This window comes from Pseudomonas canadensis (genome assembly GCF_000503215.1).
GTDB classification, from domain to species: domain Bacteria; phylum Pseudomonadota; class Gammaproteobacteria; order Pseudomonadales; family Pseudomonadaceae; genus Aquipseudomonas; species Aquipseudomonas canadensis.
Genome location: NZ_AYTD01000017.1, coordinates 571444 through 628162, shown reverse-complemented (window position 1 = coordinate 628162; position 56719 = coordinate 571444). Strand labels below are relative to the sequence as shown.

The 56719-nt window shown below is 61.9% G+C and carries 50 protein-coding genes (1 of these 50 cut by a window edge); 25 read left to right on the top strand and 25 right to left on the bottom strand.

Translation table 11 applies throughout. From position 1 onward, the window contains the following. Positions 1–5: 5 nt before the first annotated feature. The 5 genes from U367_RS0121635 (at position 6) to U367_RS0121615 (ending at position 5155) form a co-directional block, all read left to right on the top strand. Positions 6–422 carry a F0F1 ATP synthase subunit epsilon gene (locus U367_RS0121635; RefSeq protein ID WP_003177061.1) on the top strand — a complete coding sequence of 139 codons (417 nt, stop codon included), beginning with the start codon at positions 6–8 and terminating at the stop codon, positions 420–422. Positions 423–545: 123 nt separating this feature from the next. Then, positions 546–1913, top strand: coding sequence for a bifunctional UDP-N-acetylglucosamine diphosphorylase/glucosamine-1-phosphate N-acetyltransferase GlmU (gene glmU / locus U367_RS0121630; protein ID WP_028618577.1), 1368 nt, complete (start codon positions 546–548; stop codon positions 1911–1913). A 193-nt stretch (positions 1914–2106) separates the two neighbouring features. Continuing rightward, positions 2107–2874, top strand: a complete 768-nt coding sequence (locus U367_RS0121625) for a DeoR/GlpR family DNA-binding transcription regulator (RefSeq protein WP_028618576.1) — start codon at positions 2107–2109, stop codon at positions 2872–2874. 10 nt (positions 2875–2884) lie between these two features. Then, positions 2885–4717 (top strand): glutamine--fructose-6-phosphate transaminase (isomerizing), encoded by a 1833-nt coding sequence (glmS, locus tag U367_RS0121620; protein ID WP_028618575.1) that lies wholly within the window; start codon positions 2885–2887, stop codon positions 4715–4717. Between the two features lie 60 nt (positions 4718–4777). Beyond that, positions 4778–5155 carry a hypothetical protein gene (locus tag U367_RS0121615; RefSeq protein WP_028618574.1) on the top strand — a complete coding sequence of 126 codons (378 nt, stop codon included), beginning with the start codon at positions 4778–4780 and terminating at the stop codon, positions 5153–5155. On the opposite strand, the gene pbpC is transcribed toward U367_RS0121615, so the two are convergent. From pbpC to U367_RS0121600, 3 genes are all read right to left on the bottom strand, one after another. Further along, complete coding sequence (gene pbpC / locus U367_RS0121610; protein WP_028618573.1) at positions 5152–7452, bottom strand: penicillin-binding protein 1C; 2301 nt, start codon at positions 7450–7452, stop codon at positions 5152–5154. The two genes, U367_RS0121615 and pbpC, sit on opposite strands and share 4 nt — an antisense overlap. Next, positions 7433–13231, bottom strand: coding sequence for an MG2 domain-containing protein (locus U367_RS0121605; protein ID WP_028618572.1), 5799 nt, complete (start codon positions 13229–13231; stop codon positions 7433–7435). The genes pbpC and U367_RS0121605 overlap by 20 nt, the downstream gene beginning before the upstream one ends. A gap of 77 nt (positions 13232–13308) precedes the next feature. Continuing rightward, entirely contained in the window at positions 13309–13938 is a 630-nt protein-coding gene (locus tag U367_RS0121600) for a LysE family translocator (protein WP_028618571.1), read from the bottom strand. 135 nt (positions 13939–14073) lie between these two features. Here U367_RS0121600 and U367_RS0121595 point away from each other — a divergent pair, with 135 nt between their 5' ends. Beyond that, positions 14074–14547 (top strand): Lrp/AsnC family transcriptional regulator, encoded by a 474-nt coding sequence (locus tag U367_RS0121595; RefSeq protein WP_025854407.1) that lies wholly within the window; start codon positions 14074–14076, stop codon positions 14545–14547. Between the two features lie 97 nt (positions 14548–14644). Here U367_RS0121595 and U367_RS0121590 read toward each other — a convergent pair whose 3' ends face one another. Genes U367_RS0121590 through U367_RS0121565 form a run of 6 tightly spaced genes read right to left on the bottom strand, consistent with a single transcriptional unit; the run spans position 14645 to position 20326 of the window. Continuing rightward, positions 14645–15577, bottom strand: a complete 933-nt coding sequence (locus U367_RS0121590) for a phosphatidate cytidylyltransferase (protein ID WP_010207670.1) — start codon at positions 15575–15577, stop codon at positions 14645–14647. 1 nt (position 15578) lies between these two features. Beyond that, positions 15579–16199: a lysophospholipid acyltransferase family protein gene (locus tag U367_RS0121585; protein WP_028618570.1), complete on the bottom strand. Its 621-nt coding sequence runs from the start codon at positions 16197–16199 to the stop codon at positions 15579–15581. A gap of 9 nt (positions 16200–16208) precedes the next feature. Continuing rightward, on the bottom strand, positions 16209–16652 hold the full coding sequence (locus tag U367_RS0121580) for a hypothetical protein (protein WP_028618569.1): 444 nt from the start codon (positions 16650–16652) through the stop codon (positions 16209–16211). Continuing rightward, positions 16642–17940, bottom strand: coding sequence for a phosphatase PAP2/dual specificity phosphatase family protein (locus U367_RS0121575; protein WP_028618568.1), 1299 nt, complete (start codon positions 17938–17940; stop codon positions 16642–16644). Before U367_RS0121575 ends, U367_RS0121580 begins: the two co-directional genes overlap by 11 nt. 2 nt (positions 17941–17942) lie before the next feature. Then, the gene (locus U367_RS0121570; protein ID WP_028618567.1) at positions 17943–19691 is read right to left on the bottom strand and encodes a bifunctional alpha/beta hydrolase/class I SAM-dependent methyltransferase; all 1749 of its coding nucleotides are present in this window, start codon (positions 19689–19691) and stop codon (positions 17943–17945) included. Positions 19692–19702: 11 nt separating this feature from the next. Continuing rightward, positions 19703–20326, bottom strand: coding sequence for a CDP-alcohol phosphatidyltransferase family protein (locus U367_RS0121565; RefSeq protein WP_028618566.1), 624 nt, complete (start codon positions 20324–20326; stop codon positions 19703–19705). Between the two features lie 186 nt (positions 20327–20512). On the opposite strand from U367_RS0121565, the gene hflK (U367_RS0121560) reads away from it, so the two are divergent. The 8 genes from hflK (U367_RS0121560) to cfaB all read left to right on the top strand — a co-directional run bounded on the left by hflK (U367_RS0121560) (position 20513) and on the right by cfaB (position 29663). Next, a complete protein-coding gene (hflK, locus tag U367_RS0121560) occupies positions 20513–22417 on the top strand; it encodes a protease modulator HflK (protein ID WP_028618565.1) in 1905 nt (634 codons plus the stop codon). A 12-nt stretch (positions 22418–22429) separates the two neighbouring features. Next, positions 22430–23419 carry a protease modulator HflC gene (gene hflC / locus U367_RS0121555; protein WP_028618564.1) on the top strand — a complete coding sequence of 330 codons (990 nt, stop codon included), beginning with the start codon at positions 22430–22432 and terminating at the stop codon, positions 23417–23419. Next, a complete protein-coding gene (gene hflK, locus U367_RS0121550; RefSeq protein ID WP_028618563.1) occupies positions 23416–24450 on the top strand; it encodes a protease modulator HflK in 1035 nt (344 codons plus the stop codon). The genes hflC and hflK (U367_RS0121550) overlap by 4 nt, the downstream gene beginning before the upstream one ends. Beyond that, positions 24447–26333 (top strand): cation-translocating P-type ATPase, encoded by a 1887-nt coding sequence (locus U367_RS0121545; protein ID WP_028618562.1) that lies wholly within the window; start codon positions 24447–24449, stop codon positions 26331–26333. Before hflK (U367_RS0121550) ends, U367_RS0121545 begins: the two co-directional genes overlap by 4 nt. Positions 26334–26451: 118 nt before the next feature. After that, entirely contained in the window at positions 26452–26703 is a 252-nt protein-coding gene (gene bufA2 / locus U367_RS0121540; RefSeq protein ID WP_028618561.1) for a BufA2 family periplasmic bufferin-type metallophore, read from the top strand. Between the two features lie 63 nt (positions 26704–26766). Further along, positions 26767–27612, top strand: a complete 846-nt coding sequence (gene bufB, locus U367_RS0121535) for an MNIO family bufferin maturase (RefSeq protein ID WP_028618560.1) — start codon at positions 26767–26769, stop codon at positions 27610–27612. Continuing rightward, entirely contained in the window at positions 27603–28391 is a 789-nt protein-coding gene (locus U367_RS0121530; protein ID WP_028618559.1) for an HvfC/BufC N-terminal domain-containing protein, read from the top strand. The genes bufB and U367_RS0121530 overlap by 10 nt, the downstream gene beginning before the upstream one ends. A gap of 87 nt (positions 28392–28478) precedes the next feature. Beyond that, on the top strand, positions 28479–29663 hold the full coding sequence (gene cfaB / locus U367_RS0121525) for a C17 cyclopropane fatty acid synthase CfaB (RefSeq protein WP_028618558.1): 1185 nt from the start codon (positions 28479–28481) through the stop codon (positions 29661–29663). A gap of 121 nt (positions 29664–29784) precedes the next feature. Here cfaB and cls read toward each other — a convergent pair whose 3' ends face one another. Next, complete coding sequence (gene cls / locus U367_RS0121520) at positions 29785–31224, bottom strand: cardiolipin synthase (protein WP_028618557.1); 1440 nt, start codon at positions 31222–31224, stop codon at positions 29785–29787. Positions 31225–31355: 131 nt separating this feature from the next. Here cls and U367_RS0121515 point away from each other — a divergent pair, with 131 nt between their 5' ends. After that, positions 31356–31877 (top strand): DUF3617 domain-containing protein, encoded by a 522-nt coding sequence (locus U367_RS0121515; protein ID WP_016978689.1) that lies wholly within the window; start codon positions 31356–31358, stop codon positions 31875–31877. Here the strand turns inward: U367_RS0121515 and U367_RS0121510 are convergent. From U367_RS0121510 to folE2, 8 genes are read right to left on the bottom strand one after another with little or no spacing between them, the layout of a single operon-like run. Continuing rightward, a complete protein-coding gene (locus U367_RS0121510; protein WP_028618556.1) occupies positions 31861–32679 on the bottom strand; it encodes a His/Gly/Thr/Pro-type tRNA ligase C-terminal domain-containing protein in 819 nt (272 codons plus the stop codon). The genes U367_RS0121515 and U367_RS0121510 overlap by 17 nt on opposite strands. Positions 32680–32690: 11 nt before the next feature. Then, positions 32691–34028 (bottom strand): dihydroorotase, encoded by a 1338-nt coding sequence (locus tag U367_RS0121505; protein WP_028618555.1) that lies wholly within the window; start codon positions 34026–34028, stop codon positions 32691–32693. A 3-nt stretch (positions 34029–34031) separates the two neighbouring features. Continuing rightward, the gene (locus tag U367_RS0121500) at positions 34032–34592 is read right to left on the bottom strand and encodes a gamma carbonic anhydrase family protein (protein ID WP_028618554.1); all 561 of its coding nucleotides are present in this window, start codon (positions 34590–34592) and stop codon (positions 34032–34034) included. Next, entirely contained in the window at positions 34589–35002 is a 414-nt protein-coding gene (gene hisI / locus U367_RS0121495; protein ID WP_028618553.1) for a phosphoribosyl-AMP cyclohydrolase, read from the bottom strand. The genes U367_RS0121500 and hisI overlap by 4 nt, the downstream gene beginning before the upstream one ends. Beyond that, a complete protein-coding gene (locus U367_RS0121490; protein WP_028618552.1) occupies positions 34999–35892 on the bottom strand; it encodes a metal ABC transporter substrate-binding protein in 894 nt (297 codons plus the stop codon). Before U367_RS0121490 ends, hisI begins: the two co-directional genes overlap by 4 nt. Before the next feature lie 11 nt (positions 35893–35903). Then, positions 35904–36770, bottom strand: a complete 867-nt coding sequence (locus U367_RS0121485) for a metal ABC transporter permease (protein WP_028618551.1) — start codon at positions 36768–36770, stop codon at positions 35904–35906. Beyond that, positions 36770–37438 carry a metal ABC transporter ATP-binding protein gene (locus U367_RS0121480; protein WP_028618550.1) on the bottom strand — a complete coding sequence of 223 codons (669 nt, stop codon included), beginning with the start codon at positions 37436–37438 and terminating at the stop codon, positions 36770–36772. Before U367_RS0121480 ends, U367_RS0121485 begins: the two co-directional genes overlap by 1 nt. After that, positions 37435–38325: a GTP cyclohydrolase FolE2 gene (folE2, locus tag U367_RS0121475; RefSeq protein ID WP_028618549.1), complete on the bottom strand. Its 891-nt coding sequence runs from the start codon at positions 38323–38325 to the stop codon at positions 37435–37437. Before folE2 ends, U367_RS0121480 begins: the two co-directional genes overlap by 4 nt. A 128-nt stretch (positions 38326–38453) precedes the next feature. Between folE2 and U367_RS0121470 the strand changes: the two genes are divergently transcribed. Then, positions 38454–39656, top strand: coding sequence for an N-acetylmuramoyl-L-alanine amidase (locus U367_RS0121470; protein ID WP_028618548.1), 1203 nt, complete (start codon positions 38454–38456; stop codon positions 39654–39656). Here the strand turns inward: U367_RS0121470 and U367_RS0121465 are convergent. Continuing rightward, positions 39653–40021, bottom strand: coding sequence for a hypothetical protein (locus U367_RS0121465; protein ID WP_028618547.1), 369 nt, complete (start codon positions 40019–40021; stop codon positions 39653–39655). The genes U367_RS0121470 and U367_RS0121465 overlap by 4 nt on opposite strands. Before the next feature lie 127 nt (positions 40022–40148). On the opposite strand from U367_RS0121465, the gene dksA reads away from it, so the two are divergent. The 4 genes from dksA to U367_RS0121445 are packed head-to-tail and all read left to right on the top strand — an operon-like array spanning position 40149 to position 43440. Beyond that, complete coding sequence (gene dksA / locus U367_RS0121460) at positions 40149–40553, top strand: RNA polymerase-binding protein DksA (RefSeq protein WP_028618546.1); 405 nt, start codon at positions 40149–40151, stop codon at positions 40551–40553. A gap of 27 nt (positions 40554–40580) precedes the next feature. After that, positions 40581–41789: a zinc metallochaperone GTPase ZigA gene (gene zigA / locus U367_RS0121455; RefSeq protein ID WP_028618545.1), complete on the top strand. Its 1209-nt coding sequence runs from the start codon at positions 40581–40583 to the stop codon at positions 41787–41789. Next, positions 41789–42433 carry a DUF1826 domain-containing protein gene (locus U367_RS0121450; protein ID WP_028618544.1) on the top strand — a complete coding sequence of 215 codons (645 nt, stop codon included), beginning with the start codon at positions 41789–41791 and terminating at the stop codon, positions 42431–42433. The genes zigA and U367_RS0121450 overlap by 1 nt, the downstream gene beginning before the upstream one ends. Before the next feature lie 44 nt (positions 42434–42477). Continuing rightward, a complete protein-coding gene (locus U367_RS0121445) occupies positions 42478–43440 on the top strand; it encodes a CobW family GTP-binding protein (protein ID WP_028618543.1) in 963 nt (320 codons plus the stop codon). On the opposite strand, the gene U367_RS0121440 is transcribed toward U367_RS0121445, so the two are convergent. Further along, the gene (locus U367_RS0121440) at positions 43434–43826 is read right to left on the bottom strand and encodes a DUF3301 domain-containing protein (RefSeq protein WP_028618542.1); all 393 of its coding nucleotides are present in this window, start codon (positions 43824–43826) and stop codon (positions 43434–43436) included. The genes U367_RS0121445 and U367_RS0121440 overlap by 7 nt on opposite strands. A 117-nt stretch (positions 43827–43943) precedes the next feature. Here U367_RS0121440 and pdxY point away from each other — a divergent pair, with 117 nt between their 5' ends. Beyond that, positions 43944–44816 carry a pyridoxal kinase PdxY gene (pdxY, locus tag U367_RS0121435; protein WP_028618541.1) on the top strand — a complete coding sequence of 291 codons (873 nt, stop codon included), beginning with the start codon at positions 43944–43946 and terminating at the stop codon, positions 44814–44816. A 140-nt stretch (positions 44817–44956) separates the two neighbouring features. Here pdxY and U367_RS0121430 read toward each other — a convergent pair whose 3' ends face one another. Next, positions 44957–45433: an acyl-CoA thioesterase gene (locus tag U367_RS0121430; protein ID WP_028618540.1), complete on the bottom strand. Its 477-nt coding sequence runs from the start codon at positions 45431–45433 to the stop codon at positions 44957–44959. Between the two features lie 292 nt (positions 45434–45725). Between U367_RS0121430 and U367_RS0121425 the strand changes: the two genes are divergently transcribed. Beyond that, positions 45726–47489: a cation:proton antiporter gene (locus U367_RS0121425; RefSeq protein WP_028618539.1), complete on the top strand. Its 1764-nt coding sequence runs from the start codon at positions 45726–45728 to the stop codon at positions 47487–47489. Positions 47490–47682: 193 nt separating this feature from the next. Here U367_RS0121425 and U367_RS0121420 read toward each other — a convergent pair whose 3' ends face one another. The 3 genes from U367_RS0121420 to uvrD form a co-directional block, all read right to left on the bottom strand. Further along, positions 47683–48090: an SMI1/KNR4 family protein gene (locus U367_RS0121420; protein ID WP_028618538.1), complete on the bottom strand. Its 408-nt coding sequence runs from the start codon at positions 48088–48090 to the stop codon at positions 47683–47685. 136 nt (positions 48091–48226) lie between these two features. Beyond that, a complete protein-coding gene (locus U367_RS0121415) occupies positions 48227–49099 on the bottom strand; it encodes a Tim44 domain-containing protein (RefSeq protein ID WP_028618537.1) in 873 nt (290 codons plus the stop codon). Between the two features lie 261 nt (positions 49100–49360). After that, positions 49361–51544 (bottom strand): DNA helicase II, encoded by a 2184-nt coding sequence (gene uvrD, locus U367_RS0121410; RefSeq protein WP_028618536.1) that lies wholly within the window; start codon positions 51542–51544, stop codon positions 49361–49363. Between the two features lie 247 nt (positions 51545–51791). Here uvrD and U367_RS0121405 point away from each other — a divergent pair, with 247 nt between their 5' ends. The 3 genes from U367_RS0121405 to U367_RS1000000132420 all read left to right on the top strand — a co-directional run bounded on the left by U367_RS0121405 (position 51792) and on the right by U367_RS1000000132420 (position 55984). Continuing rightward, a complete protein-coding gene (locus U367_RS0121405) occupies positions 51792–54668 on the top strand; it encodes an EAL domain-containing protein (protein WP_028618535.1) in 2877 nt (958 codons plus the stop codon). Positions 54669–54826: 158 nt separating this feature from the next. Next, on the top strand, positions 54827–55693 hold the full coding sequence (gene hexR, locus U367_RS0121400; protein WP_003177007.1) for a transcriptional regulator HexR: 867 nt from the start codon (positions 54827–54829) through the stop codon (positions 55691–55693). Between the two features lie 93 nt (positions 55694–55786). Next, positions 55787–55984 carry a PA3496 family putative envelope integrity protein gene (locus U367_RS1000000132420; RefSeq protein ID WP_073860054.1) on the top strand — a complete coding sequence of 66 codons (198 nt, stop codon included), beginning with the start codon at positions 55787–55789 and terminating at the stop codon, positions 55982–55984. On the opposite strand, the gene U367_RS0121390 is transcribed toward U367_RS1000000132420, so the two are convergent. Next, positions 55914–56719, bottom strand: the 3' portion of a protein-coding gene (locus U367_RS0121390) for a LysR family transcriptional regulator (RefSeq protein WP_028618533.1). It continues 169 nt past the right edge of the window; the window shows 806 of its 975 coding nt (coding positions 170–975); the start codon falls outside the window, past its right edge; the stop codon is at positions 55914–55916. The two genes, U367_RS1000000132420 and U367_RS0121390, sit on opposite strands and share 71 nt — an antisense overlap.

Genomic DNA, 56719 nt, shown 5'->3' with positions numbered 1-56719 from the left:
ATCAGATGGCTATGACAGTCCATTGCGATATCGTCAGCGCGGAAGGGGAAATCTTCTCCGGTCTGGTAGAGATGGTGATTGCACACGGCGAACTCGGTGACCTTGGTATTGCCATGGGTCACGCGCCGTTGATCACCAGCTTGAAGCCAGGTCCGATCACTCTGACCAAGCAAGGCGGGGAAAAAGAGGTGTTTTACATCTCTGGTGGTTTCCTCGAGGTTCAGCCGAACATGGTCAAGGTTCTTGCCGACACCGTGCAACGTGCTGGCGACCTGGATGAAGCCTCCGCTCAGGAAGCCGTCAAGGCTGCTGAGAAGGCCCTGAACGAAAAGGGTGCGGACTTCGACTACAGCGCTGCTGCTGTACGTCTGGCCGAGGCTGCAGCTCAGCTGCGCACGCTCCAGCAGATCCGCAAGAAGTAACCGGCCACGCCGTCATGCTTCATGCGCGATTGATTAAAAAGGGTAGCCTCGGCTACCCTTTTTCTTTTTCAGCAAAACACTTCTTTGGTCTGAAGCCGGACCGCCCAGGATTGGTAGCCACTCATGTCTCTTGAAATCGTCATTCTCGCCGCAGGCCAGGGCACCCGCATGCGTTCGGCCCTGCCCAAGGTGCTGCACCCGGTTGCCGGCAATTCCATGCTGGGCCATGTTATCCACAGCGCCCGGCAACTCGATCCGCAACGCATTCATGTAGTGATCGGCCATGGCGCCGATGTGGTACGTGAGCGCCTCGCCGCGGACGATCTGAATTTCGTATTGCAAGACAAACAACTGGGCACCGGCCATGCCACCGCCCAAGCCGTGCCGTTCATCACCGCCGACACTGTGCTGATCCTCTACGGCGACGTACCGCTGATCGAAGTCCAAACCCTGCAACGCCTGCTCAAGCACGTCGTGCCTGGCCAGATGGGCCTGCTGACGGTTGAACTGGATGATCCCACCGGTTACGGGCGCATCGTGCGTAACGCCGATGGCAAGGTTGCCGCTATTGTCGAGCACAAAGATGCCAGCGAAGCCCAGCGCGCCATTACCGAGGGCAACACCGGGATCCTGGCGGTCCCCGCCGATAAGCTCGGCGACTGGATGAGCCGCCTGTCCAATAACAACGCCCAGGGCGAGTACTACCTCACCGACGTCATCGAGATGGCAGTAAGCGATGGCCTGCTGGTCGCCACCGAGCAGCCCCACGACCCGATGGAAGTGCAGGGCGCCAACGACCGCAAGCAACTCGCCGAACTGGAACGTCACTACCAATTGCGCGAAGGCCGTCGCCTGATGGCCCAAGGCGTGACCTTGCGTGACCCGGCACGCTTCGATGTACGCGGTGAAGTGACCGTCGGCCGCGATGTGCTGATCGACATCAACGTGATCCTCGAAGGCCGCGTGATCATCGAGGACGACGTGGTGATTGGCCCTAACTGCGTGATCAAGGACAGCACCCTGCGCAAAGGCGTGGTGGTCAAGGCCAACAGTCACTTGGACGGTGCGGTGATGGGGGAGGGCAGCGATGCGGGTCCGTTTGCGCGACTGCGCCCCGGAACCGTCATGGGCGCCAGGGCGCACGTGGGCAATTTCGTAGAGCTGAAAAACGCCAAAATGGGTGACGATGCGAAGGCCGGCCACTTGGCCTACCTCGGTGATGCGGTGATTGGGGCTCGCAGCAACATTGGCGCTGGTGCCATTACCTGTAATTACGACGGCGCGAACAAGTACCAGACTACCATTGGTGAAGACGTATTTATCGGCTCCAACAACTCGCTGATCGCCCCCGTTTCTATCGGAGATGGCTCGAACACCGCAGCGGGCTCAACCATCAACCAGGATGTGGATAAGTCTCAACTGGCGGTAGCCCGCGCCCGCCAACGCAACATCGACGGCTGGAAGCGCCCGGTCAAAATCAAAAAGACTTGAGTTATCCACAACCCGCACAACCTGTAGGAGCCGGCTTGCCGGCGATAGCGCCCGAATGTTCACCGCCGAACAAAGCGACGCTATCGCCGGCAAGCCGGCTCCTACAGGTTTTTTTGTGTCTCCCGCTTGACGATCTTTCGGCAATAGGTTTTGATTGCCTTCGTTATCTTTCGAAACGAAACTTAAAGTCAAAATGTCGAAACGAAATACACCCCAACGACGCCACAACATCCTGACCTTGCTCAATGAACAGGGCGAAGTCAGCGTGGACGAATTGGCCAAGCGTTTCGAGACGTCGGAAGTTACGATCCGTAAGGACCTGGCCGCACTCGAAAGCAACGGCCTGCTGCTGCGTCGCTACGGGGGCGCCATCACCATGCCCCAGGAGTTGGTGGGCGACGCTGCCCAGCCCATCTCGGTGTACAAGCGCGCCATCGCCCGTGCCGCCGTGATGCGCCTGCGTGAACACGCTCGCATCATCATCGACAGTGGCAGCACCACCGCCGCCATGATCCCCGAACTGGGCCACCAGCCAGGCCTGGTGGTGATGACCAACTCCCTGCACGTGGCCCGCGCCTTGAGCGAACTGGAACACGAGCCGGTGCTGTTGATGACCGGCGGCACCTGGGATCCGCATTCGGACTCGTTCCAGGGCCAGGTTGCCGAGCAGGTGCTGCGTTCTTACGACTTCGATCAACTGTTCATCGGTGCCGACGGCATCGACTTGGAACGCGGCACCACCACCTTCAACGAATTGCTGGGCCTGAGCCGCGTCATGGCCGAGGTCGCCCGTGAAGTGGTGGTGATGGTCGAATCCGACAAGATCGGCCGCAAGATTCCCAACCTGGAACTGCCCTGGAGCAGCGTCCATACCCTTATCACCGATGATCGCCTGCCGCTTGAGGCCCGCGACCAGATCCAAGCCCGCGGCATTACGCTGATATGCGCGGCAATCATCTAGGAGAAACATCATGTGTGGCATCGTAGGCGCAGTCGCTGAACGCAACATCACCCCGATCCTGCTCGAAGGCCTCAAGCGCCTGGAATACCGCGGCTATGACAGCGCTGGTGTGGCGGTCTTCACCAACGCCGGCAAGCTGGAGCGCATGCGCCGTCCGGGCAAGGTCAGCGAGTTGGAGCAGGCCCTGGCCGGCGAGCCGCTGGTTGGCCGCCTGGGTATTGCCCACACCCGTTGGGCGACTCACGGTGCGCCCTGCGAACGCAACGCCCACCCGCACTTTTCGGGCGACCTGGCCGTGGTGCACAACGGCATTATCGAAAACCACGAAGTGCTGCGTGAACAACTCAAGGGTCTGGGCTACGTGTTCACTTCGGACACCGACACTGAAGTCATCGCCCACCTGCTCAACCATAAACTCAAGGACCTGGGCGACCTGACCGTTGCCCTCAAGGCCACTGTCAAAGAGCTTCACGGCGCCTACGGCCTAGCCGTGGTCAGTGCCAGCCAACCGGACCGCGTAGTCGCTGCTCGCAGTGGCAGCCCGCTGGTGATCGGCCTGGGCCTGGGCGAAAACTTCCTCGCCTCAGACCAACTGGCCCTGCGCCAGGTCACCGACCGCTTCATGTACCTGGAAGAAGGCGATATTGCTGACATCCGTCGTGAAAGCGTGGCGATCTGGGACGTTAACGGTCAATCCGTCGAGCGCGAAGCCGTGCAATACCGCGACGGCGCCGAAGCGGCCGACAAAGGTGAATACCGCCACTTCATGCTCAAGGAAATCCACGAGCAGCCAGCGGTGGTGCAACGCACCCTGGAAGGTCGCCTGAGCCAGAACCAAGTGCTGGTCAATGCCTTCGGCCCACAAGCCGCCGAGCTGTTCGCCCGAGTACGCAACGTGCAGATCGTTGCCTGTGGCACCAGCTACCACGCTGGCATGGTTGCGCGTTACTGGCTGGAAGAACTGGCCGGCATCCCGTGCCAGGTCGAAGTCGCCAGCGAATTCCGCTACCGCAAGGTGGTGGTGCAGCCCGACACCCTGTTCGTGACCATCTCCCAGTCCGGCGAAACCGCCGACACCCTGGCCGCCCTGCGCAATGCCAAGGAGCTGGGCTTCCTGGCCAGCCTGGCGATCTGCAACGTCAGCATCAGCTCCCTGGTGCGTGAGTCCGACCTGACCCTGCTGACCCAGGCCGGTCGTGAAATTGGCGTGGCGTCCACCAAAGCCTTCACCACCCAGCTGGTGGGTCTGTTGCTGCTGACCCTGTCCCTGGGTCAAGTGCGCGGCACCCTGGCCGAAGGCGTTGAAGCCACGCTGGTCGAAGAATTGCGCCGCCTGCCGACCCGTCTGGGCGAAGCCCTGGCCATGGACAGCACCGTGGAAAAAGTCGCCGAGCTGTTCGCCGACAAGAACCACACCCTGTTCCTCGGCCGTGGAGCGCAATACCCGGTGGCGATGGAGGGTTCGCTCAAGCTCAAGGAAATCTCATACATCCACGCCGAAGCCTACCCGGCCGGTGAACTCAAGCATGGCCCATTGGCCCTGGTGGATGACGACATGCCGGTGGTTACCGTGGCGCCGAACAACGAACTGCTGGAGAAGCTCAAGTCCAACCTGCAGGAAGTCCGCGCCCGTGGCGGCCAACTGGTGGTGTTCGCCGACGAAAAAGCCGGCATGACCAACGGTGAAGGCACCCACGTCATCAACATGCCGCACATCAACGACACCCTGTCGCCGATCCTCTACACCATCCCGCTGCAGTTGCTCTCGTACTACGTCGCCGTGCTCAAGGGTACTGACGTCGACCAGCCGCGTAACCTGGCGAAGTCGGTGACCGTGGAGTAATCCGCCACACCCTGGAGGCCCGCCCGGGTCTCCAGGCTCCCGCGAAAGGACGCGCCCTCAATGCAAACCCCCTCCCAGCTTCACCAACGCTTGAACAACCGTCGCTTCACCGTCGCCAACAATGCCCAGGGGCTTTCCGGCTCGGGCACGGTGTTTCATTACCTTGTCGAGGGTGATGCCATCTCCAGCACTTACCAAGGCGGGCGCATTCGCCTGGGCACGCAAGTGGGACGAGTGACAGGCCCGGACACTATCGAATTGCTGTTTCAGTGCCTGACCTTGGACGGTGAGCTGCTGTCCGGTTGGTCGCGTGGCACGGTCGGTTTGGATGTTGCCGGGGTTACCACGCTGAGTTTTGTCTGGGGTTGGTTGTCGGGGGCGACGGGAGGCGGGGAGTCAAGCTACGTTGAGCTTGCTGAGTGCGACAACCACTCCTAAGGCACAAACTCCACCCGCAACCCCCGGCTCGCACTGCGCCCCTGATCATCACTGACCCGCAACCGATACTCCCCCGACTTGCCCGGCCGCCAATTCAACGTGGTTTGCGGTGGCCCCTGGCCGATCAGGGTTTGATCGGCAAACCAGTACAGCGTCGTTGCATCGCTGGCGGCGTTGGCATTCAGCGGGATGCTTTCCTGGGGCTGGGAAAGGCGCAGTTGATAGCTCACCTGGGTCAGTGGCGAGCGGATCTGCGGGGCTTCGCTCTGGTCGCTGAGGCGGTTGGGCTGGCAGTTTTTCATCACGGTTGGCGGGGTACGTCGCGGCAGGCCGGCGGCGCGGTACAGGCGTTGCACGTCGCTCGGCCAGAATTCGAAGACTTCTTCGCGGGTGTATTGCGCGTCAAACGGCGGGCAGGCGGCCTTGCCGGTGCGGGTGTCGATCAGCACCGGGCGGTGCAGGTTCGACACGCGAATCGGCGATACGCCTGGGATGTACCAGGTCTTGCGGGTTTGCGGGCACCAGCGGTTGGGCAACTCGCCGGACGCGGCGCAGACATCAATGCGCACTAATCCGGCGGGCGGTTTGTCGGCTTTGATCACCACGTTGGGCAAGGCCAAAGGCAGGGCGTCGGCGATGCGGAAGAACAACGGCGCGGCGGTCTTGGCCCCGATGAAGGCTGGGTTTGGACGACCATCGAAGTTGCCCACCCACACCACCAGCACGTAGGGGCCGACCAGTCCTGCACTCCACGCATCGTGAAAACCCCAGGAGGTGCCGGTTTTCCAGGCGGTGCGCCAGTGACGTCCAGGCAGGCCATCCGGGCGTGGGTTACGACGCAGCATGTCGCGCACCATGAACGCTGCCTGGGGCGTCAGCAGTTGGGCGCCGGTGGTCCGGGGCTGTTCCTGCAAATAGCGCAACGGCCGCAGATGCCCATCACCGGCCAGCATCACATACAGCCGCGCCAGCTCTTCCGGGGTCATTTCACCCCCACCGAGGGCCAGGGCCAGGCCGTAATGGCTTTCGTCTCGCAGGCCTTTGATCCCGGCGCGTTGCAACAGTCCATACAAAGAGGGTGACTTGACCTGGCTGGCGAGCCACACCGCCGGGATGTTGCGACTACGGATCAGCGCATCCCGCGCTGTCAGTGGCCCGACAAAACTGCCGTCGAAATTTTCCGGTTGGAAGTAGCCGAAGTTACTCGGCAGGTCCTTGAGGATGCTCATGGGGTGGATCACCCCTTGGTCCAGCGCCAGCCCGTACAGGAACGGCTTGAGTGTCGACCCTGGCGAGCGCCGCGACAGCACGCCATTGACCTGGCCGTGAAGGCTTGTGGATAAGTAATCCGCCGACCCGACCAATGCCTTGACGCTCTGGTCGCGACTGTCGATCAAGATCGCCGTGGCGTTTTCCACACCTGTACTGCGCCGTTCGGCGATAAAGCCGGTAATCAGGCGTTCGAGCAATTGTTGCAGCGGCAGGTTGAGGGTGCTGTTCAGCTCAGTGCCGGGCTGGGATGCCAGCAGTTGCTCACTCAAATGCGGCGCCAGGAACGGAATGTGCTGGCGGTCGCGTGCTTCGAGGGGCAACTCCAGCAAACTGTCGTTACGCGGGTCCTGTGGATAAGTCTCGCGCCAGTCGTTCATCAAGCGCAGCCGGGCGTTTTGCAGCGACGGCCCGAAGCGCGCCCGCCGCCCTGGCTGTTGCGGGATCACCGCCAGCGCCAGGGCTTCGGACAATGACAGCTGCGCCGCCGACTTGCCGAAGTAGATACGGCTGGCCGCTTCGGCACCTTCGATATTGCCCCCCATGGGCGCCAGGTTCAGATAGGCCTCAAGGATGTCGTGCTTGCTGTAGCGCGCCTCCAGCCACAGTGCCAAGGCCATCTGTTGCAACTTGCCCGGCACCTGGCGGGTGTTCAAGTCCCACAGGCGCCGTGCCAATTGCATGCTCAAGGTCGAGCCGCCCTGGCGCTGGCCACCGCTGTAGGTGGCCATGGCCGCGCGAAGCAACGCCGGGGGATTGATCCCCGGGTGCCAGTAGAAATTGCGGTCTTCCTTGAGCAGCAAGGCTTCGACCAATGAAGGAGAAATCCGCTCCAACGGTAGCCAAAGACGGTATTGCCCGTCATCCGCCAAGGTCATGCGCAGCAGCGCGCCGTCATCGGCCAACACCACCCGCGATGAGGTCACGGCCTTTTCCAGCGGAGCATGGGGCCACACCCGCAGCCCCACCAGGACCACCGCCGCTGCGAACAGCGGCAGTGTCAGGCGCTTAAGGCTTGGTAATTTCAAGCTGGCCTACTTTGCCGCGCCCTTGCAGGGTGGTTTCGTACATGCCCTCGGCGTAGGCCGGTGGCGTATTGAAGGTGCCCGCGTTGGTAGCGCGCACGCGGTAGACGAAAGTGCCTACATCGCGCAGCGCGGTACCGTACAGCACCACTCGATCATCGCGCACATCGACGTACTCCGGCTGCCAGTTGCTCAGCTCGGTTTCGCCGATGGGGGCTTGCCAGCTTTCTTCTTCCTGGCTGTCCTCTTCCACGTACTCGGACTCTTCGCCTTCCTCGCTGCTCGCGGCTTCTGGCTCCGGCGGCAAGTTATACACAGGCTCGACGCCACCCGGCAGCAGGTCGACCACGGCCACTTGCTGCACCTGGTCACGGTCGGTCGCGCGCAGACGCAGGCGCACCAGGAACTCATCGCCTACCGCGACCTTGCTCACCGGCTCGCCCTTGAGGTCGAGGTATTCGTGGATGATTTCCAGGCCATTGTTGATCGGCTTGAGCTTGGCGCCCTTGTCGAAACCGGCTTCGCTGAGCATGAAGAACGCTGCCGGGCCGTCGGATTTTTCCATCACCAGCTTCTGCGTAGCGCCCGGCACGGCGGCGCGGGGTGGCTGGCCGGCCATCTCCAGCAATTGCTGCTGCTTGTCCCCCAGCCAGGCGGTGGCCTTAAGGGTCATGTCGCTTTGCGCACGCTGGCCATAGTTGTCCAGGGCGCGCAGCAACAGGGCCGCCGACAGCGAGTTGTAGCGCTGCTCGTTGAGGCGCTTACCGAGTTTATCCAGCAGCGCTGTAGGCACAGCGTCCATCAGTTCTGGGAAATGTCGGGCCAGCAGGTGCAGGTGTTCGGCGTCGTGCACCATCGGGTCGTAGTACAAACCGTCGCTGTCCCACTTATCCACAAGCGAACGCCAGGGGATTTTGCGGAACAGTGTGTCAGCCTGGCGATCCTGCTTGAGCAGCTTGTAGCTGGCCGCCAGGTAAGCGGCGCCCAAGTCGTCCTGCCAGCTATCCTTGAAGTAGCCCTCGTAGCGCTCGCGGATATCGCTCAAGGCGCCGCTTACCAGAATCCCCTGACGGCTTAGCAGGTAACTGGCGTAGGCGCGGTTGCGCAATTCCGACAGGCCTTCGCTGGGGCCATTGGCCAGGTCGGTCAGATACGCATTCGAGCGCACCAACAGGTCTTCCGGCACCGGCAAGCCGCGCTCCTTGGCTTCGATCAAGAAGTCGGTGGCGTACAGGCTGGCGTACGGCGCTACGTCCGGGTTGGCGGCCCACAAGCCGAAGCCCCCGGCCTGGTTCTGGCGCTGGCGCAGCATGCGCACCGCACTGCCGAAGACCTGTTCGGCTTCAGGTGCGTTGCCGCCCCAGATCAACGCCGGCATAGCCTTGGACACCAGTTGCTCGGTGCAGGCGTAGCCGTAGTCGTCCAGGTAATGCTTGAGGCCGTTGGCCCATACCAGTGGCGAGGCCGCCACACCCAACTGTACGTCGCGCAATTGGCTGAACAGCTCGCGGGTCGGCTTGAGCTCTTTGCTGGCGCTCTCAAAGCGACCCAGGCTCAGGGCGACGCGATGTTCGCTCAGTGGGCGGATCGAAGTGGTTTCGGCCACCTGGATACGTTTGCCGTCCGGCAGCACTGCGACAAAACGCAGGTCCGCCGACCCCAGGGTTTCACCGACCTTGATCTTGAACTCGGCGGTGCCTTCCTTGCGCGGTTGCAGGGACAAGGTGCTGCCCTTGTCGCCCTGTACCTTCAGGCCATCGCTGGTCTGCAGTTCAAACTTCACCTCTGCCGCCGCGTCGAGGTTGCTGAACACCCCGGCGCTGACGTTGAACACATCCCCCGGCGCCACAAACGCCGGCACGTTTGGCGTGATCACGATCGGACCGCGGACTTCGGTATTGGCTTCGCTGACGCCCACGCTGTCGCTGTCTACCGCCACTGCAAACAGGTGAAGCTTGCCGTTGAAGCTGTCCGGCACCTGGTAATGCAGCACGGTTTCGCCAGCTGGCAGGTCGACCAGTCCAGACCACCAAGCCACGGGCGGCTGGTGTTTACGCTTGAACGGGTTGAGGTGATTGGCCAGGGCGCCTTCCGTATCGCCACCGGGCGCTGCCCCACTGAGCAGACGGCTGAACTCCGGCAGGATCAGGTCAAGGATCTGACTGGTGCCGACTTCCAGCGCACGTTTCTGGAAGAAAAAGCCCAGCGGGTCCGGCGTCTGGTAGCGCGCCACTTGCAGGATGCCTTCGTCCACCGCGTACACCACCGCGCGGCCTGGGCGGTCGGCGTTGACCTTGATGTCGAGCATCTGCCCCGGCTCGATCTTCGCCGGGCCTTCAACCGCCAGCGCCATGCGCCGCGCATCCAGGTTGATGCTGAAGGGCACCACGCCATAGGACAGAGGGCTCATGTACACCTCGGCCGAACCCATATCGCGCACAAACTGCACGTTGACGTAGGCATTGCCTTCAAGCCCATCAGGCACGCGGATATGTTGCACGCTGTTGGTGCTGTCGGCCTTGAACCATTGCTGGGTGTAGACCTTGTCCCGCTCGATGGTGATCAAGCCGGCGCCGGTATACGGCGCGCGGATGCTGATGGCGATTTCATCACCGGTGGCGTAGCTGCGTTTATCCAGGCGCAGTTGCAACTCGGCATTGCGTTCCAGGGAGCGCGAAGTGTTGCCACGCCCGGCCACGCTGTAGTCGATCTGGTTGAGCAGATTGCCGTTGGCGTCCTTGAGTTGCACGGTGAAATCGCCCGGTGTGCCGGTGTTCAAGGCCTGCTTGGCGCCCTCCTTGGTCATCAGCAGCGGTGAGGCCGGCTGGCTGATGTTCTTGATGCGCGACTCGTACTTGTAGGTGCCGTTGGATTGTTTCACCAGCACCGACACATAACGGTGCTCGACCACCTCTGTAGTCAGGCCGTCCACCGCCTGGGGCGAAAGGTCCGGCGCGACGGCCAGCCATTGCACTTGGCGCGGCGCATCCTTGGCGACGTACGACAGCGAGTCCTGACTTTTCACACCCACAAGGTAGGGTGCGGACGACACCAGCAAGGCACTTTGCGCCGCCACATTGCGCCCGCCTTCGGCTTCGAACACCTGGCTCATCACCTGCAGGCGATAGGTGCTGTTGGCGAAGCGTTGCAGGTTGAGGTCGAGCACGGCCTGGCCGTTATCGTCGACGGTGGTTTCGGCCAGGTCTTCAGTGGTGGCGTCTTCCAGGGAGTCGTTGAGACGGAAACGGTAATCCGGGTAACGATCAAACGCAGCGAGTGTTGGGCTCAGGGACATTTTGGCGGTCACACGACGGCCGGACGCCGGGGCGCCAAACAGATGCATCGCGGTGACCTTGGCGACCACCTGATCCGGTGGGATCCAGCCCTGCACCGGCGTGTCGTGCAGGCTCAGGCTGACCTTCATGCGGTCCGGTTCGAAGTCACGGACCTTGAAGCTCACGCTGCCCAGGTCGGTGCGGGTCTGCTTCTGGCCGATCAACTGCAAGGTCGCGGTGTATTCCCCGGCGGGGGCGACTTCGCTGCTGGGGAAATCAAAACTTTCAAAACCGCTGGCGGACAGCTTCAACGGTTGGCGAATCACTTCCAGGCCACGGGGGTCGGTGATTTGCAGTTCCACCGGCAGGCCCAGCAGGGCGCCTTTCCAGTTGCCGCTGCGCACGATCATGCCCAAGTGCGCGGTTTCGCCCGGACGGTACAGGCCGCGGTCGGTAAACAGGTAGGCGCTGAGGCGATCAATCGCACCGTCTTCTTCCAAACCGCCTACATCGAAGCGCGACAGATCCAGTTGCTGGGACTGACGGGCGATCGGCAAAAATGACTGGTCATTGCCGCGAGTGACGACATACATCAGCGGCGTTTTCTCACGGCGCAACTCATCCAGCTTGGCGAAGTGCGCGTGACCTTCGGCGTCGGTGCGGCCACTGCTCACCGGCAGACCGTTACGCCCAATGATGTCGACTTGTGCATCGGACACCGGCGAACCATTGCCGATGGACTGCACATACACGTCATGGCTGCCATCGCTGGAGCGCTTGGCGATGATGCCCAGGTCCGTCACCACGATAAAACGCAGGTCGCTGGTGCTGCTGCGGTCGTACTCGAAGGTGCGCTGGGCCGGATCATCCTGCGGGCTCTGCTTGAGCACGAAAATGCCGCGCCGCCCGCCGTTGGCGGTGAGGTAGTGGCTGAGATCCACGTTGTCGTAGACGGTTTTCGCCGGGTCATTGGATGACAGCGGGATATCCAGCGATTGACGCTCGACCATGCGATCGAAGTATTCGTTGCCGAAGTTCGGCCGGGCAAAGCTGCCGCTGCTTTGGTCCACCAGGTGTTGCAATTGGTTGGGCAGCAGGCGAGCGATTTCCACATGGGCGCCAGGCACACCGCGGGCCATGAAGCCCAGGCGTTTTTCGCCGTTGAGGCTGAGCAAGGCGCCGTCAGACAGGAACTGCAGGGTGCGTGGGTAAGCCGGCATGCTGATCAGCGACGGCGTAGGATTCTTCGCCAGGTAGCCGCCGATGGCTTCTAGGTTGGCAGGTACGCGCACATACACGGCCCGACCGGCTGGGGCCTTGAATTTGAAGGCATGCAGGGTGTTCAGCGGCTCGACGCTGGGCACGTGGGTCAGGTTGAGCTTGGTGCTGCGGGCGAGCAGGGCGTCGTCGATCTCGTTGCTGCTGTAGGGGCGCGTGTCGTCCTGGGCTTTTTCCGGTAACAGCCAGGCCTGGACCTTGCCGGCGATGGTTTCGTCAGCCACGGCGCTGGAGCTGCTGAACATCAGCACGGGTTCCGGCTCACCACGTTCGTTGTCGACAAAACTCACTTCGGCGCCGGTAAAGGTCAGGCGATAGCGCCCGGGCACGGTGACTTCCGACACCAGCGGCGCGGTGCTGGCGTTGCCACCATCGCGGGCCTTGATGCCTTCGTCGAGCTTGGCGCTGACTGGCGTGCTTTCCAGTGGCGTGGCCAGGGCGGCGGAGCGCACGTAGGCGTTGAGTTTTTTCTCGTCGAAGGTGATTTCCGGGCGGTTGGGCAACTGGGCGTCGCGGTAAGCCAGGCCTTTGCCGAGGGTTACCGTGACGCGCTTGCGTAGGTTGTCTTCATCCACCGGGTGGGAAAAATGGAAGGTCGCCACCAACTGTTTCAGTGTCGGGTTGGACGGGTCCTGATACAGCTCGTTTTGCGCCAGGGTGGCGCGGAACGGTTGGGTGGAAAACTGCGTGCTGTATTGGTCCAGCAACACGCCATCCGCCAACAGGTTTTTCTTCGCCATATCCAAGGTGTAATGGGCGTCGATGGGCCAGTCTTTTTCCGGCACGAACAACAGGCTGCGGTCATCCGCCCAGCGCCAGGTGCCCGCCACCGCAGGTTTGAGGGTGATGCCTTCGGTGACCGGTTTGCCGATGGCCGACAACGGAGCCACGGATTCACCGAAACGCACCTGCAAGTTATCCACAACCGGGGTTTGCTGGGTGTAGTCGGTGAGGTTGGGTTTATGCAGCGAGTAGCTCGCGGTATGCGGCTGTGGCAGGTTGGAATACCAGTGCCAGCCGTAGAAACCAGCGGCGGCCAGCAACACCAGGCCCACTAAGCCGGCACCGGTTTGACGCGGATAAGCGCGCGCCTTGCTGCCCAGGTTCGCCAGTCCACGGCCGGTGGCGCGCAGCCAGAACGGCGGATGCCATTGGCCAAAGATGGCCCCCACCACAGTCAATAACGCACCGACAATACGGCGGCTGATCGCTTTGAACGAATCGAACATGGTGAGCATCCCTGGCTAAGTGCGGCGTATCTTACACGCGTCTTTGATACAAAAGATGACGCCGATACGCCGCACTGCTAGGCGTGTTGCACAAAAGTGAGGCGCACCGCAAAACCGATCAAAAGACTGCCGAATAGCCACTGCTGCACACGCTGCGCCGAGCGATTGCGTGCCAGCCACTGGCCGATGCACGCGCCGGCCAGGGCGTAGCAACAGTCGAAGGCGAAACCGACCGCGACCAGGATCACGCCCAGCAACGCGAATTGCGCCGCCACTGGGCCAGCTTGCGGGTCGATGAATTGCGGCAGCAGCACCGAGCAGAACAGCAGCGCCTTGGGATTGAGCAGATTGGTCAGCAAGCCGCGTTGCAGTGCGGCACGCCAGGCGTGGGTTTTCAGGGTGGCGTTGGCCGTATCGAGCGTCGGCAGACTATTTGCCCGCAGGCACTGCACGCCCAGCCACAACAGATAGGCCGCGCCACCCAGCCGCACCACATCAAAGGTCCAGGGTGCCACTTTGAACAAGGTCGCCAAGCCCATGCCTGCCAGGGCCACATGGCAGGCGCGGGCCAGTCCCAGGCCAATCGCGGTGGTCAGCGCCAAGGCTTTGCCTTGGCGCGCGCCGGTCTGCAGCAGCAGGATCATGTCCGGCCCTGGCAGCAGATACGCCACCGAAAGAGCCACCAGAAACAACCAGAGTTCCGCCATGTTCCACCCCCTTGTGTGTCTGCCAATTCTAGGGCCGAAGGGCGGGACAGGTGCTTGCGTAGTCAGTCAGAAAAGCGTCTATTCTTGGCACTATCTGCCACTTATTGCTCTGTAAGCCATCCACTTATGCCAAATCTGAAACTCGATGCTTTTGACCGCAAGATTCTCGAAGCCCTGCAACGCGACGGCCGCCTGAGCAATGTGCAGTTGGCGGACGAGATCGGGCTGTCTGCTTCACCCTGCCTGCGACGCGTGCGGTTGCTGGAAGAAGCCGGTGTGATTCGCGGCTACCAGGCCACACTGGATCGCGATGAAGTGGGCCTGGGGATGATGGTGTTCGTGGGCGTGAAGGTGGAGCGGCATAACGATACCGAGGCCAACGCCTTTCGCGAGGCAGTGACGGCGCTGCCGGAAGTGATCTCGGCGTTCCTGGTGTCGGGGGAGTCGGACTTTCTGTTGCAGGTGGTGGTTCCGGATTTGCGCGGCTATGAGCGGTTCGTCACTGGTAGTTTGCTGAAGCTGCCGGGCGTGAGGGATATCCGCAGCAACTTCGCGATCCAGACCGTGAAAACCCCAGGCGCATTGCCGCTGGGGCATTTGCCAGGCTAATGGCTGTAGGAGCCAGCTTGCCGGCGATGAGGCCCGTGAATTTTATGAACGTTCAGGGTCGCCATCGCCGGCAAGCCGTCTCCTACAGGGGGCTTGTTCAGGTCCACCAGTAGCGCACGAGGTGGAAGAAGATGGGCGCGGCGAAGCACACCGAATCCAACCGATCCAGCATCCCACCGTGCCCTTCGATCATATGGCCCCAGTCCTTCACGCCCCGATCACGTTTGATCGCCGACATCACGATGCCGCCGGCAAACCCGAGCAGGTTGATCAGCAGCGCAATCAAGAACGACTGCCACGGGTTGAACGGAGTGGTCCACCACAGTGCCGCGCCGATCAGGGACGACAACAGGATGCCGCCGACAAAGCCTTCCACGGTTTTCGACGGTGACAGGTTCGGCGCGATCTTGTGCTTGCCGAACAACTTCCCACACACGTACTGCAATACGTCCGACAGTTGCACCACGATCACCAGGTAGGCAATCAGCAGCAGGTTGCGGCCTTCGTAGCCGGGGATGTCCAACGTCAGCAATGCCGGCACGAAGGACACGCAGAACACTGCGATCATCAAGCCCCACTGCACTTTCGACGCGCGTTCCAGGAAGTGCGTGCTGTCGCCACCCAGGGAGGCGAGGATCGGCAGTAGCAGGAACACGTACACCGGGATGAAAATCGAGAACAGCCCGTACCAGTCCGAGTAGATCAGCAGGTATTGCAGCGGCAGCGCCAGGTAGAACGCGGCAACCAGCGCCGGGTAGTCGCTGCGGCGGGTAGGTGTGAGGGTGAGGAATTCGCGCAGGGCGTAGAACGATACCGCGTAGAACAGCAGGATCACCGCGCCAGTGCCGAGCCAGAAGGCAATGCCGATCACCACCACCATCACCCACCAGGCGTTGATGCGGGCGTTGAGGTTGTCGATGACGGCATTTGGGCTGCCACGGGTGCGCAGCTTGAGGATCAGGCCGATCAGCGAGGCGAGCACCAGGATGGCGCCGATGCCGCCGAACAGCATCAGGGTTTGGCTATCCATGTCAGACATGCTCCGGGGCAAGGGCGAGCAGGGCATCGCGGGTGCGGGTGAGAAAGGCAGTTTTGTCTTCGCCTTCTTCCAGTTGCAGCGGCGCGCCGAAGCTGGTGGTGCACAGCAGGGGCAGCGGCAGGACGCGGCCCTTGGGCATGACCCGGTTGAGATTGGCGATCCACACCGGGACCAATTCGGCCTGTGGGTAACTTTTCGCCAGGTGATACAAGCCACTTTTGAACGGCAGCAGGCCGTCTTCAAGGTTGCGTGTGCCTTCGGGGAAGATGATCAGCGAATCACCGCCTTCCAGAGCGTTGAGCATGGGTTGCAAAGGGTTATCCACAGGGTCCTTGCGTTCGCGGTCGATCAGCACGCCGTTGAACACGCGGTTGATGATGTAGCGGCGCAAGGCGCTTTTAGTCCAGTAATCGCTGCCGGCGACCGGGCGCGTGAATTTGCGCAGGTTCTGCGGCAGCGAGGCCCACAGCAACACGAAGTCGCCGTGGCTGCTGTGGTTGGCGAAGTAGATGCGTTGCACCGGCACCGGCGCGCACCCCAGCCACAGGCTGCGGGCACCGGTGACGGTGCGGGCCATGGAGGTAATCAACGTGGCGACCACGGGTTCGAACATGGGGATTCCTTATCCGGCGAAAGGCAGCCAAGGGCTGGCGAGGATCACGCCCAGGGTCAGCAGCGCTTGCGCGCCCAGCAGCCAGGCTTGTTTGCGCAACAGTTTGAGCGCGCCACGACGGCGCTCGGTCCAGGGCCGGCCAATGCGCTTGGCCGATTGCAGGCCAAGAGTCTGCAAGGCCTGGTCGAGGTCCGGGGTGCGGTCGATGTCGCGGGCCAGCAGGGTGAACAGGTCGGCGTCGAAGGCCACGCGCAGCGCCCAGTATTTTTGCAGCAGCCCGAGGATAATCATCCACAGGCTCAGCAGCAGGCAGATCGGCGCAATACTCGCCATCAGCAGTTGAGCCAGGCCGAACGCGACGCCAACCAGGGTCAGGCCTGTGGATAACTGATCCAGCGAGCGACCACGACGCAGCAAGCTGGCGACAACCTGCAGTTCCATATCAGCGGGCATGGGGTAAACCCTCCAAAGCTTCACGGTGTGCGGGGTGCAGGACCACATCGGCCCGCGCTGTACGAATGATAGTCAGCGCATCCTCTATCGTCGCGGCGCGCCCGGTGTGCAGTAGCCAGGCCGCGACGGCGGTGGCGCTGCGCGAGTAGCCGAGAGCGCAGCACACCAGCAATGGGCCACTTGCGCGCAAGTGCTCGATGGCTTGCGCGGCTTGCAGGCATTCGGTGGGGCTCGGGGCAATCAGGTCCAGCACGGGAATCAATTGGTAAGCGCGGCCCTGTGGATTAATCGGCAATTCGGCACAGAGATCGACGATGGCCTTGAAGGGTTCTTGCTCGCTCGTTGTAGGAATACGCCCAAGCCAGACGTTATCCACAATCAGGTCGGGTTGTGGATGCTTGCGTGTCCACAGGCGCGAGTTGACCCAGGCGGCGGCCAGATAGGGTGCATAAAGCCAACGCGCGGCGGGCGTCAGTTGTCCGTCAGCGCGTTTCTGGAAGCCCGCAGCGCCGAGCACGAAGTAATTGGCCTTGATCAAGGCGAGGGAAACCGCAGGCCAAAGTATCCACAACCAGCCACCGCCCAGTACAAACGCGAGAATCGCCACCAGCAAGGCCCCAACGCCATAGCGCACACCCAACCGCCAGCGCTTGGGGTCCCGCGTGAGCCGTGCATTCAACAGTGGGCTCGGATGTTCCACCGGCCACAACCACACACACAGCCAACCGGCGAGGGCGCCTGTGGGTAAGTCGATAAAGTGATGTTGATAAGTGGTCAGCACCGAAATGCCGATCAACGCGAACCAGCCATGCACCAGCCAACGCCAGATTCCCTGGGTATGGCGTTGGTACATGACCCACAGGATCACCAGCAACGCGATATGCAGGGACGGCGCCTGGTTGAACGGCTTGTCGAACCCCGCCAGCACCGCAAACAGCCAGCCAAACACGCCGTCCAGCTCCGGCCGCTCGAAGGTGAAGCGCAGCGGCCAGATCAGGAAGCAGCTCACGGCGATCACCTGGGCGCTCAGCAAACGCAGCGCATGTTGCTTCAACTCATGCCGGGTGTTGGGCAGCAACAGGGAAAACCCGTAGAGCAGGTCGATGGACCAATAGGGCACGATGGTCCAGGCCCAGAACGGCATATGGGTTTCCCAATCGAACACCAGCGTGCCGACGTCGCTGCGCTGGCTGGTGACCCAGGTGGCAAAGCCATAGGTGCTAAAAAACAGCGGCGCCAACAGCAGTAGCCACAGGAACGCAGGTTTCAATAAGCCGGGTTCGCGCATGCTCAGATCTTCTGTGCCAGGGACACGGTGAAAATGCCCCACTCATCCACTCGCTGGGTGATCTTGCGAAAGCCGGCGGCTTCCACCAGTTGATCCATTTCCGCCTGGCTGCGGCGGCGCATCACCCAAGCCTGGCCCTGGCGGTGGCTGGTCAGCGCACGGGCGATCAGCTCCAGTTGCGGGTGCCATGGCTGGCCGGTGTAGACCAGATAGCCGCCGGGCTCTACGGCCTCAGCGAGGCCCGCCAGCGAACCGCCGACCATGCCGTTATCGGCAAACAGCTCATACAACCCGGACACCACCGCCAGCGTCGGCTTGGGGTCCAGTGCCGCCAGGTCCAGACGGTCGAATGCGTCACCTTTGACGAACTGCGCAATATCCCCCAGGCCTTTCTCGCGAATCAGCGCGCCACCGTCGCGCACGTTGATGTCGCTGTAGTCGCGCAGCAGGATCGATTCCGGCAGCGGCGACACACCCTGCAAGGCTTCCAGGATGTAGCGGCCATGACCGGCGGCGATATCCACGATACGCACTTCGCGATCTTCTCCACGCAACTTGGCCATCGCCAGGCGCAGGAGTTCCTCCACATTCAGCTTGCGCTGGCGAATGCCGCGCCAGCCGATGGAGTTGAGGTAGTTGGTGTCGATCATCCGCCCCAGCCCGCCCTTGCCGGTGGGCGTGTTGCGGTACACATAGTCCAGGGTGCTGCCGGAGTCGAAACCGGTGTCGAAGCCCAGCTTCACGCCGTCCGACAGGTTCTTGCCCAGGCCCATGCTGGCGCGGGTCATGCGCCAGTACAGGTCGCGCAAGGAGTTGCGCGGTAGTGGCGCGGCGAGGGCTTCGGACTCGGCGCAGGTGGCGCCCAGCTTGTCGGCGTCCAGCAGTGACACGCGGTCCAGCGGGTGTTCGAAGTTCTGCAGGATGAAACGCCGGGCGCTGCTCACCGCAGTGGCGCGGTCGCGTTCGCCGAGGGTGTCGTGGAAGAAACCGGGGAGAATGTGCAGCTCTTTTTTCAGGCTGCCGAGGCGGTCGAAAAATTGCTGCTGGGGTTTGCGGTGCACCACAAAGTCCGAACCCGAGATCAGCAGTTGCGTCGGCACTTGGATCGCCTGGGCATCGGCGACAACCCGGTCGGCCGCTTCGTACAGGCCGAGCAGCACATTCACCGAAATGGCCTTGGTAATCAGCGGATCGCTGTCGTAGGACGCCACGCGCTCCGGGTCATGGCTGAGGAACTTGGCCTTGACGTAACTGTTGACGAAAAAGTTGCCACGGAACTTGCGCATCAGCGCCAGGCCTGGCCGGGCAAATGGCACGTAGAGCTTGACCTTGAACGCGGGGGACGCGAGCACCAGCGCGCGAATCTTCGGCGCGTAGTCGTGCACCCATGTCGCGGCAATCACCGCGCCCACGCTTTGCGCAATGACGGCGAAGTTGTCTTCCTCGATGCCATAGGTGGCGCCGATGTGGTCGCAGAAAGTCTGCACATCGCGGGCGCTGGTGGCGAAGCTGGGGCTGTCACCGCGCTCGCCGGGAGACTGGCCATGCCCACGCGCGTCCCAGGCGAAGCAATCAAACTGCGGCAGGTTCAGCTCATCCACGAGGTGGGCGATACGTCCCGAATGCTCATGGCCGCGATGGAACAACACGATTGCCTTGCGCGGCCCGGTGGTCTCCGTGGCCGGCCAGTGCCGGTAGAAAAGCTCGACGCCGTCGTGGGTACTGAAGGTGTGCTGTTGCTGTTCGCGCATCGCAAAAATCCTTATGCAATCGGTGAGGTTTCTTGTTGTTCTTTGAGGCCCTGACGCACTCGGTTGACCAAGGTGTAGGCGAGCAGGGCGGCCACCAGCCACATCACCGCGTCGACCCAACCCGCGCCCAGCCACCCCAGCGCCACGCCGGTGGCCAGTACGCCGAGCACGAACGCGCGATCGCTTTTGCCCATCGGCCCGTCATAGCGTCGCGATGCGCCCACCATCGGCCCCAGCACGCCGGCGTATTCGCTGAACACCGCCAGTAGCGCCACCAGCAGCACCGGCGCCAGGCCCACGCCGGGGATCAGTGCAAACGGCAGGATCAACGCACTGTCGGCGATCACATCACACAGTTCATTCAGGTAGGCGCCCAGGCGCGACTGTTGGCCGAATTCACGGGCAAGCATGCCGTCGATAGCGTTGAGCGCCATGCGCAGGATCATCCACAGCGGGATCAGCGCAAACAGCCACAGGTGTTGGGCGAAGCTGGCAATCAACAGGCCGACCAGCAAGGAAATCACGCCGGCCAGCACGGTGATTTGGTTGGCGGTGGTGCCATTGTCATAGAGGCGCTGCACAAGAGGGCGCAGCAAGTTTTGAAAACGCGGCTTGAGCTGATAGATCGAAATCATGGGGAGTGACGCTTCCTTGTCCGTGGACCCGCGAAAAACTGTTCTGGAGTGTGCCCGATTCTTCGTGGCCTGCACCAGTGATGGCGCGTGTTTCTGGGGGTTTAGTCACGGTCTGCTTCTAAGCGAACAAAAATTTCACGCCTTGTGTTATATCGTAACTAATTGTGTTCGAGCGGACGTAAGTGGATGCAAGTGGATCTGGAAGCTGACGGCGCTTCGGTGGAAGGCCTTCCGCGTTTTCAACAGGGGCTGTTCCATGCCCGCCGATTGCGCCAGGCCGGTACCAGCCTGACGGTGTTGGCGGTTGCCGGCTGGGTGCTGGCGCTGTTTGTCGCGCTGTTTGCGCCGCTGTCGATCTGGCCGGTGGTGCTGATCAACTGTGCCTCGGCGTTGCTGTTGTTGGTGGCCGGCTTGCAATCGGCGTGGTGGGTGGCGGATTGGCGTGCCCAGGCGTTGGAAGAACCGTCGGCTGATGCGCCGGTTGAAGACGCAAGCCGGTACACGCGCCTTGTGGAGCGTTTTGGCAAACAGATCGGTACGCCGGTGTTGTGGCTCGGCGGCTGGTCGTTGCTGGCGCTGGTCAGCATTGTCGAGTTCTGGAACCTGGCGCTGCCCGCCGCACCGGTCGGTCAATCGGCAAGCATCGGCACCGCGCTGGCGTTGGGATTGGCGTTTGGTTTGCTGGTGTTTGAACGCCGTCTGGCCCAGGAGACCGCCGCGCAATGGCCGGAAGCCTCGCAACTGGCGCAGTTGAGCCGAGTAGCGATTATTTGCCTGGTGGTCAGTGCGGTGTGTCTGCTGTTTGCCGGGGCTAACTCAGTCTGGCCACTGAGGTTGGCTGTGTTGATCGGTTTGCTGCCGGCCTTGGTCTCGCTCGAATTTTTATTAAGAGCCGTGCTGTCCCTGTTCAGCCCACGCCAGCCACGCCTCGAGCCTCGCCTGATGGCGCAAAGCTTTATCGCCGGATTGTTACGCTGGCCGCCGCAACCCTTGCTCGCGCTGCAGCATGAATTGCACAACCGCTTCGGCATCGACTTGCGCCAGATCTGGGCATTTACCTACATGCGCCGGGCGTTCCTGCCGGTGTTGCTGGTGGTACTGGCGGTAGGCTGGGCGCTCACTGGCGTGCACGAAGTGCCCCTGCAAGGCCGTGGGATCTATGAACGTTTCGGCAAGCCGGTGCAGGTCTTCGGCCCTGGCTTGCATGCGGGATTGCCATGGCCATTGGGACGCGTGATCAGTGTGGAAAACGGCGTGGTGCATGAACTGGCCACCAGCGTCAGCGAAGCCGCTACACCGGAGCTGGCGCCTGCCGAAGGCCCGGCCCCGCTGATCGCCAACCGTTTGTGGGACGCCAGCCATGTGAATGACAAATCCCAGGTGATCGCCAGCAGCAGCGGCGACAAACAGAGCTTCCAGATCGTCAATATGGATGTGCGGTTCGTCTACCGCATCGGCCTCACCGACCAGGCCGCGCTCGCCGCCACCTATAACAGCGCGGACGTGCCGACGCTGATCCGCAGCACCGCCAGCCGCATCCTTGTGCATGACTTCGCCTCGCGCACCCTCGACGAATTGCTCGGCGAACAACGCACCCGCCTGGCCGAGGAAATCGGCCGCGCCGTGCAGGCCGACCTGCAAAAGCTCGACAGCGGCGTGGAAATCCTCGCCACGGTGGTAGAGGCGATCCACCCGCCGGCCGGTGCCGCCAACGCTTACCACGGTGTGCAGGCTGCACAGATCGGCGCCCAGGCCCTGATCTCCCGCGAACGCGGCGCGGCCAGTGAGCAAACCAACCAGGCGTTGCTGCAAGCCAGCACCGCCCGCGACCAGGCCACGGCCACGGCCCGCGAAGTGAACGCGGGCGCGCAAGCGGCCAACCTGCGCTTCACCGCCGAACAAAAGGCCTACGCCACCGCCGGGCAGGCATTCGTGCTGGAACAGTACCTCGGCCAACTCAGCCAGGGCCTGGCCCACGCCAAGCTGCTGATTCTGGATCATCGCCTGGGTGCCGACGGCGCGCCGACGATCGATCTGCGTTCTTTTACCTTGCCGGCCGATCCTTCGGTGCCGCGTAAAGCCGTTCAATAAGGAGTCTGTCTGTTGAGCGCTCATTCTCACGATCACGGTCATCATCACGGCCATCACCACCACCATCATCACGGTGACGAACAAGCGGCCGGCCCGTTCCCCTGGCGGCGTATGGCCTGGGCGCTGTTGCTGGTGCTGTTTGCGGTCGCTGCCGCCAGCCTGGTGCAGGTGCGTTCCGGCGAGGCCACGGTGATTACCCGTTTCGGTAACCCGTCGCGGGTGTTGTTGGAACCGGGCTTGGGCTGGCGTTGGCCGGCGCCGTTCGAAGCGGCGATCCCGGTGGATTTGCGCCTGCGCACCACCTCCAGTGGTTTGCAGGATGTGGGCACCCGCGATGGCCTGCGGATTATCGTGCAGGCCTATGTGGCCTGGCAGGTGCAGGGCGACGCAGACAACGTGCAGCGTTTCATGCGCGCTGTGCAGAACCAGCCGGATGAAGCGGCGCGGCAGATTCGTACCTTCGTGGGTTCGGCGCTGGAAACCACGGCCGCCAGCTTCGACCTGTCCAGCCTGATCAACACCGATGCCAGCCAGGTGCGCATCGCTGATTTCGAAGCGCAGTTGCGCCAGCAGATTGATCAACAATTGCTCACCACCTATGGCGTGCGCGTGGCCCAGATCGGCGTTGAACGCCTGACCTTGCCATCCGTCACCCTCACGGCCACCGTCGACCGTATGCGCGCTGAGCGTGAAACCATCGCCACCGAACGAACCGCCGTGGGCAAGCGTGAAGCCGCGCAGATCCGCTCCGCCGCCGAGCGTGATGCGCGCATCGTGCAGGCCGATGCCACGGTGAAGGCTGCCGATATCGAGGCCCAGTCGCGGGTCGAAGCGGCGCAGATTTATGGCCGCGCCTACGCGGGTAATCCACAGCTATACAACCTGCTGCGCTCTCTGGATACCTTGGGCACTGTGGTCACGCCAGGCACCAAGATCATCCTGCGCACCGACGCGGCGCCGTTCCGCGCCTTGGTGGACGGGCCGAAGGACGTCCAGCCATGACCGAGCGTGACAGCCCGGACAGCCCCTGGATCCAGGCCGGGCGCCTGACCTTCCTGGCGTTGTACGCGGTGACGGTATTGGCGGCGTTGGCCTGGGCGTTTTCCAATGTGCGCCAGATCGACCCGCAGAACCGTGCGGTGGTCCTGCATTTTGGCGCACTAGACCGTATCCAGAATGCCGGACTCTTGCTGGCATGGCCGCAGCCGTTCGAGCAGGTGGTGCTGCTACCGGCAGCTGATCGCGTGATCGAACGCCGGGTGGAGAACCTGCTGCGCTCCGACGCGGCGCTCCAGGCCGACCGTGTAGCCAGCTTCGCCACGCCCTTGAGTGATGCGCTGGCCGGTTCCGGTTACCTGCTGACCGGCGATGCCGGCGTGGTGCAACTGGATGTGCGGGTGTTCTACAAAGTCACTGACCCCTATGCCTTTGTGTTGCAGGGCGATCATGTGCTGCCGGCCCTGGATCGACTGGTGACGCGCAGCGCGGTAGCCCTCACCGCGGCGCGGGACTTGGACACGATTCTGGTGGCGCGACCTGAACTGATCGGCACCGACAATGGCGCCGCCGAGCGCCGTGAGCGGTTGCGTGGCGACTTGGTGCAAGGCATCAACAAGCGCCTGGTGGAATTGGCTTCCACAGGCTTGGGATTGGGTATCCAAGTGACCCGTGTCGATGTGCAATCGAGCCTGCCGGGCCCGGCAGTCAATGCCTTCAACGCCGTGCTGACGGCCAGCCAACAAGCCGACAAGGCCGTGGCCAACGCGCGTACCGACGCGGAAAAACTCACCCAGACCGCGACCCAGCAGGCCGACCGCCTGGTGCAAGTCGCCCACGCCCAGGCCAGCGAACGCCTGGCCAACGCCCAGGCGCAAACCGCAACCGTTGCCAGCCTGGCCCAAGTTAAAGACCCGGGTTTGCTGCTGCGTCTGTACCGCGAGCGCTTGCCGAAAATTCTCGGCCAGGCCGGTTCCGTGACCACGGTCGATCCTAAAGACGACTCCCGTTTGATCATCCAGGGAGCCGAACAATGAGCGCACCCATGCTGACCTCCGCCGAACAGCGCAGCGCTGCCCGGCAATTGACCCTTGCCATGCTGGCCTTGGGTTTGCTGGTGCTGGGCCTGGTATGGCGCTGGCTGGCGCCGGACCAGACCGGCGTGAGCCAACTGCTGCTGGGCGTCGCGTCGTTGCTGGTGGCGGTGCCGGTGATGCGTTCGGCCTGGTACAGCCTGCGGTTTCCGAGCCTGCATGGCATCACCGATCAACTGATCGCCCTGGCGATGCTCGGTGCCTGGGCGACAGGGGACCTGCTGACGGCGGCGTTGCTGCCGATCATCATGATCTTCGGCCATGTGCTGGAAGAGCGCAGCGTGATCGGTTCGCAGGAAGCGATCCATGCGTTGGGCAAACTGACGCGCAGCCATGCGCGGTTGGTGCAGGCCGACGGCAGCATTGTTGAAGTGGATAACGGCACGCTGAATACCGGTGATGTGGTCGAGGTGCGGGCCGGTGACCGGGTGCCCGCCGATGGCGTGGTGTTGTCGGGCCAGGCGAGCCTGGACACGGCGCCGATTACCGGTGAGTCGGTGCCGTTGGAAGCCAGTGTGGGTGTGCAGGTGTTTGGCGGGGCGATCAACCTGGATGGCTTGCTGCGCCTGCAAGTGACGCGCACGGGCAATGAGTCCACCTTGGGCAAGGTGATTGCGCTGATGCAGAACGCCGAGCGGTCAAAACCGCCGATCACGCGGCTGCTGGAACGCTATGCGGGCAGCTATATGGTGCTGGTGTTGTTGCTGGCGGCGGTGACCTGGTTTGTAACCAACGACGCCCAGGCGATGCTCGCGGTGCTGGTGGCGGCGTGCCCGTGCGCGTTGGTGCTGTCGGCACCGGCCACGGCGATTGCCGGGATCGCGGTGGCGGCGCGGCATGGGATTCTGATTCGCAGCTCGGCGTTTCTGGAGGAGCTGGCGGACCTGACCTCGTTGGTGGTCGACAAGACCGGGACGCTGACCTTCGGCACCCTGCGCCTGCAATCCATCGAAACCACCGCGCCGGATCGGCAAGTGCTGCTCAATCTGGCAGCCAGCCTGGGCTCGGCGAGCAGCCATCCGGTCAGCCGCGCGTTGGCGGGGTTGGCAACGCAGGAACAACTGCTGGCGTTGACGGATATTCGTGAGCGCCAGGGGCTGGGCGTCGTGGCGCAGACCGATCAGGGCGAAGCGGCCTTGGGTCGGCCGGAGTTGTTCGAGCAACTGGGCATCGTCACCACCGTTGTACCGAACCACGATGGCCCCATCGCCGGGCTGGCGCTGAATGGGCAGTTCCTCGCCTGGTTGCTGCTGGCCGACAGCGTGAAGCCGGAGGCTCGCCAGGCCCTGCAAGAACTGCGTGACCTCGGTCTCGGTCGCCAACTGCTGCTTACCGGCGATCGTCAAAGCGTGGCCAACAGCCTGGCGCTGGAGGTAGGCATCAGCGATGTCGAAGCCCAGGCCCTGCCGGAGGACAAGCTCAACCGCGTGTTGGGTGAGATCGGCAGCGGCTTCCGTCCGATGGTGGTAGGCGACGGCATCAACGATTCCCTGGCGCTCAAGGCCGGTGTGGTCGGCGTGGCCATGGGCGCGGGCGGGGCGGATATTGCCTTGGCGTCGGCGGACGTGGTGCTGATCGGCAGCGACCTGCGGCGCCTGGGCACCTGTGTGCGCTTGAGTCGCCAGTGCCGGCAGACCTTGCAGGTCAACGTGATCATCGGCCTGGGTTGGACCTTGGCCATTGTCGTGTTTGCCGCGTTTGGCTGGTTGGGTGCGGCGGGCGCCATGATTGCAGCGGTGTTGCATAACCTCAGCACCTTGCTGGTACTGGGCAACGCCGGGCGATTACTGCGTTTTCAGGAACCGCTTTTGAAGCTTGAGGAATAATTTTCAGAAATTTTTGTACAGCGCTGTAACGCGCATGAGGGACCTCACTCTAGTGGTGTGTCGAGACTGAACAATCCGTTCAGACCGACACCCTTACTGATCTCTGAGGACTACAAAAATGAACATCAAAAACGCCGTTTCCGGTGCTGCTCTGGCCATCGCTGCCGCCACCATGTTTGCCGGTGTCGCCACCCAGGTACAGGCCGCCGACGCTACTGTTCATTGCTACGGCGTGACCTCCTGCAAAGGCATGAACGACTGCAAGACCGCCGAGAACGCCTGCAAAGGTCAGGCTGTCTGCAAGGGGCATGGCTTCAAGGCGATGACCAAGGCTGCCTGCGATGCTGCTGGCGGAAAAGTCGGCGAGTAATCGCTAGCCGAGTGCAACCGCAGCGGACCTTCAAGCCGCTGCGGACACTTTCCAGGAGTCCACATGCCTACCTCTTTCTCCTCTCTGGGTTACGGCCTGGGTTTACGCAACGAATACTATGAGCAGATCCTTGCGCAATCCCCTGCGGTGGATTGGTTCGAAGTGATCTCCGAGAATTACCTGGTCCAGGGCGGTAAAGCCTTGTATTACCTGGATGCGATAGCCGAGCGTTACCCCTTGGTCATGCACGGTGTCTCCCTGTCCATCGGCGGGCCGCATGCCCTTGATACCGATTACCTGAAGCAGATCAAACAGCTCGCCGAGCGTATCCAGCCGGCGTGGGTTTCCGATCACCTGTGCTGGAGCCGCGGCAGCGCCCACCAGTTGCATGACCTGCTGCCGCTGCCTTACACCGAAGAAAGCCTCTACCACGTGGCCGCCCGTGTGCGCCAAGTGCAGGACGTGCTGCAACGCCCATTGGTGCTGGAAAACGTCTCCAGTTACGTGCGTTCGAAAGCGGACGAATTCACCGAATGGGAATTCCTCAATGCCCTGGCCCACCTGTCGGGCTGCCAGCTGTTGCTGGACGTTAACAATGTGTATGTCAGCTCGCGCAATCATGGTTTTGACGCCTGGACGTTTATTCGCAACCTGCCATCGGAAAGCATTCGACAGCTACACTTGGCGGGGCATATGGACTACGGCGACTACGTAGTCGACACCCATGACCATCCCGTGTGTGATCCGGTGTGGGCGCTTTATCAACAGACGCTTGAGTACCTGGGACCTGTGTCGACGCTACTGGAGCGGGACGACCATTTCCCACCCTTTGAAGAGCTGCTCACCGAGCTGAGCAAGGCCCGTGAACTGGGCGCGACGGTCCTGGCCAGGAGGCCGTTATGCGCCTGACCGATTGGCAGTTGGCCTTCGAACAACATCTATTAGCCGACACACCGAGTGCCCGCAGTGACTTCGCCGCCACGTTGCTGGGCGGACCGACGCTGGATGTGGACACGGGCCTGGCGATTTACCACAACGCCTACCTCTCACGGTTGCAAGAAGTCTTGCGGCATGACTTCAGTGCCGTCCTTTATTGGCTGGGTGATGACGAGTTTGCCGCGTTGACCGAGGCCTACCTGCGCCGCTACCCCTCGGCTCATTACAGCCTGCGCTGGCTGGGCGAGCGTTTTCCGGCGTTTATCCTTGAGCATCTGGTGGCGGAGCAGAGTGCGCCATTGGCGGAGCTAGCGCGTTTGGAATGGGCGTTTACCCTGGCATTTGATGCGCCGCAGGGCGAACCGCTGACGCTGAACGACATGGCGTCGTTACCGCCGGAGGCGTGGCCGGTGTTGCAGGTTTCCCTGGCGCCGACGGTGCAACCGCTGCTGTGCCAGTTCAACAGCGTAGCGATCTGGCGCGCCAGTAAGGACGAATCCGACTTTCCCGACAGCCAGGCACTGGCCCCGGCGCAGACGTGCCTGGTGTGGCGCCATCAGAATGTCTGCCATTACCGTAGCCTGGAGCCCGCCGAAGCCTCTGCCTTGACAGGAATGGCGACCACCGGTTGGAGCTTTGCCGAACTGTGCGCCGAGTTGGCAGTCACTCATGCAGAGGGTGCGCCACTGCAGGCCGTCACATGGCTGAAGCAGTGGGTCCAGGACGGGTTGCTCGAACGTCGAGCCCCATAGAGGAGCGCTATCAAATCGATAGCCTCCTACTTTGTCTTTGGATGGTCTAACCTCTCAGCAGACGTCTGAAACAAGGGGGGACTACTCATGCTCGCGCAACTTCCACCGGCCTTACAGAATCTTCAGCTACCGCTGCGTCTTCGACTCTGGGACGGCCATGAATTCAACTTGGGCCCCGAGCCCAGTGTGACCATCGTGGTCAAGGACCCCACGGTTGTCAGCCAACTGACCCATCCCACGCTCAACTCACTGGGCGAAGCCTTCGTCGAGGGCAAATTGGAGCTGGAAGGCTCCATTTCCGAGGTCATCCGGGTATGTGACGAATTGAGTCACGCCCTGATCGAGGATGACGAGGGGAGTCGTCCGGTGCGCTCGATCCACGACAAGGCCACCGACGCAGCGGCCATTTCCTACCATTACGACCTGTCCAACGATTTCTACCAGCTGTGGCTGGACCAGGACATGGTGTACTCCTGCGGTTATTTCGAAACCGGCAGCGAATCCATCGACCAGGCCCAACAAGACAAATTCCGCCACCTGTGCCGCAAGCTGCGGCTGCAGCCGGGCGAGTATCTGCTGGATGTCGGTTGTGGTTGGGGCGGGTTGGCGCGGTTTGCCGCGCGGGAGTTCGGGGTCAAGGTGTTTGGCATCACCCTGAGCAAGGAGCAGTTGGCGCTGGCCCGGGAACGCGTAAAAGCTGAAGGCCTGGAAGACCAGGTGGACCTGCAACTGCTCGACTACCGTGACCTGCCGCAAGACGGCCGTTTCGATAAAATTGTCAGCGTGGGCATGTTCGAACACGTCGGCCACGCTAACCTGGCGGAGTACTGCAAGACCCTGTTCGGCGCTGTGCGCGAAGGCGGCCTGGTGATGAACCACGGCATCACCGCCAAGCACACCGATGGTCGCCCTGTGGGCCGTGGCGCCGGGGAGTTCATCGAGCGTTACGTGTTCCCCAACGGCGAGCTGCCACACCTGGCGATGATGACGGCCGAGATCAGCGAAGTCGGGCTGGAAGTGGTCGACGTCGAAAGCCTGCGCCTGCACTACGCGCGCACCCTGGACCATTGGAGCGAGCGCCTGGAAGACAACCTGGAAGCGGCGGCGAAAATGGTGCCGGAGCAAGCGTTGCGCATCTGGCGGCTGTACTTGGCGGGTTGCGCGTATGCGTTTGCCCGGGGCTGGATCAACCTGCACCAGATTCTGGCGGTGAAACCCCATGCCGATGGCAGCCATGACCTGCCGTGGACACGGGAAGATATCTACCGCTGATTATTGAAAACACTGTAGGAGCTGGCTTGCCGGCGATTGCGTGGTGTCAGCCGACTGATTCGGTACTGATACACCGCCATCGCTGGCAAGCCAGCTCCTACAGTGGGTATTGGGTTGTTTGTTAGAGAATCGGTGAAATAAGCCGCGCAACCCGCATGCCCAGTTGCTGAAGGCGACGGGTTTCGCGGCTTTCTTCTTGGCTGACTTCATGGGCCAGGGCGAAGTCGCCCAGCAGCATGTGCTCGACTTCCTTGGCGAAGGCCTCGTCGACCGTCAGCAACATCACTTCGAAATTCAACCGGAACGAACGGTTGTCCATGTTCGCACTGCCGATAGCGGCGATTTCGTCGTCTACCAACACCACCTTCTGATGCAGGAAGCCCGGCATATAGCGGAACACCCGCACGCCGGCGCGCACGGCTTCGATTGCGTACAGGCTGGACGCGGCGTAGACGATGCGGTGATCGGGCCGTGAAGGCAGCAGCAGACGCACGTCGACACCGCGCAGCACGGCCAGGCGCAGGGCCGAGAACACCGCTTCGTCGGGGATGAAGTAGGGGCTGGTGATCCATACCCGCTCCGTCGCTGCGTGGATGGCTTCGACGAAGAACAGTGAGCAGGTTTCATAGGGGTCGGCCGGACCGCTGGCGAGCAATTGGCAGAGCACGCCGTCTTCCGGGTAGGCGTCCGGCAATATCAGCGGCGGTAGTTCGCGCGCGGCCCAAAACCAGTCTTCGGCAAACGATTCCTGCAAGCACGCCACAACCGGGCCGGTCACCTGCACATGGGTATCGCGCCATGGTGCCAGTGGTGGTTTCTTGCCCAGGTATTCATCGCCGACGTTATGCCCGCCGACAAATCCGGTAATACCGTCCACCACCACGATCTTGCGATGGTTGCGGAAGTTGACCTGAAAGCGATTGAGCCAGCCGCTGCGGGTGGCGAAGGCTTTGACGTTCACCCCGGCGTCGCGCAGCGATTGCACATAACGATGGGGCAGGGCATGGCTGCCGATGCGGTCATACAGCACGTAGATGGAGACGCCTTCTGCGGCCTTTTCCTTCAACAGGGCGTGCAACTGCCTGCCAAGTTCGTCGTCATGAATGATGAAGAACTGGAACAGCGCCGCCGTCTTGGCGCTGCGGATTGCCGCGAAGATCGCACTGAAGGTAGCGTCGCCATTGATCAGTAAACGCACTTCGTTGTTGGCCAGGCACGGCATGCGGCCCAGCTTGGGCATGGCGCGCAGCGAAGCGTAGGCGCTGGAGTTGCGTGCCGCCAAGGCTTCTTCGACCCATGGGCGCCAGTTCAGCTCGGTGATGGCGGTGTGCATTTCCTGGTTGGCCTGGCGACGGGCCTGGATGTAGGCGTCGAACGTGCTGCGGCCGAAGATCAGGTACGGGATCAGCGTGAGGTAGGGCATGAACATCAGCGACAAGGCCCAGGCGATTGAGCCTTGGGCGGTCCTGACGGTCAGCACCGCGTGGATCGCGGCGAGGGTCCCGAGAAAATGCAGCGTGGCGATTAAGTAGGCGAGCAGGTGCGGGCCAAAGAAATCCATGGACGACGTTACTCCAGGCAATCCAAGTGCCTAACAGACCATGTCTGGTCAGGAATGTCGCTATTTTATTTGCCGTGCAACCCTGGCACCTTTGCGGCGTCTAACGCCCAACATTACCCTGGAGTTACCCGATGAATGCTCGTCTGCTGTCTTTGGCCATGATGATTGGTGTGTCGCTGCCGGTGGCGGCGCAGGCGCAGATGCTGGCGCCGGGCTTGTGGGAACTGACCACCAGCAATATGAAAGTCGATAACCAGGACCTGCCGGACCTGTCGCTGATCCTCGGTCAGCTCAAGCAACAGATGACCCCGGAACAACGCGCCATGCTCGAAAAACAAGGCATCACTATGGCCGGTAAAGGTGTGCAGGTGTGCCTGACTCCGGCGCAGGTCGCCTCCGATTCGATCCCGCTGACCGACCCGCAATCGGGCTGCAAGCAGGAAGTGACGGACAAGACCGGCAACCAGTGGAAATTCCGTTTCAGTTGCCCGAAAGCCCAAGGCACTGGCGTAGCAACTTTCCAGAGCCAGAAAGAATTCACCACCACCGTCAACGGCACCTTCAATGCCACCGGCATTCAGCAGAAGGGCAGCCTGGACAGCCATGCCCAATGGCTGGGCAACGATTGCGGGACGGTCAAGCCTCGCGCTTGAGCCTTTCGCACAGGGCTTCGACACTCATCTGACCGAGGTCTTCCCCCAGGCGGCTACGCAGGCTGACGTAGCCGCCGGCTTCTTCCCTCTCGCCAACAATCACCAGATACGGCACTTCATGCAGGCTGTGCTCGCGCATCTTGTAGCTGACCTTCTCGTTGCGTCGGTCCACCACCGCCCGTATACCCACACGTCTCAATGCTTCACAGACCTGCTGGCCGAAGTCAGCCTGGCTTTCACTCAGGGTGAGCACCGCCGCCTGCTGGCTGGCCCAACAGGTGCCGTAAATGCGTTGCTGCGACGCGTTGATGGTGACCTTGGTCAGCTTGAAGGCTCGGATCACACCGGTGCTGGGCACATGAAGACCGTGACATAGGGCTTCAAAATCGCCCAGGCGCCGCACCGAATGATTGGTGTTCGCCAAATGGCGCATGCGTGCTTCGATCTGTTCAAGGTCGACCGGTGTGAAGGCGCGTTCGTAGGCCAAGTCGTAGAAGAAACCATCGTCGATGGGCGACCCGGCTGTCAGTTGAGCGATAGGAAACAGTTGCTGAGTGGCCATCGCCAACAGACTCGCGCAGGAGCGTCGCAGAATCTCCAGCCCCTCGGGATCCTGGGTGGTGATGATCTGGAGCCGGGCGTCCTGCTCTAGTAGGTGTTCGCAGCCCACCAGCACACCGTCAACGCGGCCGGCGACCGACGTCTTGGCCAGCCCCACGCCGATGCTGGCAGCAACTTCGTAAACCGACAGCGCCTCGTCGTACTCGCGTTGCGTGCCGTCTGGCAAGGTGATGCGGATCATCGCCGTCGTCTCTAACGCAGGAAATGCAAAGGTAATCCTTGGCAGCTGTCGATTACCTGACCGTTATGAAAAGCCAAGTGGCCGGAAACCAGGGTGGTGCTGACACTGTGACGAAAACTGCGGTCGGCGAAGGGCGTCCAGCCGCAGCGGGCCAGGATCGGTTGGCTGCTGACCGGCTTGCCCTCGGGCTCGGGTTTGATCAGCACCAGGTCGGCCCAATAACCTTCACGCAGATAGCCGCGATCGGGGATGGCGAACAGGTCGGCGACGCGGTGGCTGGTTTTTGCGACCAGCGTGGTCAGCGGCAGCAGCCCATCGGCCACCAGCTCCAGCAGCGCCGGCAGCGCGTGCTGCACCAGGGGCAATCCCGACGGCGCCTCGCGATAAGCCAACTGTTTTTGCGCCCAGGTATGCGGCGCGTGGTCGCTGCCGATCACGTCCAGGCGGTCGCTCAGCAACGCCAGGCGCAGGGCGTCACGGTCGGCGCGGGTCTTGATCGCCGGATTGCATTTGATCTGGTGGCCGAGGCGATGATAGTCACGATCATCGAACAGCAGGTGGTGCAGGCAGACCTCGGCGGTGATGCGTTTTTCGGCAAGGGGCTTGTCTTCGAACAGCGCCAGTTCGCGGGCGCTGGTCAGGTGCAGCACATGCAGACGGGTGCCATGGCGCTTGGCCAATTCCACGGCAAAGGATGACGAGCGATAGCACGCCTCGGCATCTCGGATCAGCGGGTGCGCGACGGCGGGGATGTGCTCGCCGAAACGCTCGCGCAGGCGCAGCTCGTTGGCCTGGATGCTCGGCGTGTGTTCGCAATGGGCCAGCAGGATGGTGGGCACTTCGGCGAACAGGCGTTCCAGGATCCGAGGGTCGTCCACCAGCATATTGCCGGTTGAAGCGCCCATGAACACTTTGACTCCGGCCACCTCGCGCGGGTCGAGGGCGGCGACGGTGTCGAGGTTGTCGTTGCTCACGCCGAAATGAAAGCCATAGTTGGCCACCGAGTGCAGGGCGGCGCGGCGTTTCTTGTCGGCCAGGGCGTCCAGGTCGAGGGTGGCCGGGTGGGTGTTGGGCATGTCCATGAAGCTGGTGATACCACCGGCTACCGCTGCGCGGGATTCGCTGTAGAAACTGCCTTTGTCTGGCGCGCCAGGTTCGCGAAAATGTACTTGGTCATCGATCATGCCGGGCAGCAGCCAGTGACCTTGGGCGTCAATGGCGACGGGCGCGTTGCTGTCCTGGATGCTGCTGGCGATCTTTTCGATACGACCATTGGCGACCAATACATCGGCGTCGAATTCCTGGCCTTCGTTCACCAGGCGGGCGTTGCGGATCAGCAGGCGGCTCATGGTTCAGAACTCGTTTTGCAGGGCTTTGTAGCCGCGCACCAGATCAACGTTGGTGCGCGCCACGTCTTCGGAAAACTCCGAGGCACTCACGCTCACCGGCGGGAATTGCGAGAGGTCGGTGTTGGGTCCGATGCGGGTGGTGGAGGGCACATAGAACGCCGCAGGCAAATCACGGCCGTCGACCACCGAGTTGTGGCGCACCACGCAGCCGTCGCCCACGGCGCAGTTGAACAGCACGCTGTTGAAACCGATGAACACGCGGTCGCCGACGGTGCAGGGGCCGTGGACGATGGAGCGGTGCGCAATGGAGGTGAATTCTCCGATGGTCACCGCCGCGCCGGATTTGGAGTGGATGACCACGCCGTCCTGGATATTGGAGTTGGCGCCGATGATGATCGGGTCCATGCCGCCGCTGGCGTCGACTTCGTCGGCGCGGATCACGGCGTAGGGGCCGACGAAAACGTTTTCGCCAATGATGACCTTGCCGCAGATGATGGCGGTCTTGTCGACGTAGGCTGACTCGGCAATCACGGGCAGATCGCCGGACGGGTTTTTGCGGATCATGCTAAGGGCTCCGTAATGATGTGGACGTAGTTGCCGTCGATGGCGTTGTAGAAGCAGGTCGGCCGACCGGTGTGGCAGGCCGGACCTTGCTGGTCGACGATCAGCAAGACCGCGTCGCCGTCGCAATCCAGGCGTGCTTCCACCAGTTGTTGCCAGTGACCGGAGCTTTCGCCCTTGCGCCACAACCGCTGACGTGAGCGCGACCAGTAGCAGACCTGCCCGGTGCCCAGGGTTTCCTTGAGGGCCTGGCGGTTCATCCAGGCCAGCATCAACACCTCGCCGCTGCCATGTTGCTGGGCGATGGCGGCGATCAGGCCATCGCTGTTCCACGGCAGGGCATCGAGCACGGGTTCGAGGGGAAAGCGGCTGCCGACGGCAGCCCCTTCCAGGTCGAGCATGCTCAAGGTCATGGCTTGGCTTTTTCAGGTGAGCTTAGGGCCGCGCACAGTGTGTTGAGGTTGTATTCGAACAGCCCGGTGAAGGTGCTGGCCGGGCCTTCAGCGGCAAGGGCGTCGGAGTAAAGCGTGCCGCCGATCTGCGCGCCGCTTTCGTCAGCGATCTGCTTGAGCAGGCGCGAATCCTTGATGTTTTCCATGAACACGGCTTTGACTTTGTCTTTGCGGATCTGGGTGATCAGTGCGGCCACTTCGGCTGCGGACGGCTCGCGTTCGGTGGACAGGCCCTGTGGCGCAAGGAACTCGATGCCGTACGCCTGGCCCAGGTAACCGAAGGCGTCGTGGGAGGTGACGATGCGACGGTTACCGGCGGGTAGAGCGCCGAACTTGGTCTTGGCTTCGGCCAGCAGGCGATAGATTTCTTTCAGGTAGGTTTGGCTGTTGTGCTGGTAGTCGGCCTTGTTGGCCGGGTCGGCAGCGATCAGCGCCTTGGTGATGTTATTCACGTAGATTTCAGCGTTCGCCAGGTTGTGCCAGGCGTGCGGGTCGGGGATGGTTTCGCCGTCTTCGTCCATGGTGTGGGAGATCACGCCTTTGCTGGCGGTCACCACCGTGGCTTTGGTTTCGGTGCTGGTCACCAGACGGTCCAGCCAGGGTTCGAAGCCCAGGCCGTTCTTGATGATCACCTTGGCCTTGAGCAATGCCTTGGCATCGTCCGGGGTAGGCTCGTAGGTGTGGGCGTCAGCGTCGGGGCCGACCATGTTGCTGATCTGGATGTGATCACCACCAATCTGGTGGGTGATGTCATCGAGGATACTGAAGCTGGTAACCACCTGAAGCTTGTCGGCGGCCTGGGCCGTCGACAACGACAGGACGAGACTGAACAGCACGAGTAGAGCGCGCATCGGTAAACACCTCATTGGGATGACAGCAAGGGCGGGCGGCGCAGCAAGCCGTGCACCGGACCGAAGACCACGGACAGCAGATACCCGGCGCCCGCCACCAGCACGATCGCCGGGCCGCTGGGCAACGAGTAGTAGAACGACAGCAACAAACCCAGCCACACCGACAGGCATCCCAGCACTGCCGATACCGCGATCAACACCGGCAGGCGCCGGCTCCAGAAACGTGAAGCGATGGCCGGCAACATCATCAGGCCCACCACCATCAAGGCGCCGATGGCCTGGAAGCCGATCACCAGGTTCAGCACCACCAAAGTCAGGAACAAACCATGGGCCAGCGGACCGAGGCGGCTGACGGTTTGCAGGAACAACGGGTCGAGGGTGTCCAGCAGCAGGGGTTTGTAGATCACGGCCATGGCGATCAGGCTGAAACTGGACACCCACAGCATGCCGGTGAGGGTGGTTTCGTCCACCGCCAGGGCTGAGCCGAACAGCAGGTGTAGCAGGTCGAGTCGTTTGCCGGCGAGGCCCAGGATCAGTACGCCGGCGGCGAGGGAGATGGGGTAGATGGCCGCGAGACTGGCGTCTTCGCGCAGGCCGGTACGACGAGTGATCCACGCGGACAGGCCTGCCATGCTCAGGCCCGCGCCGAGGCCGCCGATGGTCAGGGCGGGCAGGCTGAGGCCGGCGAACCAGAAGCCGAGGGCTGCGCCGGGCAGGATGCCGTGGGCGACGGCGTCACCGATCAGGCTCATGCGTCGCAGGATCAGGAACACGCCCAGTGGCGCGGTGCTGCAGGCGAGCACCAACCCGCCGATGAGGGCGCGGCGCATAAAGACGAAATCAACAAAAGGCATCCACAGGTGGGCGGCGAAATGCATCAGGCCACCTGCATCTGTGGCTGCGGGCGTATCAGCTCTTTGCTCGGGCCGAACACGCAGCCGCTGCTTTTGATCTGCACCACTTGCGGGGTGTGGTGGCGCACGGAGGCGAGGTCATGGCAGACCACGATCAACGTGCGACCTTGCTCATGCCACGCGTGGATATGCTTCCAGCACAGCGCCTGGCCTTCTTCATCGAGGGCGGCGTGGGGCTCGTCAAGTAGCAGAACCGGCGCTTCGGCCAGGCTCATGCGGGCGAGCAGGGCGCGTTGCAGTTCGCCACCGGACAGCGCCATCAAGGGGCGGTGTTCGAGGCCGCCAAGGCACCAGTCTTCCAATACCGCTTCCAGGCGCTGGCTGCGTTGTTGCGGGGAAAGTTGCGTCCCCCAGAAACCGGCAGCGACCAGTTCCTGCAAGCTGATGGGAAACTGTCGGTCCAAGTGTTGCTGCTGGGGCAGAAACGACAGCCCGCCACGGCGTGGAACATCCACCGTGACTTTACCCGCCAGGGGTTTCTGCAGGCCGGCGATGACTTTAAGCAGGCTGCTTTTGCCGGTGCCATTGGCGCCGATGATGCCGGTGAGGCTGCCTTTTTCCAGGGTGAGGTTGATGGCGGGCGTCAGCGGCTGGCCGGGTGCGCCCCAGCGTAAAGCGGTGCAGGTGATCATGCAGGGTGTCTCGTCCAGCGGCTTTCAGCCACGGCATCGTGCGCGTGCAGGCTTTCGGCATGGACCACTTTCAGGTGGAAGGCTTTGACGGCATCCGAGCGTTTCAAGGCGAGGTTCAGGCGGCGGGCGGCGTCTTCGCAGAACATCAGGTTCTGCCCGTTGGCCAGGGCGAATGCTTGTTCGTCCGCGCGCTTTACGGCGGTTTGTACGGCGGTGCCCAGGGCTGCTTCGACGGTGTCGATCAACTCCGTAAGCGGCAGTTGCTCGCCATTTAACTGGACATGCAACTGCGCACTGCTGCGCTGGCTATGAGGCGTGGCGACGATGCCATTGGCGCTGCCAAGCCAGGTCAACACGTCTTCATGCTGCAACGGTGTGTTGGCGAAGTCGTCGAGAAATTGTTGCTGAATCAACTGCCTGGCGAGGGCAGCGGAGCATGGGCACGTTGAGGAATAAGTAACGTCAATTTTTAGTTCCACGTGGAACATCTGGTTTTCCAGGCGCGCTTCAATGCTCACCGGGTAGCCTTTCCAGCCGGCCAGCGGGCTGACCAGCGCCGGGCGTTTGAGCAGCAAATCGGTGTGGATGCGTAGGTAGGCGTTATTAGATAAACCTTCATGACTGTCGAGAAAACGCTGCAGTACAGTACGCAGAAGTGCGGGCGTAAGCGGTTGCTGGTCGAGCATCTCCAGCGCCAGGTACAGGCGAGACATATGAATGCCACGGGCGGCGCCATCGTCCAGGCTCACGCCGGCATCGGCGGTTGCGGCCAAGCGCTGGCCGTCGATAAGAATCGGTAGGGCGATACCGCACATGCCCACCCAGTCGAGTGGCAAGGCTTGGCGTGAAGCCTGCGCGGCGATATCCGGCAGAGTCAGCGCATTCATGAGCAGGTCCATCGTTGGAAATAAAAAGACATGTTATATTATAACTATTGGGTCGACGATGATTTTTCTGCTCCAGCCTTTTTTCAGTCATGTCGAGTAGGGACGCTCCTTTATTTGCGGTATTTTTCATGCACAGACGTCAGCTCCTAAACTTGCTTCTGGCCAGCCCGCTGTTCACCTTGCCGTTTACCGCCCACGCCACGCAGATCAGCAACGCCCGCCTGTGGCGCTCGGACGACAAGCTGCGGCTGGTGTTCGATCTCAGCGGTCCGGTCCAGTACAAGACCTTCACCTTAAGCGCGCCGGAACGCTTGATCATCGACCTCAGCGGCGCCGGGCTCAGTGGTGATTTTTCTCAGTTGGCGCTGAAAAACAGCGGGATCACCTCGATCCGCTCCGGGCATTTCGGCAAAGGCGATACGCGCATCGTGCTGGACCTTGCCGCACCGATGCAGCTCAACAGCTTTCTATTGCCGCCCCAGGATGGCCAAGGCCATCGCCTGGTGTTGGACCTGACCAGCGCCACCCAGGCGCCTCGCCAGATTGCGGCCGAGCCCAAGCCTTTGGTGGACAAGGCCCACCCCAAACGCGACATCATCGTGGTTGTCGACCCCGGCCATGGCGGCAAGGACCCAGGCGCCGTCGGCTCCAAAGGCCAGCGCGAAAAAGATGTGGTGCTGTCCATCGCCCAACTGCTGGCTAAGCGCTTGAAGCGCGAGAAAGGTTTCGACGTGAAGTTGGTGCGCAACGACGATTTCTTCGTACCGCTGCGCAAGCGCGTGGAAATCGCCCACAAGCACAATGCCGATATGTTTATTTCGGTGCATGCGGACGCGGCGCCGCGTATCACGGCGTCGGGCGCTTCGGTGTATGCCCTGTCCGAAGGCGGCGCCACTTCCGCTACGGCGCGATTCATGGCGCAACGTGAGAACGGCGCCGATCTGCTCGGTGCCACCAGTCTGCTCAATCTGAAAGATAAGGACCCGATGCTCGCCGGGGTGATCCTGGATATGTCGATGAACGCCACCATCGCGTCCAGCCTGCAACTGGGCAGCTCGATCCTGGGCAGCCTGGAAGGCATCACCAGCCTGCATCAGAAGCGCGTGGAACAAGCCGGATTCGCCGTGCTCAAGTCACCGGACGTGCCGTCGATCCTGGTGGAAACCGGGTTTATTTCCAACGCGCGGGACAGTGCGCGGCTGGTCACCGCGCGTCATCAACAGGCGGTTGCCGATGGCCTGTTCGAAGGCCTGAAGAAATACTTCCAGAAGAACCCACCGATGAACAGTTACATGGCGTGGGTGCAGGAACAGAAGAACGGCCAGGTCTAACAGCCGGTTATACGGCTACAGGTGAACTTGGCGCTGGCGCCGCCTGAACTGGAAAACCGGTTGAGGGTGGTCCAGCCCACGCGCCGTGTGTAGCCGACCCACGCCTCACCATCCGACGCCAACCCGGTAAAGAACGTCAGTTGCCCGTAGCGGCTGTTGGTCTGTGCCCAATAGCGTTTGCCGATCACCTCGTACCCGCGCAAATACGTGGTGCTGCCGACCGTCGCCACGCTGTAGGCGTTGCCTGAAGGGTCAACGCAAGCAAGCAGGTTGGCGCTGCGCGTGCAGTTGGCCAGCAGGCTCGGCACCTGGGCGCAGACAGGTCCTGCGGCAATCAATAACAGGGCGCACACCAAGCGTTTCATCGGGTTTCTCGAGGTCGGGAAGTATTCAAGCATTGCGCCCCTCGTCGTGGCGAGCAAGAGAGGATTGGCTTATTTGTATTGTTATACTATAACATTAAAAAACAGCCTGACCCGTGAACCGCTCCCCATGACCGAACAAGACCTCCTGGCCCAGCCTTCCGCCAACTACATGAATGAAGCCCAGCAAGGGTTCTTCCGTGAGTTGCTGCTGGCCCAGCGCAATGAGCTGCAAGCCCGCATCGACGCCGAGTTCCTGTTACTGCGCGAGCAGGAAACCAACAGCGACCCCGCCGATGTCGGCAGCGCCGAAGAACAGCGCCAATGGCAACTGCGCCTGCTGGAGCGGGAAAAGAAGCTGTTGGACAAGATCGACGACGCCCTCGAATTGCTCGCGCGCGGGGAATACGGCTGGTGCCGCGAAACCGGCGAGCCCATCGGCCTACAGCGCTTGTTGCTGCGTCCTACCGCCACCCTGTGTATCGAAGCCAAAGAACGTGAAGAGCTGCGCGAACGCCACAAACGGGCGATTTGACCGGCCAACCCTGATGAGGAATACCTGATGCCCAATCGTCTCCCCGTTACTGTGTTGTCCGGATTTCTCGGCGCCGGTAAAAGCACGCTGCTCAACTATGTCCTGCGCAACCGCGAAAACCTGCGGGTGGCGGTGATCGTCAACGACATGAGTGAAATCAACATCGACGGCAGTGAAGTCCAGCGCGACGTCACGCTCAATCGCGCCGAAGAAAAACTGGTGGAGATGAGCAACGGCTGCATCTGCTGCACCTTGCGGGAAGACTTGCTCGAAGAAGTCGGAAAACTCGCCAAGGAAGGTCGTTTCGATTACCTGCTGATCGAGTCTACCGGCATCTCCGAACCCTTGCCCGTGGCCGAAACCTTCACCTTCCGCGACGAAAACGAGCAAAGCCTGGCCGACATCGCACGCCTGGACACCATGGTCACCGTGGTCGACGGCATGAACTTCCTGCTCGACTACCAGGCCGCCGAAAGCCTGGCGTCACGTGGTGAAACCCTCGGTGAAGAAGACGAGCGCTCCATCACCGACCTGCTGATCGAGCAGATCGAATTCGCTGACGTGATCCTCATCAGCAAAATCGACCTGATCAGCAGCCGCGAACGCGAAGAGTTGATGGCGATCCTTGAACGCCTCAACGCCCAGGCGGAAATCATCCCGATGGTCATGGGTGAAGTACCGCTGAACAAGATTCTCAACACTGGCCGTTTCGACTTCGAACGCGCCGCGCAAGCGCCGGGCTGGTTGCAGGAGTTGCGTGGTGAACATGTACCGGAAACCGAGGAATACGGTATTGCTTCCACCGCTTACCGTGCGCGCCGTCCCTTCCATCCACAGCGTTTCTTCGACTTCATCGACCGCCCGTGGGTCAACGGCAAACTGCTGCGCTCCAAGGGTTTTTTCTGGCTGGCCAGCAAGCACCAAGATGCGGGCAGCTGGTCCCAGGCCGGCGGTTTGATGCGCCATGGTTTTGCCGGACGCTGGTGGCGCTTTGTGCCAAAAAGCCAGTGGCCTCAGGACGAAGAAAGCATCGCGGTGATCATGGGCAACTGGCAACTGAGCACCGGTGATTGCCGCCAGGAACTGGTGTTCATCGGGCAGAACATCGACTTCACCCAACTGCGTGCCGAGCTGGACGCATGCCTGCTAAACGATGAAGAAATGGCCTTGGGCGTCGACGGTTGGCGCCTGCTGGCCGATCCTTTTGGCCCTTGGTATGAGGAGGCAGCCGCCTGATGCTGGCCCCGGTGATTCCCCTGCGTCCCGTGATTCGCCAGACCCGTGGCGAAACCCCGCTGGCGCTGTCCGACATCCTGGAAGATGGCGTCAACCTGGCTGTGTGGGAGCGGCAGTTGCCGTTGCACATCGCCGAGTTCGGCGCCTTGCTGGTGGCGCTCAACGAGCCGTTGGCCGATTCCATGGTGATCGACCTTAACAACGAAGACGCCGTGCCTGACTTGCAGGGTCTGGCGTCCAGTTGCCGTGATCTTGAAGGCTACGAAGGCTTTGTTGCCGATGTGTCATGGCTGGTCAGCGCATTCGCCTGCTTGCTGGGCGCCAAGCGTATTGGTGTGCGTTTGAGGTTGCTGGATAAGGCGATGTGCCCACGTTTTCACGTCGACCATGTTCCAGTGCGGCTGATCACCACCTATGCGGGGGTCGGCAGCCAGTGGTTGCGCGAAGGCGTGATGGACCGGCGTAGACTGAGCCAGCCGGAGGCCGAGCCCAGCGAGCGTGTCGAACAGATTCACTGCGGCGAAGTCGCCCTGCTCAAGGGCACCAAATGGCACGGTAATGAGAATTACGGCTTGATCCACCGGTCACCGGCACTCAAGGCCGACGAGCGCCGATTGATCCTGACACTGGATTGGCTCGCATAACCGCGTAGGATCAAACGCTCTACACGGTCCGAACGATGCCCTTCATGCTGCAGAACATTCCCACCCACGTGATTGCCGGGCCCTTGGGCGCCGGCAAGACCAGCCTCATCAAGCACCTGCTCGCCCAGCGTCCGGCCAACGAGCGCTGGGCCGTGCTGATCAACGAGTTCGGGCAGATTGGCCTGGACGCGGCCTTGCTCACTCAGGATGACGACGGCATTGCCCTGGGCGAAGTCGCCGGAGGCTGTCTGTGTTGTGTGAACGGTGCACCGTTTCAGGTAGGACTGGGTCGTCTGTTGCGCAAGGCCAAGCCCGACCGGCTGTTTATCGAACCGTCGGGCCTGGGCCATCCGGCGCAATTGCTCAAGCAGTTGCGACAGGCGCCCTGGCAGGGCGTGCTGGCCGTCCAGCCTTGCGTGCTGGTATTGGATGCCCAGGCGCTGGCCGCAGGGAAACCATTACCGCCAGCGCAGCAAGAGGCTCTGACGAGTGCCGGGTTGCTGGTGTTGAACAAGGATGAAGGGGTGGACGCTGGGCAGCGCCGAGCGATCGAACTGCAGTTGCCAGAATGCCCGCTCTACTGGACCCGTCAGGCGCAATTGCCCTTGCAACAATTACCCGGCCTGAACGCGCAGGCTTCAGCCGCTGTGGATAACATCGAAGTGCCCGAAGGCCTCGCGCAAATGCCGGCGGTGTGGAGCGATCCCACTCAACCGATCTGCCTGAGTCAGGCCCAAGAGGGTGGTTGGAGTGTCGGCTGGCGCTGGCACCCGAGCCAGCAGTTCGATACCCGCCGCCTCGACCAGTGGCTGACAAGCCTTGAATGGCGCCGCGCCAAACTGGTTATCCACAGCGCCGAAGGGTGGGTTTCGACCAACGCGGTGGATAACAGCGAGCTGACTTGGCAGGCCAGCGAGTGGCGCCGCGATTCACGTATCGAATTGATTTTCAGCGAGCCACAGGACCTGGCTGCCTTGCAGGCTGCACTAAAGGCCTGCCGTTACTGACGGTTCTTGGCGTGGTCCTGGCGCCACTGGCTCAGCTCGATCACCTCGGCGCTGGGCAGCGGCGTTTTGATCTCGAACGGGTAGGGCGCCAGTTCGATCTGCGCACTGTGGGCGCCAAATTGGGTGATGGTGCCCGGGTGGCGGGTTTCGCCGGTCACGGTGAATTCAAAGTTGTAGATACGCGCCAGGCGCCGCCGACCATTGGCATCCCTTACAAACCCGATGCGCTTGAGCGCCACTGCGCCGTCCAACAGTTCGATGTCGAGCTTGGCGCAATGCTGCTTGACCCGCTCCAGCGCCCGCTCGCGCAGGCCGTGGTTGTGCCACACCCAGGCGGCACCGGTCGCCAGCAGCATCAACACGAAGATGTTTCCCAGGGTCAGCATGCGAAAGACTCCAACAAAGTGAGAGCAGCTTAACTGTGTCGCCGGTCTGTCGTACAGGCTGCGTTTAGTCGCATACTGCGCGGCCAGAATTTCAATGGCTTTACGGAAATCCCGCGCATGAAACGCACACCTCATCTGCTTGCGATCCAGTCTCATGTGGTCTTTGGCCACGCCGGAAACAGCGCCGCCGTATTCCCCATGCAGCGCGTCGGGGTGAACGTCTGGCCGTTGAACACGGTGCAGTTCTCCAACCACACCCAGTATGGCCAATGGGCGGGCGAAGTGCTGGCGCCGCAACAGATTCCGGCGCTGGTAGAAGGCATCGCCGCTATTGGCGAGCTGGGCAACTGCGATGCGGTGCTGTCCGGTTACCTGGGCAGTGCAGACCAGGGCCGTGCGATTCTCAGCGGTGTGGCGCGCATCAAGGCCATCAACCCCAAGGCCCTGTATTTGTGCGACCCGGTGATGGGCCATCCGGAAAAGGGCTGCATCGTGCCCCAGGAAGTCAGCGATTTTCTGCTGGACGAAGCCGCGGCCATGGCTGACTTCCTGTGCCCCAACCAGCTGGAGCTGGACAGCTTTGCCGGGCGCAAGCCGCAATCGCTGTTCGACTGCCTGGCCATGGCCAAGGCGTTGCTGGCGCGCGGGCCGAAGGCGGTATTGGTTAAGCACCTGGATTACCCCGGCAAGCTGCCGGACGGTTTTGAGATGCTGCTGGTGACCGCCGATGGCAGTTGGCACCTGCGCCGGCCGCTGCTGGCGTTTCCGCGTCAGCCCGTGGGCGTGGGCGACCTGACCTCGGGGTTGTTCCTGGCGCGGGTACTGTTGGGCGACAGCCTGTTGGCGGCGTTCGAGTTCACTGCTGCAGCGGTGCATGAAGTGCTGCTGGAAACCCAGGCTTGCGCTAGTTATGAACTGGAGTTGGTGCGTGCTCAGGACCGTATCGCCCATCCGCGTGTACGGTTTGAAGCCACCCCTATAGATCTATAAGTACACAAAACTCCATGTGGGAGCGGGCTTGCTCGCGAATGCGGTGCACCAGACCCTGATGAGCCGGCTGACACACTGCCTTCGCGAGCAAGCCCGCTCCCACAGTTTGATTGGGTTTACAGTTTGAGATCTACGGCGCTTCAGCCTTTGATTTCCTGATACCGCTTCTCCAGCTCCTGGCGGATCTGCCGGCGCTGCTGTGCCTGAACGAACCGGCGCTTATCTTCGCTGTTCTGCGGCTGCAACGGCGGCACGGCGGCCGGTTTGCGCTGGTCGTCCACGGCCACCATGGTGAAGAAGCAGCTGTTGGTGTGGCGCACCGAGCGTTCGCGGATGTTCTCGGTCACCACCTTGATGCCCACCTCCATCGAGGTGTTGCCGGTGTAGTTGACCGACGCGAGGAAGGTCACCAGCTCGCCGACATGGATCGGTTCGCGGAAAATCACCTGGTCCACCGACAACGTCACGACATAGCGGCCGGCATAACGGCTCGCACAGGCGTAGGCCACTTCGTCGAGGTACTTGAGCAGGGTGCCGCCGTGGACATTGCCTGAAAAGTTGGCCATATCAGGGGTCATCAATACCGTCATCGACAGCTGGGCGTTTCCGGGTTCCATAGCACACTCACGGGTTGTAGGCATTTGGTTGGGGGACACCTCTGCGGGTGCTGGACTCTTTGCTGCGCCTTCCTTAACGGGACGCCGGTAGGCGGCTTGCCGTCACGCGTGCACCGATCTGTTTCCATATATTGCACCGGCTTTCTGCCGGAAGTCGCGGTGTTAACCTTCAAAAGCCCACCTCAGGGCATTTCTTACGATCAAGGCAGACTTTTCCTTTCGCTCTTTGCGACATTTCAAAGGCGCGGGCGGAAGTGGGAAAAGCGCCAGTACCCTCAAGGAGCCCCTCGCCATGCACGCCATCAGCTTTATCCAGGACCTGGCCGTGATCATGCTGGTGGCTGGGGTTGTCACCATTCTGTTTCACCGCCTCAAACAGCCGGTGGTCCTGGGCTACATCGTCGCCGGGTTCATCATCGGCCCCCACACCCCGCCATTCGGCCTGATCCACGACGAAGACACCATCAAGACCCTCGCCGAGTTGGGGGTGATCTTCCTGATGTTCTGCCTGGGCCTAGAGTTCAGCCTGCGCAAGTTGTTCAAGGTTGGCGCCACTGCGTTTATCGCGGCCTTCCTGGAAATCATCTTGATGATCTGGATCGGCTACGAGATCGGCCGCTGGTTTGACTGGAGCACCATGGACTCACTGTTCCTCGGCGCGATCCTGGCGATTTCCTCCACCACCATCATCGTCAAGGCGCTCAATGACCTGAAGATGAAGAACCAGCGCTTTGCCCAGCTTATTTTCGGCGTGCTGATCGTCGAGGACATCCTCGGCATCGGCATCATCGCCTTGCTGTCGAGCATTGCCGTCAGCGGCACGGTCAGCTCCGGCGAGGTGTTTTCCACGGTCGGCAAACTGTCGTTGTTCATGATTGTTGCGTTGGTCATCGGCATTTTGCTGGTGCCGCGTTTGCTGGCCTACGTGGCCAAGTTCGACAGCAACGAGATGCTGCTGATCACCGTATTGGGCCTGTGTTTCGGTTTCTGCCTGCTGGTGGTCAAGCTGGAGTACAGCATGGTGCTGGGCGCGTTCCTGATCGGTGCGATCATGGCCGAATCCAAGCAATTGATTAAGATCGAGCGACTGATCGAGCCTGTCCGCGACATGTTCAGCGCCATCTTCTTCGTGGCCATCGGCTTGATGATCGACCCGCAGATCCTGCTGCAATACGCCTGGCCGATCGCGGTGATCACCGTGGCCGTGGTGCTGGGCAAAATGCTGTCCTGTGGCCTGGGGGCGTTTATCGCCGGCAATGACGGGCGTACCTCACTGCGTGTCGGCATGGGGCTGTCACAGATTGGTGAGTTTTCCTTCATCATTGCGGCGTTGGGGATGACGCTACAGGTGACCAGCGACTTCCTTTACCCTGTCGCCGTAGCCGTTTCAGCGATAACCACACTGCTCACGCCGTACCTGATTCGTGGTGCCGATCCACTGTCCTTGAAGATTGCAGCGGTCATGCCCAAGCGATTGAGCCGGGTGTTCGGCATGTACGGTGAATGGCTGCGCAGTATCCAGCCCCAGGGCGAAGGCGCGATGCTGGCGTCGATGATCCGCAAGATCATCCTGCAAGTCGGGGTGAACCTGGCGCTGGTGGTGGCGATCTTCTTTGCCGGCAGCTTTTTCGCGGCGCGTATCGGTGGGTATCTGGAAGGCTGGATCAGTGATCCAAGCTGGCAGAAGGCGTTGATCTGGGGTGGGGCGTTGCTATTGTCGCTGCCATTCCTGATCGCGGCGTATCGCAAGCTCAAGGCGCTGTCGATGCTGTTGGCGGAGATGAGTGTGAAGCCGGAAATGGCCGGGCGGCATACCCAGCGCGTACGACGGGTGATCGCGGAGTTGATCCCGATTCTTTCGCTGCTGGTGATCTTCCTGCTATTGGCAGCCTTGTCGGCCAGTATTCTGCCGACCAACAAGTTGCTGGTGCTGATCGCCGTGGTCACGGCTGCAGTGGCGGCGGTGCTTTGGCGGTGGTTCATCCGCGTGCATACGCGGATGCAGGTCGCCTTGTTGGAGACGCTGGATAACCACAAGGATACGCCCGAACACTGAGGTAAGCGGGCCACTTACTGTGGTGAGCGAGCTTGCTCGCGCTGGGCTGCGTAGCAGCCCCAGTCCAGGCGACGCGTTCTTTCAGGTTTGGCGATGTGAGGCATGGGGCCGCTACGCAGCCCAGCGCGGGGCGAGCCCGCTCACCACGCTAAGCCCGATCACCACAGCGAGCCGGTCACCATGGGTGCAGGGCTCAGCTTTCCAGCCAGACGTCCCGCGCCCAGTGCCACACCGATTCCCAGGTTTCCTCGGTGACGATTTCTTCTTCGCCAGACCACAGCACCACAGTGCCGTCTTCCTCAACGCAGTAGTAGTCGTCGCCGTCCTGGCAGATCGGGATCAGGCTACGATCAACACCGGCGTCCCAGGCGTTGGCGGCCACGTCCGGCAGGTAGGTGTGGGATTGCGGGTCGGTGACGGTCACCGGCTCCAGGCTGCCGTACACCACGTCGCTGACGGTCAGCAGGAATTCACGAAAGACGAACGGGATGTCGATGAACAGTTGTTCCTCGATTTCCACCAGTTGGTCTTCGTCAGGCAGCTCCAAAGGAACCGGGACCGGTTCGTTGGCTTCACGCAATTGTTCGATGATTTCTTCCACGGCCGGGATCCTCTTGCTAGATGGCGCGGTTTATAGGGGCGTTTTATACAGTAGCTCGCTATAAGTGCAACCGTGAAATAGAAAACCCCGGACAGGTCCGGGGTTTTTTGTAACTGCTTGCTCACGCGTGCAAGGATCAGCCGTTCTGGCGGATACCGGCGACCAGCCAAGGCTGGTTGTCGCCCTGGGCACGTTCCATGTTCCAGCTTTCGCTGAACACTTCGCCCTGGTCGAAACGCGAGGTCTTCGACACACCGCTGAAGGTCAGGGTGGCGATAGTCTTGTCGGCGCGGTCATCCACACCTTCCAGCTGGACGCGCAGGTCGTCGATGTAGGTCGACTGGAAAGCATCGCCAATGTCGGCACGTTCGCGCTTGAGGAACTCCAGCAGTTGCGGGGTCACGAACTCGGCGATCTTGTCCATTTCGTTGGCGTCCCAGTGCTGCTGCAGGGACTGGAAGTGGCTACGGGCCGCTTCGACGAAACGCTCTTCGTTGAACCAGGCCGGCGCGTTGATCACCGGACGGGCCGCAGCAGGTGCTGCCGAACCACCGAAGATCGAACCCATGGCTGGTTTTTGCTCGAACACTTCACGTTGCATCGGCGCGCCGGCTGGAGCCAGGTGCTCCTGCTGCTTGCGGCGACGAGCGGCGATAAAGCGAAAGATCACAAAGGCGATGACCGCCAGGATCAGCATGTCGAAGATCTGCATGCCCTGGAAGCCGCCACCCATGAACATGGAAGCGAGCAGGCCACCGGCGGCGATACCGGCCAGGGGGCCCAACCAGCGCGAAGCACCGCCGGCCTTGGCAGCGGCGCCAGCAGCACCGGCTGCGCCGGCGGTCGCGGCTGCACCGCCCATGCCGCCGGCGGATGGAGCCATTTGGCTGGTCTGGTGAGTCGGTGCCGCACCGGAACTTTTGCCGCCACCGAAGCGTTTGGCGTTGGCGTCGATGCTCATCGTCAGGCCGATGCACAACGCCATGGCGATGCTAAGAAAACGTTTCATAAAGGGAATTCCCATTTGTGGATTGCACGCGCGCCATGTTGCACAGGTGGAGTGACAGTGGCTAGCGACATAATGTTTCGGGCTTTTGCGTAAGATCGATTCAGAAGGGTCTGTAGGACTAATTACAGATATTGGCCCGAGCGGGTAAAAAACAAGGGAGGGGCGCGATTCTTCACCTTTTGGAGCCCGGCTTGCCGGCGATAGCAATCTTAAGGCCGCTATCGCCGGCAAGCCGGGCTCCTACAATAAAGGTGCAGTGTTTCAGATGGCTTCGAGCTTCGCGTAACCCATCATCAGCCATTTGCTGCCTTCGGCGAAATTCACCTGCACTCGCGCCTGGGCGCCCGCGCCCTCGAAATTGAGGATCACGCCTTCGCCAAACACTGAGTGCCTTACCTGCTGGCCAAGGCTGAACTGGGTTTCCGGAATCTCGGAACCGGCAAACAAGGTGCTGGCGCTCTGCTGCTGGCCACCACCGAACGGGCGGCTGACACTGTTGGACAGGCGCACTTCCTGGATCAGACCCTTCGGCACTTCACGTACGAAGCGCGACACCTTGTTGTAGGTCTCGCTGCCGTACAGGCGTCGGGTCTCGGCGTAGGTCATCACCAGGTTCTGCATGGCGCGGGTGATGCCCACGTAGGCCAGGCGGCGTTCTTCCTCAAGCCGGCCGGGTTCTTCCAGGCTCATCTTGTGCGGGAACAGGCCTTCTTCCATGCCCACCAGGAATACATAGGGGAATTCCAGGCCCTTGGCGCTGTGCAAGGTCATCAGCTGGATGCTGTCTTCATGCTCATCCGCCTGAGTATCGCCGGCTTCCAGCGAGGCATGGCCGAGGAACGCGGCCAGCGGGGTCAGTTCCTCGTCTTCCTCGGTGTTTTCGAACGCACGGGCGGCGCTCACCAGTTCTTCAAGGTTTTCTACCCTGGCCTGGCCTTTCTCGCCTTTTTCCGCTTCGTGGTAAGCGATCAGCCCGGACTGTTCGATCACCGTCTGGGTCATCAGGTGCAACGGCATTTCCGCGCACTTGGCCGCCAGGTTCTCGATCAGCTCGACAAACACGCCCAAAGCGCCGGCTGCGCGGCCGGTCAGGCCTTTGTTGACGATGAGCAAGCGCATGGCTTCCCACATCGACACATCGGCATGGCGCGCATGGTCACGAATCGCTTCGACGGTTTTCTCGCCGATGCCACGCGCCGGGATGTTGATCACCCGCTCCAGCGCCGCATCGTTGCCGCGGCCTTCCAGCAAGCGCAGGTAAGCCATGGCGTTCTTGATTTCCGCACGTTCGAAGAAGCGCTGGCCACCATAGATGCGGTACGGAATGCGCTCGCGCAGCAAGGCTTCTTCCAAGACCCGCGATTGGGCGTTGGAACGGTACAGAATCGCAATGTCGCTGCGCGCCAGGCCGGTCTTCAGCGCGCTTTCGATGGTTTCCACCACGTAACGCGCTTCATCGTGCTCGTTGAACGCGGCGTACAGGTTGATCGCCTCGCCTTCGCCGCCGTCGGTCCACAGCTCTTTGCCCAGGCGCCCGGTGTTATTGGCGATCAAGGCGTTGGCGGCCTTGAGGATCCCGGCGGTGGAGCGATAGTTCTGTTCCAGGCGGATGGTCACCGCGTCCGGGAAGTCTTCGGAATACTGATAGATGTTCTCGATTTTCGCGCCACGCCAGCCGTAGATCGACTGGTCGTCGTCGCCCACCACCATCAGGCTGTCACCGCCCTTGGCCAGCAGGCGCAACCAGGCGTACTGCACGGCGTTGGTGTCTTGGAACTCGTCCACCAGGATGTGGCGGAAGCGTTTCTGGTAATGGGCCAACAGGCCTGGGTTGTCGCGCCACAGGTCGAGGGCGCGCAGCAGCAGCTCGGAGAAGTCGATGACCCCGGCGCGCACGCAGGCAGCCTCGTAGGCTTCATAAATGCTGCGCATGGTGGCCAGGAACAAATCGCCGCTGGCCTGGATATGTTGCGGGCGCAGGCCTTCGTCTTTCTGGCCGTTGATGAACCATTGCGCCTGGCGCGCTGGCCAACGCTGTTCGTCGAGGCCGAGCTCGCGGATCACGCGCTTGACCAGGCGCTGTTGGTCATCGCTGTCGAGGATCTGGAAGGTCTGGGCCAGGCCCGCCTCCTGCCAGTGCGCCCGCAACAGGCGGTGCGCCAGGCCGTGGAAGGTGCCTACCCACATGCCGGCCGGGCTGATGCCCATCAACTGTTCGATGCGGTGGCGCATCTCGGCAGCGGCCTTGTTGGTGAAGGTCACCGACAGGATGGAATGCGGGGACGCGTTTTCGACCTGGATCAACCAGGCGATACGGTGCACCAGCACTCGGGTTTTACCGGAGCCAGCACCGGCCAGGACCAACTGACGGCCAACGGGGGCCGCTACGGCCTGGCGTTGGGCATCGTTGAGGGAGTTCAGCAAAAGGGAGAGATCATCGCGCATCGGCGCATTCTAGGGTGCCCGGGGGAGTGGGGCAAATACCAATGCCGGGTGGTCGACGGAAAACCGCCAGGCTGATGACCGGTCGGTCAATGGCCACAGCCCGCGCGGCGTCTCGCTCAAGCCGTCTGGCCCGGAAGTTTGCGCTGCGCGACCGTGCAGTTTTTATGACGCAGAGCAGTTTGGCCCAGGCGCTTGCTTGTGTATGCTCCGTCGACGTTTCGGGCTCACCATTATAAGAACACTGCCTATGACCCTCAGCACTGACCTGCTCGGCCCCTCAGCGGCCCCCGCGCAGGTTCTTCGCAAACACTACGCCACGGAGATGGCGGTCGAGCGCACGCGCCTGCTGTATCAAGGCTCGCTGCTGCCGACCCTGTTGATGCTGGTCAATGGCCTGGTCTGCGCCTGGCTGTTGTGGAACCCCAAGCAATACCTGCTGGACAGCATCTGGCTGGTCTGGCTGCTGGCCCTGGTGGCGATGCGCGTGATCCAAGTGGCGGCGTTCGATTCGGCCATGCCCAGTCGCCAGGCCCAACCGGTGTGGCGGCGTATGTTCATGCTCGGCTCGGCCGTCAGCGGCCTGACCTTGGCTACGGCCGCCATCGCGCTGGTGCCGGTGGACAGCTTCATGCAACAGGCCTGGGTGTTCGGCCTGATCGGCGCGGCGACGCTGTCGGCCAGCGTGGCCTATGCCGTGAGCTTGCCGGCGTTCTTGTCGTTTGCCTTGCCGTGCCTGGTGCCGGCTATCGTCTATTTGTTCTGGACGGGCGATCCGCAGCAGCGCGGTTGGGGCGTGCTTGGCCTGATCCTGCTGGCGTCCTTGAGCCTGGTGGCGTGGCAGGTCAATCGCCTGATCCAGCGCGGGCTGTTGCGACGTTTTCAGAATCAGGCGTTGATCGAGCATCTGCAACAGGCACAACAGCGCAGCGAGCAGCTCAATCAGGAGTTGGTGCGCGAAGTTGAACAACGTCGTCAGGTCGAGCAAGAACTGCGCGAAGCCCAGATCGGCCTGCAAGACCGCGTGGCCCAACGCAGCCAGGAGCTTGACGCTGCCAGCCTTGCCCTGAATAAAAGCGAAGCGCGCCTAGCCATGGCGCTGCAAGCCAGTGAGTTGGGCCTGTGGGACTGGAACCTGCAAACCGACGAAGTCCATCACACGCAGCTCAAGGAACTGTTCGGCCTGGAGCCGGAATACGTCACGGCGATGCTCAGCCACCTCAAGCCGCGCCTGCATCCCGAAGACCTGCCGCTGCTCAAGCGTGCCTTGGTGGAACACCTCAAGGGCCGCAGCGAGGACTACCAGGTGGAATACCGCGTGCGCCACGGCGATGGGCACTGGGTGTGGATCGAAGACCGTGGCCGCGCCGTAGAGCGCACGCCCAGTGGGCGGGTGACGCGCATGCTCGGTACACGCCGCGATATCACTGCCGGCAAGGCCCTGGAAGAACAGCAGCGTTTGGCATCGACGGTATTCGAGGCCGCCAGCGAAGGCATCGTGATCCTTGACCCCGACTACAAGCTGATCGCCGTGAACCAGGCGTTCAGTCGTGTCACCGGCTTTGAAACCGACGACATGATCGGCCGCAATGTGGTCGAACTGCCCAGCAGCCGCGATGCTCGTCGCCACTTCCCGGTGATCCGCCAGGCGTTGCTCAGCCACGGCACTTGGCAGGGTGAGCTGGTGGAAACGCGCAAGAACGGCGAGCTGTACCCGCAGTGGCTGCAATTGAATGTGGTGCGCGATATCCGGGGAAACGTCAGCCACATCGTGGGCTTCTTCGCCGATCTCTCGGCGCGACGTGAGTCCGAAGAGCGCATGCGCTACCTCACGCATTACGACGAATTGACCGGCCTGGCCAACCGCTCGCTGTTCCGCGAACGGCTGCGCGAGGCCCACCAGCGGGTCCGCCAGGGCGGGCGTAGCCTGGCGCTGCTGCACATCAACCTCGACCGCTTCAAGCTGCTCAATGACAGCCTGGGTCATGAAGTCGCCGACCAACTGCTGCAAAAAATGGCGCGTCGCCTGATCAATGCGTTACCCGAGGCTGACACTATTGCTCGTCTGTCCGGGGATGAGTTCGCCGTACTGTTCGACGCCTACGGCAACCTGTCGAGCCTGGCGCGGGTCGCCACGCGGCTGCTGGCCAAACTGCGGGTGCCGGTGACGGTGGAAGGGCATGAGCTGGTGGTGAGTGCCTCGATGGGCGTCAGCCTGTTGCCGGACAATGCGCGGGAAATTTCCGCACTGGTCAGCCAATCCAACATGGCCATGCAGCATGCCAAGCACCTGGGCGGCAATAACTTCCAGTTCTACACCGACAGCCTGCAAGCCAGCACGCTGGAGCGTTTGCAACTGGAAAACCACTTGCGCAAAGCCATTGAGGAGCGCCAGCTCACGGTGTTCTATCAGCCGAAACTGTGCCTGGCCACCGGCAAGTTGAATGCCGCTGAAGCGTTGATCCGCTGGGAGCATCCGCAGTGGGGCATGGTGCCGCCGGGAGACTTTATCGGCCTGGCCGAAGAGACCGGCCTGATCGTGCCGCTGGGCGAGTTCGTGCTGCGCGAGGCCTGCTGGCAGGCGTGTGAATGGCAGCGCCAGGGCCTGGCGCCGATCCGGGTGTCGGTGAACCTGTCGGTGCATCAGCTGCGCCAGGGCAAGCTGGTCAGCCTGGTGCGCCAGGTGCTCGAAGAGACCGGCCTGGATCCGCAGTACTTGGAGTTGGAGCTGACCGAAAGCCAATTGCTCGACAGCGTCGAACACATCATCGCGACCTTCCAGCAACTGCGGGACCTGGGCGTGAAGCTGGCGATCGACGATTTCGGCACCGGTTATTCGTCCCTCAGCTACCTCAAGCGCATTCCCGTGGACTACGTGAAGATCGACCAGACCTTCATCCGTGGGCTGGGCCAGGGGCGTGAAGACGCCGCTATCACCCGCGCCATTATCGCTATGGCCCACGGCCTTGCGCTCAAGGTGGTGGCTGAAGGCGTGGAAGATCAGCAGCAGTTGGATTTCCTGCGCGGTGAGCGTTGTGACGAAGTGCAGGGCTATTTGATCAGTCGGCCGATGCAGGCCGAAGGGCTGGCAGATTTGTTACGGAAAAATGCGGATTTTTCCCAGTGATGCCTGGGGCGCCCCTGTGGCTACAACTTGGCCGCCCCTAGATTCAAAGGGGAGCAGGGCGATTTAGTGACGCGTCGGACGGGCAAAACGACAATTCTTGTAGTATAACTACAAGCTTGCTACATCCCTGGCCCTGCCCATAACAAGAGTCCTGCCCTTTGAACCTGTTGCAACATATCGCCCAGTCGCGCCACCTGTTACGCAAATCGGAACTCAAGGTTGCCGATCACGTGCTGCTTGACCCTGCGGCTGTGATGCACAGTTCCATGGCCGACCTGGCGCACAGCGTGGGCATCAGCGAACCGACCATCGTGCGCTTCTGCCGCGCTATTGGTTGCTCCGGGTTCCAGGACTTGAAACTCAAGCTGGCGCAAAGCCTGGCCGCTGGCGCCAGCTTCGGCCAATTTGCGATCCATGAAGACGACTCCGTCGCCGACTACAGCCTGAAAATCTTCGACACCACCTTGCACACCCTGATGGAAGTGCGCGAGAAGCTCGACCCGGTGGAGTTGCAAAAGGCCGTGACCGCCATGTCCCAGGCCCAGCGTGTCGAGTTCTATGGCTTTGGCGCTTCGGGCGCGGTGGCTGCCGATGCCCAGCACAAATTCTTCCGTTTGCTGCTCACCGCCGCGGCCTACAGCGACCCGCACATGCAAGCCATGTCGGCGGTGACCTTGAAGCCTACGGACGTGGCCATCTGCATTTCCCAGTCGGGGCGCTCCAAAGACCTGCTGATCACCGCCAACCTGGTACGTGAAAGCGGTGCGTCGTTGATCACCCTGTGCCCGAGCCAGACGCCGTTGGCGGAACTGTCTACGGTCAACCTGGCGATTGACGTGCACGAAGACACCGAGATCTACACGCCACTGACTTCGCGCATCGCCCACCTGGTGGTGATCGACGTGCTGGCGATGGGCGTGGCGATGGCGCGTGGGCCGAGCCTGGTCAACCACCTCAAGAGCGTGAAGCGCAGTTTGCGTAGCCTTCGCCTGTCGCCCAAGTCCGTCAAAGCATTGGATGATTGATCAAACTTTCATCAGTTTGTAATCCCCGCGCCGCCAAACCGTCATCGCCCAGGGCCATCCTGAACTCCCCGCACTCGCATTGGGAGACTCCAAATGGCCCGGCCCTACGAAGACAGCAACAGCTCCGTTAAAACCCGTCGTCAGCAGGAAGACCAACGCCGCATGGCGTTCCGTCGCGCAATCGAAGACCGTTGCGAGGAGCGCCAGTTGCTCCAGAGCATCAGTGACTACCCGGAACTCCACTGGCAGGCACCCGCGGCTGCCCAGCGAAACGCTCAGCCAGCGCGCTGATCTGCACCCTTTCGCTGCGGATAAAGCCCAGGAACGCATGGGCTACCGGTGACAGGCGCTTGGCCTTGGCCTGTACCAGGCACCAACTGCGGTACAGCGGCAGCTCTTCCACCGGCAGCTCCTTGAGCCCGCCGGTGGCCAGTTCCATGTTGACCGCGTGACGCGTCATCAGCGCCACGCCCAACCCCGCGCATACACACTCACGCTGCGCCTCGGCCGAGGCCACTTCCACCGTCTGGGTGAAGTGCACGCGTTTCTCCTTGAAATACTCCTCGCACGCCAGTCGCGTACCGGAACCCGGTTCGCGCACTAGCAGTGTGTAGGGTTCCAGATCCTGCAGGCGCAGCGGCCCTTGCAGGCTCAGCGGGTGATCGGGTGGCGCCACGGCGACGATCGGGTTGTTGAGGAACGGCAGGAATTCCAGGCCCATGTCCTGAGGCACCATGGACATGATCACCAAGTCATCGCGATTGTCCGAAAGCCTGCGGATCACCTGGGCGCGGTTCACCACCGTGAGGTGTAACTGCACTTCCGGGTGCTGGCGCTTGAAGGCGGCAAACAGGTGCGGCACGAAGTACTTGGCGCTGGACTCAATCGCCAGCTTCAACTGGCCTTGCAGCGAACCCTGCATGTCCGACAGCTGCATATCGAGGTTTTCCAGGCGCCCGAAAATGTCGCGACTCGCCCGCTGCAAGGCTTCAGCGGCCTCGGTCATGTAGAGCTTTTTGCCGACAT

What these genes read in the sequence shown, in the direction of transcription:
- U367_RS0121635 (WP_003177061.1), top strand. Translation starts at nt 6, where the DNA reads ATGGCTATGACAGTCCATTGCGATATCGTCAGCGCGGAAGGGGAAATC.
- glmU (WP_028618577.1), top strand. Translation starts at nt 546, where the DNA reads ATGTCTCTTGAAATCGTCATTCTCGCCGCAGGCCAGGGCACCCGCATG.
- U367_RS0121625 (WP_028618576.1), top strand. Translation starts at nt 2,107, where the DNA reads ATGTCGAAACGAAATACACCCCAACGACGCCACAACATCCTGACCTTG.
- glmS (WP_028618575.1), top strand. Translation starts at nt 2,885, where the DNA reads ATGTGTGGCATCGTAGGCGCAGTCGCTGAACGCAACATCACCCCGATC.
- U367_RS0121615 (WP_028618574.1), top strand. Translation starts at nt 4,778, where the DNA reads ATGCAAACCCCCTCCCAGCTTCACCAACGCTTGAACAACCGTCGCTTC.
- U367_RS0121605 (WP_028618572.1), bottom strand. Translation starts at nt 13,231, where the DNA reads ATGTTCGATTCGTTCAAAGCGATCAGCCGCCGTATTGTCGGTGCGTTA.
- U367_RS0121600 (WP_028618571.1), bottom strand. Translation starts at nt 13,938, where the DNA reads ATGGCGGAACTCTGGTTGTTTCTGGTGGCTCTTTCGGTGGCGTATCTG.
- U367_RS0121590 (WP_010207670.1), bottom strand. Translation starts at nt 15,577, where the DNA reads ATGGATAGCCAAACCCTGATGCTGTTCGGCGGCATCGGCGCCATCCTG.
- U367_RS0121585 (WP_028618570.1), bottom strand. Translation starts at nt 16,199, where the DNA reads ATGTTCGAACCCGTGGTCGCCACGTTGATTACCTCCATGGCCCGCACC.
- U367_RS0121580 (WP_028618569.1), bottom strand. Translation starts at nt 16,652, where the DNA reads ATGCCCGCTGATATGGAACTGCAGGTTGTCGCCAGCTTGCTGCGTCGT.
- U367_RS0121575 (WP_028618568.1), bottom strand. Translation starts at nt 17,940, where the DNA reads ATGCGCGAACCCGGCTTATTGAAACCTGCGTTCCTGTGGCTACTGCTG.
- U367_RS0121570 (WP_028618567.1), bottom strand. Translation starts at nt 19,691, where the DNA reads ATGCGCGAACAGCAACAGCACACCTTCAGTACCCACGACGGCGTCGAG.
- U367_RS0121565 (WP_028618566.1), bottom strand. Translation starts at nt 20,326, where the DNA reads ATGATTTCGATCTATCAGCTCAAGCCGCGTTTTCAAAACTTGCTGCGC.
- hflK (WP_028618565.1), top strand. Translation starts at nt 20,513, where the DNA reads ATGCAAGTGGATCTGGAAGCTGACGGCGCTTCGGTGGAAGGCCTTCCG.
- hflK (WP_028618563.1), top strand. Translation starts at nt 23,416, where the DNA reads ATGACCGAGCGTGACAGCCCGGACAGCCCCTGGATCCAGGCCGGGCGC.
- U367_RS0121545 (WP_028618562.1), top strand. Translation starts at nt 24,447, where the DNA reads ATGAGCGCACCCATGCTGACCTCCGCCGAACAGCGCAGCGCTGCCCGG.
- bufA2 (WP_028618561.1), top strand. Translation starts at nt 26,452, where the DNA reads ATGAACATCAAAAACGCCGTTTCCGGTGCTGCTCTGGCCATCGCTGCC.
- bufB (WP_028618560.1), top strand. Translation starts at nt 26,767, where the DNA reads ATGCCTACCTCTTTCTCCTCTCTGGGTTACGGCCTGGGTTTACGCAAC.
- U367_RS0121530 (WP_028618559.1), top strand. Translation starts at nt 27,603, where the DNA reads ATGCGCCTGACCGATTGGCAGTTGGCCTTCGAACAACATCTATTAGCC.
- cfaB (WP_028618558.1), top strand. Translation starts at nt 28,479, where the DNA reads ATGCTCGCGCAACTTCCACCGGCCTTACAGAATCTTCAGCTACCGCTG.
- cls (WP_028618557.1), bottom strand. Translation starts at nt 31,224, where the DNA reads ATGGATTTCTTTGGCCCGCACCTGCTCGCCTACTTAATCGCCACGCTG.
- U367_RS0121515 (WP_016978689.1), top strand. Translation starts at nt 31,356, where the DNA reads ATGAATGCTCGTCTGCTGTCTTTGGCCATGATGATTGGTGTGTCGCTG.
- U367_RS0121510 (WP_028618556.1), bottom strand. Translation starts at nt 32,679, where the DNA reads ATGATCCGCATCACCTTGCCAGACGGCACGCAACGCGAGTACGACGAG.
- U367_RS0121505 (WP_028618555.1), bottom strand. Translation starts at nt 34,028, where the DNA reads ATGAGCCGCCTGCTGATCCGCAACGCCCGCCTGGTGAACGAAGGCCAG.
- U367_RS0121500 (WP_028618554.1), bottom strand. Translation starts at nt 34,592, where the DNA reads ATGATCCGCAAAAACCCGTCCGGCGATCTGCCCGTGATTGCCGAGTCA.
- hisI (WP_028618553.1), bottom strand. Translation starts at nt 35,002, where the DNA reads ATGACCTTGAGCATGCTCGACCTGGAAGGGGCTGCCGTCGGCAGCCGC.
- U367_RS0121490 (WP_028618552.1), bottom strand. Translation starts at nt 35,892, where the DNA reads ATGCGCGCTCTACTCGTGCTGTTCAGTCTCGTCCTGTCGTTGTCGACG.
- U367_RS0121485 (WP_028618551.1), bottom strand. Translation starts at nt 36,770, where the DNA reads ATGCATTTCGCCGCCCACCTGTGGATGCCTTTTGTTGATTTCGTCTTT.
- U367_RS0121480 (WP_028618550.1), bottom strand. Translation starts at nt 37,438, where the DNA reads ATGATCACCTGCACCGCTTTACGCTGGGGCGCACCCGGCCAGCCGCTG.
- folE2 (WP_028618549.1), bottom strand. Translation starts at nt 38,325, where the DNA reads ATGAATGCGCTGACTCTGCCGGATATCGCCGCGCAGGCTTCACGCCAA.
- U367_RS0121470 (WP_028618548.1), top strand. Translation starts at nt 38,454, where the DNA reads ATGCACAGACGTCAGCTCCTAAACTTGCTTCTGGCCAGCCCGCTGTTC.
- U367_RS0121465 (WP_028618547.1), bottom strand. Translation starts at nt 40,021, where the DNA reads ATGAAACGCTTGGTGTGCGCCCTGTTATTGATTGCCGCAGGACCTGTC.
- dksA (WP_028618546.1), top strand. Translation starts at nt 40,149, where the DNA reads ATGACCGAACAAGACCTCCTGGCCCAGCCTTCCGCCAACTACATGAAT.
- zigA (WP_028618545.1), top strand. Translation starts at nt 40,581, where the DNA reads ATGCCCAATCGTCTCCCCGTTACTGTGTTGTCCGGATTTCTCGGCGCC.
- U367_RS0121450 (WP_028618544.1), top strand. Translation starts at nt 41,789, where the DNA reads ATGCTGGCCCCGGTGATTCCCCTGCGTCCCGTGATTCGCCAGACCCGT.
- U367_RS0121445 (WP_028618543.1), top strand. Translation starts at nt 42,478, where the DNA reads ATGCTGCAGAACATTCCCACCCACGTGATTGCCGGGCCCTTGGGCGCC.
- U367_RS0121440 (WP_028618542.1), bottom strand. Translation starts at nt 43,826, where the DNA reads ATGCTGACCCTGGGAAACATCTTCGTGTTGATGCTGCTGGCGACCGGT.
- pdxY (WP_028618541.1), top strand. Translation starts at nt 43,944, where the DNA reads ATGAAACGCACACCTCATCTGCTTGCGATCCAGTCTCATGTGGTCTTT.
- U367_RS0121430 (WP_028618540.1), bottom strand. Translation starts at nt 45,433, where the DNA reads ATGGAACCCGGAAACGCCCAGCTGTCGATGACGGTATTGATGACCCCT.
- U367_RS0121425 (WP_028618539.1), top strand. Translation starts at nt 45,726, where the DNA reads ATGCACGCCATCAGCTTTATCCAGGACCTGGCCGTGATCATGCTGGTG.
- U367_RS0121415 (WP_028618537.1), bottom strand. Translation starts at nt 49,099, where the DNA reads ATGAAACGTTTTCTTAGCATCGCCATGGCGTTGTGCATCGGCCTGACG.
- uvrD (WP_028618536.1), bottom strand. Translation starts at nt 51,544, where the DNA reads ATGCGCGATGATCTCTCCCTTTTGCTGAACTCCCTCAACGATGCCCAA.
- U367_RS0121405 (WP_028618535.1), top strand. Translation starts at nt 51,792, where the DNA reads ATGACCCTCAGCACTGACCTGCTCGGCCCCTCAGCGGCCCCCGCGCAG.
- U367_RS1000000132420 (WP_073860054.1), top strand. Translation starts at nt 55,787, where the DNA reads ATGGCCCGGCCCTACGAAGACAGCAACAGCTCCGTTAAAACCCGTCGT.